The sequence below is a fragment of the Streptomyces sp. NPDC006602 genome (assembly GCF_042870385.1).
GTDB lineage: Bacteria > Actinomycetota > Actinomycetes > Streptomycetales > Streptomycetaceae > Streptomyces.
Genome location: NZ_JBIAHG010000007.1, coordinates 1 through 57333 on the forward strand (window position 1 = coordinate 1; position 57333 = coordinate 57333).

Below are 57333 nucleotides of genomic sequence, written 5' to 3' on the forward strand. Positions count from 1 at the left end.
GAGCACTGCAGCGCGAAGTCCAGGGCGATCTCCATCCCCAGCCCCTGTGCCTGCCGCACGAACCAGTCGAAGTCCTCGATCGTGCCCAGGTCCGGGTGCACCGCGTCGTGGCCGCCCTCCGGGGAGCCGATCGCCCAGGGCACGCCGACGTCCTCCGGCCCGGGCGAGAGGCTGTTGTTGCGGCCCTTGCGGAAGGTCTGCCCGATCGGGTGGACCGGCGGCAGATACACCACGTCGAAGCCCATCGCGGCGATCGCCGGAAGGCGGCGGGCCGCGGTGCGGAACGTGCCGTGCGGTTGCTCGGACGTGCCCTCCGAACGCGGGAAGAACTCGTACCACGAGCCGTACAGCGCCCGCTCCCGCTCCACCAGCAGCGGCAGCGTCCGCGACGCCGTCACCAGCTCCCGCAGCGGATACCGGGCCAGGACCGCGTCCACCTCCGGCGTCAACGCGGCAGCCAACCGCGTCGCCGCCGGGCGGGTCTCGTCGCGCAGGGCGGCGACGGCGGCGCGCAGGACCTGCCGTTTGCCCTTCTTGGGGATGTCGGCGGCGGCCCGCTCGTACAGCCGGGCGCCCTCCTCCAGCACCAGTTCCGTGTCCATGCCCGCGGGGATCTTGATCTGGGCGTGGTGCCGCCAGGTGGTGACGGGATCGCCCCACGCCTCGACGGTGTACGTCCAGCGGCCGGGCGCGTCCGCGCTGACGGTGGCGTCCCAGCGGTCGGTGCCGGGTGCCAGTTCGCGCATCGGCGTCCAGGGGCCCAGGCGGCCTTCCGGATCCGTCAGGACGACGTTGGCGGCGACCGCGTCGTGCCCCTCGCGGAAGACGGTGGCCGAGATCTCGAAGGTCTCGCCGGTGACGGCCTTGGCGGGCCTTCGTCCGTGCTGGACGACCGGGCGGACGTCGAGGACGGGTATGCGTCCGACGGCCGTGGCGGTGTCGCCCGCGGAGGGTGGCTCCGGGGCCGGCGGACCGTCGTCGACCGGGCGCACGGGTACTTCTTCGGTGCTCGGTGTCAGGGGTGCTGACGAGTGGTGCGTGGCGGGCATGACCGCTCCTGTCCGCGTCAACGTGGGTGGGCGGATGGATGTGGGGAGGTGGGTCCTGCGTGGTGTCCCTGTTCATGAGGGGCGTACCGGGGGAGCCTTCCCACCCTATTCGGGTGAGCAATCCGGCACTTTGTTAACTACTCACGCGTATGTCTTCACATAAGACCGGCCCCGTTCTGGCCGAACGGGGCCGGTGCGGGAGTCGGTCCCGGTCAGCGCGGTACCCGCAGAAGCTTGTCCGGCGATCCAAGGCCTCGGCCGGAGATTTTCCCGGATTCCGCCATGTCGACAAGCGCCTTGCCGACCTGCGCCGGAGTGGCCTTCCGGTGGTCCGCGAGATAGAGCGCGGCCGTGCCCGCCGCGTGCGGCGACGCCATCGACGTACCGGAGGAGGTGGCCGAGGCGGTGTCGCCCGCGGTCGATGCCGACGTGATCGACACACCGGGAGCGAACAGGTCGAGGGCCGAGCCGTGGTTGGAGAAGCTGGCCCTGGCGTCCGACTTGTCGGTCGCGCCGACCGTGATCGCCTGCCGTACGCCCGCGGGGGAGTAGAGGGAGGCGGGCAGGCCGTCGTTGCCCGCGGCAACCGTGTATGTCACGCCGGACGCGATGGAGTTGCGTACGGCGGCGTCCAGCTGGGCGTTGTGGTATCCGCCCAGGCTGAGGTTGGCGACCGCGGGTTTCTTCGCGTTCCTGGTGACCCAGTCGATGCCGGCGATGACCCGGGCGGTGGTGCCCGCGCCCGCGTTGTCGAGGACGCGTACGGCGACGACCTTGGCCTTCTTGGCGACGCCGTACCTGGTCCCGGCGACGGTGCCGGCGACATGGGTGCCGTGGCCGTTGCCGTCGCCGGCGCTCCTGTCGCCGCCGACGAAGTCCCAGCCGTAGCTCGCCCGGCCGCCGAAGTCCTTGTGGCCGATCCGGATGCCGGTGTCGATCACGTAGACCGTGACGCCCGCCCCCGCGGACTCCGGCCAGGTGTAGCTCTTGTTCAGCGGCAGGTTCGCCTGGTCGATGCGGTCCAGGCCCCAGGACGGCGGGTTCTTCTGGACGTGGTCCAGGGTCACCCGGGTGTCCTGGACGACCGAGGCGACGTGCGGGTCGGCCGCGAGGAGCTCGGCCTGTCTCTCGTCGGCCCTGATGGCGTAGCCGTTCAACACCGTGCCGTACGTATGGCTGATTTTCGCCCCGTATTTCTCGGCTATGCCCTTTCCGGCCGCCGACGGGGCCTTCGTTCCCCCCTCGAGTGTCACCAGGTAACTTCCGCCGACGGAACCGGGTTGTCCGGCGCCGAGTATCCGCCCCTCCGGTACGGCGTGCGCGGGCAGGGTGATGGCCGAAAGCGCCGCGGCACAGGTCACCGCGGTCAGGCCCCCCGCCACGCGCAGACGCCGTGTTCGCGTCCGTGCCATGGCTCTGTACCCCCTCTTCAACACGGCGTACGACAGCCGGGGTCACCGCGTGCGCGGCTTCTCGGGCCGGTACGCCACTTGGCAGCCTGTCGTGCGGTGTGAAGTACGACAAGAGCGCCTACGGTGGCGGAATCGGCCAAATCGGGTCAGTGGTCATCCGGTGCGGCCGGAAACGCGGCCCACAAGAACGCGCCGTGGTTACGGAGGCCCCGTGCCCTATACCTTCGAAGCTGCCGACGGGCGCACACCGCCGTGCGTCCTCTTCCTCACGCCCGCTTGAGGTGGAATGTGAAGGCGATCCGTCGATTCACCGTCCGACCCGTGCTCCCCGAACCCCTCCGGCCGCTCAGCGACCTCGCGCGCAATCTGCGCTGGTCCTGGCATGCGGAGACCCGCGATCTCTTCCAGTCCGTCGATCCCGAGCGCTGGACCGCCTCGGGCGGTGACCCCGTACGGCTGCTCGGCAGTGTGCGGCCCGAGCGGCTCACCGAACTCGCCGATGACCGCCGCTTCCTGCGCAGGCTCACCGCGGCCGCCGACGACCTGAACGACTATGTGACCGGCGCCCGCTGGTACCAGACACAGACGGCCGACCTGCCCGCCGCCGTCGCCTACTTCTCGCCCGAGTTCGGCGTCACGGCCGCCCTGCCCCAGTACTCCGGCGGCCTCGGCATCCTCGCCGGCGACCATCTGAAGGCGGCCAGCGACCTCGGCGTCCCGCTGATCGGCGTCGGGCTGCTCTACCGGCACGGCTACTTCCGCCAGTCCCTGTCCCGGGACGGCTGGCAGCAGGAGCACTATCCGGTGCTCGACCCCAACGAGCTGCCCGTCGCCCTGCTCAAGGAGCCCGACGGCACCCCGGCCCAGGTCTCCCTCGCCCTGCCCGGCGGCAAGCAGCTGCGCGCCCGGATCTGGCTGGCCCAGGTCGGCCGGGTCCCGCTGCTGATGCTCGACTCGGACATCGAGGAGAACGCCCTCGGCGAACGCGGGGTGACCGACCGGCTCTACGGCGGCGGCAGCGAGCACCGGCTGCTCCAGGAGATGCTGCTCGGCATAGGAGGAGTCAGGGCCGTACGGACGTACTGCCGGCTCACCGGCCACGCCGAACCCGAGGTGTTCCACACCAACGAGGGGCACGCGGGCTTCCTCGGCCTGGAACGGATCGCCGAACTGTGCGCGCGGGGGCTGGACTTCGACTCCGCTCTCGAAGCGGTCCGGGCCGGGACCGTCTTCACCACGCACACCCCCGTCCCGGCCGGCATAGACCGCTTCGACCGCGAGCTGGTGGCCCACCACTTCGGCCCCGACGCCGAACTCCCGGGCATCGACGTCGGCCGCGTCCTGCAACTGGGCATGGAGACCTACCCCGGCGGCGAACCCAACCTCTTCAACATGGCCGTGATGGGCCTGCGCCTCGCCCAGCGCGCCAACGGCGTCTCCCTGCTGCACGGCAGGGTCAGCCGGGAGATGTTCGCCGGACTCTGGCCGGGATTCGACGCCGAGGAAGTGCCGATCACCTCCGTGACCAACGGGGTGCACGCCCCGACCTGGGTCGCCCCGGAGGTCTTCAGGCTCGGCGCCCGGCAGATCGGCGCGCAGCGCACCGAGGACGCCATGACCGTCGGCGGCTCGGAGCGCTGGGACGCGGTCGCGGACATCGCCGACCAGGACATCTGGGAGCTGCGGCGCAACCTGCGCGAGCAGCTGGTGACCGAGGTGCGGGAGCGGCTGCGCGCCTCCTGGCGGCAACGCGGGGCCGGCACGGCCGAGCTGGGCTGGATCGACGGCGTGCTCGACCCGGACGTCCTCACCATCGGGTTCGCGCGGCGCGTCCCGTCGTACAAGCGCCTGACGCTGATGCTGCGCGACCGGGACCGGCTGATGGACCTGCTGCTGCACCCGGAGCGGCCGATCCAGATCGTGGTCGCGGGCAAGGCGCACCCGGCGGACGACGGCGGTAAGCGGCTGGTGCAGGAGCTGGTGCGGTTCGCGGACGATCCGCGGGTGCGCCACCGGATCGTGTTCCTGCCGGACTACGGCATGGCCATGGCGCAGAAGCTCTATCCCGGCTGCGACATCTGGCTGAACAACCCGCTGAGGCCGCTGGAGGCGTGCGGGACCAGCGGTATGAAGGCCGCGCTCAACGGCTGTCTCAACCTCTCCGTGCTGGACGGTTGGTGGGACGAGTGGTTCCAGCCCGACTTCGGCTGGTCGATCCCCACCGCCGACGGCGTGGACACCGACGACCGGCGCGACGACCTAGAGGCCGCCGCGCTCTACGACCTGCTCGAACAGCGGGTCACCCCGCGCTTCTACGAGCGCGGGCAGGGCGGGCTGCCCGACCGCTGGATCGAGATGGTCCGCCAGACCCTCACCCTGCTCGGCCCGAAGGTGCTGGCCGGGCGCATGGTCCGCGAGTACGTGGAGCGGCTCTACGCCCCGGCCGCCCACGCCCACCGCACGATGGCCCCCGACGCCGCCCGCGAACTGGCGGAGTGGAAGTCACGGCTGCGCTCCGCCTGGCACGGGGTGACCGTCGACCACGTCGAGACGACCGCCGCCACGACCACCGCCGAACTCGGCACGACCCTCGGCCTGAGGGTGCGCGTCGCCCTCGGCGGGCTCGCCCCCGAGGACGTCGAGGTCCAGGCGGTCTCCGGCCGGGTCGACGAGGAGGATCGCATCACCGACGCCACCACCGTCCCGCTGAAACCGGCGGGCGGCTCGGATCCGGAGGGGCGGTGGGTGTACGAGGGTCCGCTGTCCCTGGACCGCACCGGGCCGTACGGCTACACGGTCCGCATTCTCCCCGCGCACCCACTGCTGGCTTCCGCGGCGGAGCTGGGGCTCGTGGCGCTGCCGTCGGAGGAGGTGGTGGAGGCGGCCGGGGTGCTGATGCGGTGAGGCGGCCCGGGCGGCGGGGGTGCTGATGAGGTGAGGCGGCGGGGGCTGTGCCGCGTGGGTCGGATCAGATCTTCTCGACCGGCGCGCACAGCCGCCGCAGCACCGCCCCGCACCGGCGGGCGTACACGTGCTGGAACCCCCGGTTCGCCGGGCCGCCCGCGCGGGCGTACCACTTGGCGCCCCGGCTGAACGCGGAGATGGTCAGCCAGACCGTGCCGTCGCCGGTGCGGTCCACGACGAAGGACTCCTCGCCGCACTCCGGGTGCCCGGTCAGCGTGCCGTACGCCCAGCCGGCGCGGCGGGGTTCCTCGACCGTCCAGACCACGCGGCATGGGGCCTTGATCAGTCCGGCGAGGGTGACGGTGACGTCGACGTCGGGGGCGGCGCGGTCCGCGCTCGCGTCGACGCCGACGCCCAGCTCGCGGTGCATCTCCCAGGTCAGGACCGCCTCGGAGGCTCTGCGGAAGACCTCCTCGCCCTCGCCGATGCGGGCGCGCACGTGCAGGGGGTGGAAGCCGGGCGGGCAGAAGCCGTCCTGGCGGGTGGCGCCGACGTCGTCGTACGTGAAGTCCATCAAGGGCATGGCAACCAAGAGTAGGGCGGCACCCGGGTATGCCTTCGTCCCGGGTGCCGCCCGTCAGTCCCATGGACTAGCTGACGTTGACCGCCGACCAGGCCGCCGCCACCGCCTTGTACTCGGTGCTGGTGGAGCCGTACAGGGCCGACGCCGCACTCAGGGTGCCGGTGCGGGCGCCCGCGTACGTGGTGGTCGACGTGAAGTACTCGGTCAGCGCCTTGTACCAGATCTGGACGGCCTTGGCGCGTCCGATGCCGGTGACGGTGGAGCCGTTGGACGTCGGGGAGTTGTAGGCGACCCCGTTGATGGTCTTGCTGCCGCTGCCCTCGCTGAGCAGGTAGAAGAAGTGGTTCGCCGGGCCGGACGAGTAGTGGACGTCCAGGTTCTTCAGCGTCGACGACCAGTAGTTGGCCGAACCGCCGTCCTTGCTGGGCTGGTCCATGTAGCGCAGCGGGCTGCCGTCGCCGTTGATGTCGATCTCCTCGCCGATGAGGTAGTCACCGACGTCGTTGGAGTTGGCCGCGTAGAACTCGACCGCCGTGCCGAAGATGTCGGACGTGGCCTCGTTCAGGCCGCCGGACTCGCCCGAGTAGTTCAGGCCCGCCGTGTTCGACGTGACGCCGTGCGTCATCTCGTGGCCGGCCACGTCCAGCGAGGTGAGCGGGTGGGTGTTGCTCTCGCCGTCGCCGTACGTCATGCAGAAGCAGCTGTCGTCCCAGAACGCGTTCACGTAGGCGTTGCCGTAGTGGACGCGGGAGTAGGCGGCCTTCCCGTCGTTCTTGATGCCGCTGCGGCCGAAGGTGCTCTTGTAGAAGTCCCAGGTCGTCTGCGCGCCGTAGGCGGCGTCGACGGCCGCGGTCTGGTCGGTGGTCGAGCTGGACGCGGCGCCGGTGCCCCAGGTGTCGTCGGCGTCGGTGAACAGGGTGCCCGCCGAGGAGCTGGTGCCGTGCGCCTTGTTGTACGTCTTGTGGCCGCCGCGCGAGGTGTCGTACAGCTGGTACGTCGAGCCCGACAGGTAGGTGCCGAGGGTGACGCTGCCGGAGTAGAGGCTCTTGCCGGTGCCGGTCTCGATGCCCTGGTACTCGTAGAGCTTCTTGCCGGTGGCGGCGTCGGTGATGACGTGCAGCTGGTTGGGGGTGCCGTCCTCCTGGAGGCCGCCGACGACCGTCTCGTAGGCGAGGGTCGGCTTGCTGCCGTTGCCCGCCCAGATCACCTTGCGGGGCGCCGCGTCGGCCTCGGTCTTCTCCGAGCCGGCCGACTCGGCGGCGGTCAGGGCCTGCTTCTCCGCCTTGGTCGCGGCGATCGCGGGCTTGAGCGAGGCGACCTTGATGGTGGTCTTCGTCGCCTTGGTGACGCCCTGGGTGGTGCCGGCCTTCGACTCGTGGACGACCAGGTCGCCGCCGAGGACGGGCAGGCCCGCGTAGGTGCGCTCGTAGCGGGTGTGCAGCGTGCCGTCGGCGTCCTTGACGACGTCTCTGACGACCAGCTTCTCCTTGGCGCCGAGGCCTATCTCCTGGGCGGTGCCGGCCGCGGTGTCCTGCTGCTGCTGGATGAGCGCGGTGCGGGCGGCCGGGGCGAGCGTGGTGGGGGCCGCGAGCGGCTTCGCGCTGCCGGTGCTGTCCGCCGGGGTCTGGGCCGAGGCGGTGACGGCGGTCAGCCCGGTGGTGAGCAGGGCTCCGGCGGCGACGGTGGTGGCGATGGCCAGGGTCGTGCGGCGGTGACGCGCGTAGACGGAGGACACACAAGCTCCTTCGGTGGGGGGCTGCTGGGAAGTTGTGCGGCGGTTGGGGGAAGAGTGGCATCAGTGCCGCGTACATGTCATGCCTCCACGTGATGTTGGCCGAAAGTCACTGGCCGGTAAATGTTTCAGGGATGTGAACGAGGGCGCCGCCCCGGGGAGTTGAACCACCGGGGCGGCGCCCCGTCTTCGGGCCCTCAGGGGGTGCGGGGCCTACGGGAAGGTGAGCTTCCAGGAGTTGATGTAGCCGGTGTCCTGGGCCGCGTTGTCCTGAACCCTCAACTGCCAGGTCCCGTTGGCGACTTCGGAGGAGGCGTTCACCGTGTACGTGGTGTTGATGTTGTCCGCGCTGCCACCGGTGCCGTACGCCTTCAGCGTGTACGCCGTGCCGTCGGGGGCGATCAGCTGCACCCGGAGGTCACCGATGTAGGTGTGGACGATGTCGACCGCCACCGCGAGGTTCGACGGCGCGTTGCCCGTCCGCCCGGACACGGTGATCGACGAGTTGACCGCCGCCCCGTTGTCCGGAATCGATACGTCGGTCGCGTTCTCGAAGGAGGTGCCGCCACCCCCGCCACCGCCGCCGTCGGAGCGCGCGCCGACCGCGACGCCCGCCCAGGCGTCCTGCACGGCCTTGTACTCGGCGCTCGTCGTGCCGTACAGCTCACCCGTCGCCGCGAGGGTGCCGGTGCGGGCCGCCGCGTAGTTGGTGGTCGAGGTGAACTTCGTGGTCAGCGCGCGGAACCAGATCTTCTCCGCCTTGTCGCGGCCGATACCGGTGACCGCGAGGCCGTCCGCGGTGGGCGAGTTGTAGGTGACCCCGTTGATGGTCTTGGTGCCGCTGCCCTCGCTCAGCAGGTAGAAGAAGTGGTTCGCGGGGCCCGAGGAGTAGTGCACGTCGATCGAGCCGATGCCGGAGTACCAGCTGTCCTTGGACGCCCCGTCCTGGCTGGGCTTGTCCATGTAACGCAGCGGCGTGCCGTCGCCGTTGATGTCGATCTCCTCGCCGATGAGGTAGTCACCGACGTCGGAGGAGTTGTTGGCGTAGAACTCCACGGTCGAGCCGAAGATGTCGGAGGTCGCCTCGTTCAGACCGCCGGACTCGCCGCTGTAGTTGAGGCCCGCCGTGTTGGAGGTGAGCCCGTGGGTCATCTCGTGCGCGGCCACGTCGATCGACGTCAGCGGGTTGGTGTTGCCCGAGCCGTCGCCGTACGTCATGCAGAAGCAGCTGTCGTCCCAGAACGCGTTGACGTACGCGTTGCCGTAGTGGACCCGGGAGTAGGCGCCCACGCCGTCACCGCGGATGCCGCTGCGGCCGTGCACGTTCTTGTAGTAGTCCCAGGTCAGCGCCGCCCCGTAATGCGCGTCGGCGGCGGCCGACTCCAGGTTCGACGCGCTGCCGTTGCCCCAGATGTCGTCCGGGCCGGAGAACAGCGTGCCGGTGCCGGAGGTGCCGCGGTTGAGGTTGTACGTCTTGTGGCCGCCGCGGGCACCGTCGGTGAGGTTGAACGTCGACCCGGACTGCGTGGTGCCGAGGGTGACCGTGCCGCTGTACACCGTGTTTCCGGTGCCGGTCTCGATGGCCTCCCACTCGTACAGCTTCGCGCCGGTCGCCGCGTCCGTGACGACGTGCAGCTCCTGCGGGGTGCCGTCGTGCTGGAAGCCGCCCACGACCGTCTCGTACGCCAGGGTCGGCTTGCCGTCGGCCGCCCAGATCACCTTGCGCGGGGCGCGGTTGACGTCGGGGCTCTTGGCCTTCTCCGCCTCGGCGGCCTTCAGGGCCTGCGTCTCGGCCTTGGCCGCGGGCAGCTTGGCCGTGGTCGTGGCCGGCTTGATGGCGGCGCGGGTGGCCTTGACCACGGCCTCGGTCGCGTCGGCCTTCGTGCTGTCCACGACCAGGTCGCCGCCGAGGACGGGCAGGCCGTCGTAGGTGCGCTCGTAGCGGGTGTGGACCGTGCCGTCGCCGTCCTTGAGGACGTCACGGACGACCAGCTTCTCCTTGGCGCCCAGGCCGAGTTCCTCGGCGGTCTGCGCCTTGGCGGACTCGGCTGTGCGGAGCAGCTCGGCGCGCTGGGCGGGGGTCAGCTTGACCGTCTCCGAGCCCGGTATGACCTTGCCGGCGGCCGACGGTGCCTTGTGAGGAGCTGCGGTGGCGGCGCCCGACTGGACGGCCGCGGCGATCAGGGCGGATACGCCGACGAGGGCCACTGCGGCGACCCTGCGCTGGTTGGTGACGCGGGTGTGGGAGGTGCGTCTGTGGGAGGAACTGTCTCTCAACACTGACTCCTTCTGCGTGGCCGCGGGTCGCGCGGCCAGGGGAGACCGGTCGGCGGGTGGGCCGTCCGGGCAGAGCAGGGCGGTGCGCGAAACCACGTCCGCCGCGTCACACGGGTGTGCTGTGGGGTTGCTGTGTGAAGCGGCCGTGGGAAGAGTCGCAGGAGATGACGGTTTCTGTCAGGAGCGCGTCAGAAAGTTGGCCGGAAATCGTTCGTTGCCCGGTTGTTCATGTTCGTTATGCGGACCGTTTGCCACCGCGCGGACTACTGACTGGACCACGGGCCGTTCGCCCCTACGCGGACTGCGGCCGGTCCCCGTGCCACGACCCCCACAGCGCCGCGTACGCCCCGTCCGCCGCCACCAGCTCGTCGTGCGTGCCGAGTTCGGTCAGCAGGCCGTCCTCCATCACCGCCACGCGGTCCGCGTCGTGGGCGGTGTGCAGGCGGTGAGCGATGGCGATGACGGTGCGGCCCTCGAGCACGGCGGCCAGGGCGCGTTCGGTGTGGCGGGCGGTGGTCGGGTCGAGCAGCGCCGTGGCCTCGTCGAGAATCAGGGTGTGCGGGTCGGCCAGGACGACCCGGGCGAGGGCGAGTTGCTGTGCCTGGGAGCCGTCCGTACGGCAACCCCCCTCGCCCAGCGTGGCGTTGAGGCCGTCAGGCAGTTCCCGTACCCAGGCGCCCGCGCCGACCGCCTCCAGCGCGGCCCACAGGTCGTCGTCCGTCGCCGCGGGTTCGGCGAGCAGGAGGTTGTCGCGGACCGTGCCGAGGAAGACGTGGTGTTCCTGGGTGACCAGGACGACCTGGCGGCGCAGCTGTTCGGGGCCGAGGCCGACGACGGACACCCCGCCGACCGTCACCGTGCCGGTGCTGGGCGCGTCCACGCCCGCCAGCAGCCGGCTCAGGGTCGTCTTGCCGGCGCCGGAGGGCCCGACGACCGCGAGCCGTTCCCCGGGGCGCACGGTCAGGTCCACGCCACGCAGTACCTCGCCGCCCCGGTCGTAGGCGTAGCGCACGCCGGTCACCTCGATCAGGTCGTCCGCCGGGACGGGGGCGTCGGCCGCGTCGGCGCGCGGGGCCCGGGCCAGCCCCTCCACGCGGGCGAACGAGGCGCCGCTGCTCTGCAGTTGCTCCACCCGGACCAGGATCTGGTCGAGGGGCTCGCTCATCTGCCGCAGATACAGCGCCGCCGCCACCACCGCGCCCAGGCTCATCACGCCGTCCGCGTGCAGCATCCCGCCGATCACCAGCACCCCGGCCACGGGGATCAGGTACGACACCTCCACCGCCGGGAAGAACACGGTGCGCAGGTAGAGGGTGTGGAAGCGGGTGCGGCGGGACGTTTCGAGGGCCTCCCGGCTCGCCCTGATCCGCCGCTCCTCCAGGCGCAGGGCCTCGACCGTTCGCGCACCCGACGCCGTCGCCGCGACGATCTCGGCGACCTCGGAGACGGCCGCGCCCTCGGCCAGATAACCGTCCCGCGCCCGGCGCAGATACCAGCGCAGGGCGAACCAGATCGGCGTCAGGCCCAGCACGCCGACCGCTCCGAGCAGCGGGTCGATGACGAACACAGCGACCAGCGCGAACAGGAACTGCACGCCGTTGATGAGCAGTTCGGGACCGGCGTCGCGCAGCGTGGTGCCCACGGTGGCCACATCGGCCGTGCCGCGCGCCGTCAGGTCGCCGGTGCCGGCCCGTTCCACCACCGACGCGGGCAGCGCCAGCGTCCGGTCCACGAACTCCTCGCGCACCCGCGCCAGCGTCCGCTCCCCGAACCGGTGCCCGACGTACCGTGCCCACCGGGCCAGCAGCAACTCCGCCACCGCGCACAGCAGGAGGGCCAGCGCCAGCCGGTCCACGGCCGACACCCCGCCCCCGCCCCGCACGTCGTCGATGATCCGCCCCAGTAGCCACGGCCCGGCCAGCCCCGCGACGGCGGCCAGCGCGTTCAGCGCGAGGGTCGCCGTGAAGGCTCGCCGGTCGGCCTTCACCAGCCGCACGGAGGCCCGCCGCACGTCGGCGGGTTCGGCGACGGGCAGTTGTCCGGAAGAGGTCGTCGAGCCGGTCACCGTACGGCCTCCTCGGTGTCTGTGACGTCAGCTGCGTCTGTGAGATCGGCGGTGTCCGTGAGGTCGGCGTCCCGCGCCACCAGTGCCCGGTATCCCGGCTCGCGGAGCAGCAGTTCGCGATGGCTGCCGGTGGCCGCGACCTTGCCGTCGACCAGGTGCAGCACGGTGTCCGCGCGGTCCAGCACCAGCGGGGAGGTGGTGGTGACGACCGTCGTACGGCCCTCGCGCGCGGCCCGCAGCCGCTCGGCCACCCGCGCCTCGGTGTGGGCGTCCAGCGCCGAGGTGGGCTCGACGGCGAGCAGCACCTCGGGGTCGGCGAGCAGCGCCCGCACCAGCCGCACGCGCTGACGCTGGCCGCCGGAGAGGTTGCGGCCCTGCGCGTCGATCGCCGAGTCCAGCCCGTCCGGCAGGCCCTGCACGATGTCCTCGGCGACGGCCGTGTGCACGGCCCGCGCGATGCGCTCCTCGTCGCCATCGTCGTCGCCGCCGACGAGCTCGCGCAGGGTGCCCGCGAACAGGTCGGCCTCGTGGTCGGCGACCAGGATCCGCTGCCTGACCTGTGCCAGCGCGATCTCGTCGAGCGGCACCCCGCCCCAGGTCACCGCCGACGGGACGTACCGGCCGAGGCGGTCGAGCACGGCCGAGGTGTCGGCCGGGCGGGCGCAGGCCAGCGCGGTCAGCCGCCCCGGCAGCACCCGCACGCCCGACTCGGGGTCGTGCAGTGCCGAGGGTTCCGCGGGGGCGTCCCGGGTGCCGGTGTCCGCCATCGGCTCCAGACGCAGGAACCGTACGACCCGGCGGGCCGCCACCAGACCACGGCTGATCTGGTAGCCGCACTCCACCCAGAACGCCACCGGCCCCACCAGGACCGCCACATAGCCGTACACCGACACCAACTCGCCGACGGTGATGTCCCCGCGTGCGGCGAGCCGGGCCGCCAGCCAGGTCACGACGGCCATGAACAGCGTCGGCAGCCCCACCCCGAGCGCCTGCACCCAGCTGGTCACCGCCCCGACCCGGTAGCCCTGGGCCCGCAGCCGCTGCGAGTCCCGCTGGAAGGCGTCGGCGAACAGCCCCTTGCCGCCGAGCCCGTTGAGGACCCGCAGCCCGCCCGCGAGGTCGGCGATGCGGGCGGTGAGCACGCCCTGCCGCTCCCGGTACTCCGTCTCGGTGCCCTGGAGGCGGGTGAGCAGCGGCCCGACCAGCAGGACGATCACCGGGATCCCGAGCAGCACCACCACGGCGATCGTCGTCGAGACCGACAGCAGCAGCCCGGCGACCACCAGATAGGCGACGACCGCGCCGACCCCGGGTCCGACGACGGTCAGCGACTGGCTGATCGTCTGCACGTCGCCGACGCCGATCGTGACGACCTCCCCGGCCCCGGCCCGCCGGGACAGCGCGGCGCCCAGCCGGACCGCCTGCCCGACGACGACCTTGACCGTGCGGAAGTTGGCGTCCATCCGCACCCGGGTCATCGTGCGGTGCCGCATGATGCTCAGCCAGGCGTTGAACGCCCCCACCGCGAACAGCGCGACGCTCCAGCCGACCAGCGCGCCCATGTGGCCCGGCTCGAGACCGTCGTCGATCGCCCGGGACATCAGATACGGCGTCGCCGCCAGCAGCACCATCCAGGTACTGCCCAGCAGCGCCCCGGCGGCGGACCGGCCCGGCTGGCACCTCACCAGCCACCACAGATACCGGCCGCCGCCGCGACAGTCGGGCGTGCCGGGATCCTCGTACGCGTCGATCATCTCTCTCCGCTTCCTGCGCCGGACTGCCCCGCGCCAGTGCCGGACCGCCCCGCCCTTACGCCAGACTGTCCCGCCACGCCCTGTGCAGATCCGCGAAACGGCCCCTGCCCGCGATGAGTTGGTCCGGGCTGCCGTCCTCGACGATCCGCCCGTGCTCCATGACCAGCACCCGGTCCGCGATCTCCACGGTCGACAGCCGGTGCGCGATGACCACGGCCGTACGCCCCTTCAGCACCGTCGCCATCGCGCGCTGCACCGCCCGCTCGCCCGGGATGTCGAGCGAGCTGGTCGCCTCGTCGAGGATCAGCACGGCCGGGTCGGCGAGCAACGCGCGGGCGAAGGCGACGAGTTGGCGCTGTCCGGCGGAGATGCGGCCGCCCCGCTTGCGTACGTCCGTGTCGTAGCCGTCGGGCAGCGCGGTGACGAAGTCGTGGGCGCCGATCGCCTTCGCGGCCTCCTCGATCTCCTCACGGGTGGCGTCCGGACGCCCGATCGCGATGTTCTCGGCGACCGTGCCGGAGAACAGGAACGCCTCCTGCGTCACCATCACCACCCCGCGCCGCAGCTCGGGCACGGCCAGGTCGCGCAGGTCGACGCCGTCCAGCAGCACCCGGCCGTCGGAGGGGTCGTAGAAGCGGGCCAGCAGCTTGGCCAGGGTCGACTTGCCCGCGCCCGTCGAGCCGACGACCGCGACCGTCTGCCCGGCCGGCAGCGTCAGATCGAAGCGGGGCAGGACTTCGCCGCCGGTGCGGTAGGCGAAGCGGACCCCGTCGAAGACGACCTCGCGGCCGGGGTGCTCGGACTCGAGGGGCGGCAGCTGCCGGGGAGTCGCGGGCTCCGGCACCGACGGCGTCTGGGCGAGCAGTCCGGCGATCTTCTCCAGGGAGGCGGCCGCCGAGTGGTAGGAGTTCAGGAACATCCCGAGCCGGTCGATGGGGTCGTACAGCCGCCGCAGGTACAGCACCGCGGCCGCCAGCACCCCCAGCTCCAGCGAACCGTCCGCCACCCGGTGCGCGCCCCACAGCACGATCACCGCGACCGCCGTGTTGGCGACCAGCCGGGAGCAGACCACATAGCGGGCCATCTCGAGGAGCGCGTCGCCGTTGGTCCGCTCGTGCCGGGTGTTCAGCACCCGGAAGTCGGCGTCGTTGACCGCCTCGCGGCGGAACGCGCGCACCGGCCGGATGCCGTTCATCGTCTCGACGAACTTCACGATCACGGCCGCGATGGCCGTCGACCGCGCCCGGTACACCCGCCCCGCCCGCCGCCGGTAGCTCCGAATGAGCAGATACAGCGGCACGAACGACGCCACCGCCACCGCGCCGAGCCCCAGGTCGAGCCAGAGCAGCAGCGCCGAGATGTAGGCGAAGGACAGGACGACGCCGACCAGCTCCTGCAGGCCCTCGTTGAGCAGCTCGCGCAGCGACTCCACGTCCGTGGTGGAGCGCGAGATGAGCCGGCCCGAGGTGTAGCGCTCGTGGAAGTCGACGCTCAGCGCCTGCGCGTGGCGGAAGATTCGGCCGCGCAGGTCCAGCAGCACGTCCTGGTTGACGCGGGCCGCGGCGATCACGAACGTGGACTGCAGGGCGCCGGAGGCGAGCGCGCACAGCAGATAGCCGACGCCCACCGCGACGAGAGGGCCGTTGTCGTGCTCGCGGAACGCCGGAACGGCACTGTCGATGGCGTACGCCACCAGCAGCGGGCCCGCCTGCATCGCCGCCTGCTGTAACAGCAGCAGGAGCGTCGTGACGGCGACGCGGGCCTTCATCGGAGCGAGCAGGGAGCGCAGCAGGGTGGCGGTGGCGCCCGGGGGAGTGGGCAGGACGTCGCGGTCGAAGTCGTCGCCCCGCCGGGCGCTCTCGTCGGCGGACTGTTGCTCCTCGCCCGGTGCGGTGGTCGTGGTCGCCGGCGCCGTCATCGGGCTGCCTCCTCGGTCCCGGCCATCAGATGGGCGTACTCGGCGTTCGTGCGCAGCAGTTCCTGGTGGGTGCCGACGGCGGCGATCCGGCCGCCGGAGAGCAGGGCGACGCGGTCGGCGAGCAGGACGGTCGACGGGCGGTGCGCCACGATCAGACCCGTGGTCCGATCGAGGACGTCCCGCAGCGCGGCCTCGACGGCGGCCTCGGTGTGCACGTCCAGAGCGGACAGCGGATCGTCCAGCACCAGGAACCGGGGCCGGCCCACCACCGCTCTGGCCAGCGCGAGCCGCTGCCGCTGCCCGCCCGACAGACTGAGCCCCTGCTCGCCGACCTGCGTGTCCGTGCCCTGCGGCAAGGCGTACACGAAGTCGGCCTGCGCCACAGCCAGCGCCCGCTCCAACTCGTCCTGCCCCGCGGTGCCTTGAGCCCCCATGAGTACGTTGTCCCCCACACCGGCGGAGAAGAGCGTCGGCTCCTCGAAGGCGACGGCCACCTTCGAGCGCAGCTCCTCCCGCGACATGGCGGTGATGTCCTCACCATCCAGCGTGATCCGCCCGGACGTCACCTCGTGCAGACGCGGCACAAGCGCCGTGAGCGTGGTCTTGCCACTCCCGGTGGCGCCGACGAGCGCCATGGACTCACCGGGCCGGATGTGGAGATCTATGCGTTCGAGAAGGGGCGGCGAGTCGGCGGGAGCATCGGGATACCGGAACGAGACACCGTCGAAGCACAGTCCCTGAGCAGCCGACGCCGTCAGCCCGCGGGCAGTCGTGCCGCTGGGGCGATGGGGGTCCCCCCGCTCGAGCGAAGTCGAGGGTGGGCGAGGGTGGGCGCGGGCGGCACCCCGCAGCGCCGGGCTGCGCGACCCACCCCCCGACACCAGCCCCGCCCCAGCCGCACCCTCCGGCTCCGCGTCCATCACCTCGAAGTACCGCTCGGTGGCCGTAGCCGCCTCCTGGCTCATCGCCAGCAGAAACCCGATGGAGTCCACCGGCCACCGCAGCGCAAGTGCCGTCGACAAGAAGGCGACCAGAGTCCCGGCGGAAAGCGAACCATCCGCCACCTGCACGGCCCCCAGCACCAGCGCCACCCCGATCGCCACCTCCGGCAACGTCACGATGACGCCCCAGATCGTCGCCAGCAGCCCCGCCTTGCGCAGCTCCGTCCCCCGCAGCCGCCGCGACAGCTCCCGGAACGCCCGTTCCTGACTCCGGTGCCGTCCGAACCCCTTGATGATCCGGATGCCGAGCACGCTCTCCTCGACCACCGTCGTCAGATCGCCCACCTGGTCCTGCGCCCGCCGGGCCACCTCGGTGTACCGCGTCTCGAAGACCGCACACGTGACGATCACGGGGATCGCCGGACCGAGGATCACCAGCCCCAGTGACCAGTCCTGGATCAGCATGATGACCACGCCGATGACGATCGTCACACCGTTGACCAGCAGGAACGTCAGCGGAAAGGCGAGGAACATGCGCAGCAGCATCAGGTCGGTGGTGCCCCTGGACAGCAGCTGTCCCGACGCCCACCGGTCGTGGAAGGCCACCGGCAGCCGCTGGAGATGCCGGTACAGATCGGCCCGCATGCCCGCCTCCACCCCCGCGAGCGGCCGCGCCACCAGCCACCGCCGCAGCCCGAACAGCAGCGCCTCCGCGAGCCCGAGCAGCAGCAGGTACAAGGCCCCGAGCCACACCCCCGCGGAGTCCCCGTGGGCGACCGGCCCGTCCACCATCCACTTCAGCACAAGGGGAATCACCAGTCCCGCACACGAGGCGAGCACCGCGACGAACGCGGCGGTGAACAGCCGCACGCGCACGGGCCGGACGTACGGCCACAGCCGCAGCAGCGAGCGCACGGCCGACCGGTCGCCGGGTTTTTCGGGGTCCTTGGTGGTTACAGGTGTCGTCGCCATCAGCAGCGAGCCTACGGATCGGCACTGACATCGCCCACCGAGTTTTGGCCGTACCCGGATCGGCCGGTGGTCCTACGACCTGCGCGTTCGAGGGGTCGTACGACGAAGACGTGAGGAAGGCGTGACGAAGCCGTGGGGGTCCTACGGTGGCGTCGACCGATCGGCTGATGCGTCAGCCGACCACCTTCAGCAACAACACAGCCCGCGCCGGCACCGTGATCGCCGTCCCCGCCCGGTGCTCGACCGCGGGTGCCTCCCTTTGCTCCTCCCTCGACGTGTCCACCACCACCTCGTACCGCTCCGCCCACGGCGGCCCCGGCAGGACGAAGCTCGCCGGCCGGTCCCCGGCGTGCAGGACGGCGAGGAAGCTGTCGTCGAGGATCGGGGCGCCGCGCTCGTCGCGGCCGGGGATGTCCCGGCCGGAGAGGTACATGCCGAGGGTGGCGGCGGGGGCGTACCAGTCCCGTTCCGTCATCTCGGTGCCGCGTGCCGTGAACCAGGCCAGGTCCCGCAGGCCGTCCGCCGAGTGCGCCCGCCCGGAGAAGAAGGCCCGCCGCCGGAGGACGGGGTGGCGGTGGCGCAGGTCGATCAGGCGGGCGGTCAGGTCGAACAGGGGCTTCCAGCCGGGGTCCTCCAGCAGGCTCCAGTCCACCCAGCTGATCTCGTTGTCCTGGCAGTACGCGTTGTTGTTGCCGCGCTGGGTGCGGCCCAGTTCGTCGCCCGCGACCAGCATCGGCACGCCCGTCGACAGCAGCAGGGTCGTCAGGAGGTTGCGCAACTGGCGGCGCCGCAGGGCCCGTACCCGCTCGTCGTCCGTCTCCCCCTCCGCCCCGCAGTTCCAAGACCGGTTGTCGTCCGTGCCGTCCCGGTTGCCCTCGCCGTTGGCCTCGTTGTGCTTGCGTTCGTACGACACGAGGTCCCGCAGGGTGAAACCGTCGTGCGCGGTGATGAAGTTGACCGAGGCGTACGGCCGGCGGCCGCCCCAGGCGTACAGGTCGCTCGACCCCGACAGGCGGTAGCCCAGATCGCGTACGTCCGGCAGCGCGCCCCGCCAGAAGTCCCGCACGGCGTTGCGGTACCGGTCGTTCCACTCCGTCCACAGGGGCGGGAAGGCCCCGACCTGATAGCCCCCGGAGCCGACGTCCCACGGCTCGGCGATCAGCTTCACCCGCCGCAGCACCGGATCCTGCGCGATCACGGCCAGGAACGGCGACAGCATGTCGACGTCGTGCATCGAGCGGGCCAGCGCGGCGGCCAGGTCGAAGCGGAAGCCGTCCACGCCCATCTCGGTCACCCAGTAGCGCAGCGAGTCCGTGATGAGCCTGAGGACGTGCGGCTGGACCACGTGCAGGGTGTTGCCGCAGCCCGTGTAGTCCGCGTACCGGCGGGCGTCCGACTGCAACCGGTAGTACCCCCGGTTGTCGATGCCCTTCAGGGACAGCGTCGGGCCCAGTTCGCCCGCCTCGGCCGTGTGGTTGTAGACCACGTCGAGGATGACCTCGATGCCCGCCTCGTGCAGTGCGTGGACCATGCGCTTGAACTCGCCGACCTGCTGTCCCGTCGTACCGGAGGCGGCGTAGGACGCGTGCGGCGCGAAGTAGCCGATCGAGTTGTAGCCCCAGTAGTTCTTCAGGCCCTTGCGCAGCAGATGGTCCTCGTGCGCGAACTGGTGGACGGGGAGCAGCTCGACGGCCGTGACGCCCAGCTTCACGAGGTGCTCGATCGCCGCCGGATGGGCGAGTCCGGCGTACGTGCCCCGCAGCTCCTCGGGGATGCCCGGGTGCAGCCGTGTGAAGCCCCGTACGTGCAGCTCGTAGATCACCGAGTCCGCCCACGGCGTCTTCGGGCGGTGGTCGTCCGCCCAGTCGTCGTCGTCGTGGACCACGACTCCCTTCGGGACGTGCGGCGCCGAGTCCCGGTCGTCGCGCACGGTGTCCGCGACCTGCTGCTGGGGCCAGTCGCGGACGTGCCCGTACACCTCCGGCGGAAGACTGAAGTCGCCGTCCACCGCGCGGGCGTACGGATCGAGGAGCAGCTTCGCCGGGTTCCAGCGGCCGCCGGTCCACGGGTCCCAGCGGCCGTGCACCCGGTAGCCGTAGCGCTGGCCGGGCATCACGCCCGGCACGAAGCCGTGCCAGATCTCGTGGGTCAGCTCGGTGAGCCGGGCCCGCGTCTCCTTGCCCGCCTCGTCGAACAGGCACAGTTCGACCGCCTCGGCCCCGCCCGCCCACAGGGCGAAGTTGGTGCCCGCCACCCCGTCCGGGCCGACCCGGAAGCGGGCGCCCAACGGCGTCGGCGCCCCGGGCCGCACGGGCACGGCCGGCGGTGGCGCGGTGCGGCGCGCGCCGTTCACGACGGCGGCGGTGCGCCCGTCCTCGGCCACCGCCTCCTGCTCGGCTGCGCTGGACACCTGTCAGCCTCCCACGGCTCATGGAACGACCTGGGAAGGGTGCGCGGCATCCCGACCGCCGTACCCCCTCGCGTCGTTCTCCCCACTGTTCTGCCCAGAGCTTGGGTCGCACTCACGTTTCCCCGAAGCAGGCCCGGTCGTTGGGTACCGCGTGAGGCACGTAACTGGGCGCGCACGGCGCGCGAGGGTCGCACTGGCCGCCGTACTGACATGGGCAGGACTGCTGGCCGGGGCCACCGGCTGTACTACCGACGGCAGGGGGGCGCTGGACATCGGCGGACTCGGCAAACCGCCGGCACCCGAGGACGTCATCCGCATCTCCCCGGACGACGGCACCAGAGGGGTGCGACCCGAGGGGACGATCCGGGTACGGGTGCCGGACGGGCGCCTGGAGTCGGTGAAGGTCGTCAAATCGCAGGACGCACAGGAGTCCCCGGTGCCGGGGCACCTCTCCGACAACGGCCTGACCTGGGAACCCGACGAGAAGAAGCTCGCCCTGGCCGCCAAGTACACGATCGACGCGGTCGCCCTGGACGCCCACGGCCGTCGGTCGGCCCGGCACACCACGTTCACGACGCACGTCCCCGACGAGCGCTTCATCGGATACGTGACGCCGGAGAACCGCTCCACCGTCGGCACCGGAATGATCGTCTCCCTGGAGTTCAACCGCGAGATCGAGCACCGCGCGGCCGTCGAACGGGCCGTCCACGTCACCGCGGAGCCACCCGTCGAGATCCGCCCGCACTGGTTCGGCAACGGCCGACTGGACTTCCGCCCCGAGCGGTACTGGAAGCCCGGCACCCGGGTCACGGTCTCCCTGCGGCTGAGGGACGTCGAAGGAGCCCCCAGTGTCTACGGCCTCCAGTACAAGACCTTCTCCTTCACCATCGGCCGCAGCCAGGTCTCCCTGGTCGACGCCGCCGAGCACATCATGGAGGTCCGGCGGGACGGCGATCTGCTGGCCACCGTGCCGATCACGGCCGGCGCGCCGAAGACGACGACGTACAACGGCAGGATGGTCGTCACCGAGATGTTCGAGGTGACCCGGATGAACGGCGCCACGGTCGGCTTCAAGAAGGAGAACGGCAAGGGCGAGTACGACATCCCGGACGTTCCGCACGCCATGCGCCTGACCGACTCCGGCACCTTCCTGCACGGCAACTACTGGGCGCCGGACGCCTTCGGGAGGGTCAATGTCAGCCACGGCTGCGTGGGCCTGAGGGACGTCAAGGGCGGCGGTTCGGAGACGCCCGCGGGCTGGTTCTTCGACCGCAGCCTCATCGGGGACGTCGTCGAGGTCGTCCACAGCAATGACAAGAAGGTCGCTCCCGACAACGGGCTCGGAGGGTGGAACATGGACTGGAAGGAGTGGGAGGCGGGCAGCGCGGTGAAGTAGCCCGACAGGGGGACGGGTTACTCCAACCTTTCCGTTGAAGTCGGTACGGAACAGTGACAATCATGAACCGCCGACGCCCCTGACCTTGTGGTTACTATGCGCCGGTGCGCGCGGCGGTACGCGCGGGGGAGCGGGGGCCGGACCAGGCCCCGCGAGGGGAGAAGTCTTGAACGTGCGACCGATATCGGGGGCGTCGGTTGACGCGCGGGGGCGGAGCGGTAAGGGGCTGTTGGCGCTGATACTCGGTGTCCTGCTGCTGGCCGTCACCGCGTGCGGCGGGGGCGGCGGCACCGACTCGGGCTCCGGCTCCGAGGACGGGAAGGGCAAGGAGTCCTCGCAGGCGGAGACCGAACAGTCGCAGGCCGTCGTCTCCATAGCCCCGAAGGACGGCGCCAAGTCCGTCGACACCAGTGGCGCCCTCAAGGTGAGCGCCGCCAAGGGCGAGTTGACCCAGGTCGAGGTCAAGGACGCCAAGGGCGACGAGATAGCCGGGAAGATCACCGGCAACGGCACCGCCTGGACACCGTCCACGCACCTCGCCGCCGCCACGAAGTACACCGTGCACGCGGTCGCGAAGGACTCCGAGGGCCGCGAGGCCGCCGAGGACTCCAGCTTCACCACCCTGACGCCCGAGAACACGTTCAGCGGCAGCTTCACCCCCGAGGACGGCTCGAAGGTCGGCGTCGGAATGCCGTTCTCCGTCCGCTTCACCCGGGGCATCACCAACCCGGCGGACGTCGAGAAGGCCATCAGCATCAAGACCGAGCCGACCGTCGACGTCGAGGGCCACTGGTTCGGCAACGACCGCCTGGACTTCCGCCCCGAGGAGTACTGGAAGGAAGGCACCAAGGTCACCGTCGACCTGAACCTCGACGGCGTCGAGGGCCGCGACGGCGTCTACGGCAAGCAGGCCAAGACCATCTCCTTCACCATCGGCCGCAACCAGGTCTCGGTCGTCGACGCCAAGAAGCTGACGATGAAGGTCATGCAGGACGGCAAGGTCGTCAAGACCATCCCGGTCACCACCGGCAAGCCCGGCATGGAGACCTGGAACGGCCAGATGGTCATCAGCGAGCGGCTCACGGTCACCCGGATGAACGGCGCGACGGTCGGCTACACCGACGCCGACGGCAAGGGCGAGTACGACATCAAGGACGTACCGCACGCCATGCGCCTGACCACCTCCGGCACCTTCATCCACGGCAACTACTGGGGCGGCGGCGCCTTCGGCAACTACAACGCCAGCCACGGCTGCATCGGCCTGCGCGACGTGCGCGGCGGCTACGACAGCGGCGTCCCGGCCGCGTGGTTCTTCAACCACTCGATGATCGGTGACGTGGTGGTCGTGAAGAACTCCGACGACGCGACGGTCGCGCCCGACAACGGGTTCAACGGCTGGAACATGTCGTGGGAGAAGTGGAAGGCCTGAGCGTTCACCGACGCGTGGGTCCGGTGCTGTGACGGACGGCACCGGACCGGTTCCGTTAGCCGCCGTTAACCTGACCAGCATGACCGTGAATCTCGAAGTAGCCGAGGGCGTCGGCACGCTCCGTCTCGACCGCCCGCCCATGAACGCGCTGGACACCGCCACCCAGGACCGGCTCAAGGAGCTCGCCGAGGAGGCGGCCCGCCGGGACGACGTACGGGCCGTGGTGATCTACGGCGGGGAGAAGGTGTTCGCGGCCGGCGCGGACATCAAGGAGATGCAGGCCATGGACCACACGGCGATGGTCCTGCGCGCCCGCGACCTGCAGGACTCGTTCACGGCGGTGGCCCGGATCCCGAAGCCGGTGGTGGCGGCGGTGACGGGTTACGCGCTGGGCGGCGGCTGCGAGTTGGCGCTGTGCGCGGACTTCCGCATCGCCGCCGAGAACGCCAAGCTGGGCCAGCCGGAGATCCTGCTGGGCCTGATCCCGGGCGCGGGCGGCACCCAGCGCCTGTCCCGGCTGATCGGCCCCTCCAAGGCGAAGGACCTGATCTTCACGGGCCGCATGGTGAAGGCCGACGAGGCGCTGACGCTGGGCCTGGTGGACCGAGTGGTGCCCGCCGACGAGGTGTACACGCAGGCGCAGGCGTGGGCGGCGAAGCTGGCGCGGGGGCCGGCGATCGCCCTGCGTGCCGCCAAGGAGTCGATCGACACGGGGCTGGAGACGGACATCGAGACCGGCCTGGCCGTCGAACGGAACTGGTTCGCGGGCCTGTTCGCCACCGAGGACCGCGACCGCGGGATGAAGAGTTTCGTGGAGGAAGGCCCCGGCAAGGCGAAGTTCCTCTGACCGCTTGCAATTGACGCGGTGTCTGATCCTGGGTACCTCGATGGGGCGGTTTATGGGAGCCTTAAGGCAGCCTTAAGCCTGCCTTGTCGAGGGAGTCTGTCGATTGCCGCCCACGGAACCTCCGCAGGTCGGACGGGCTGTTCGGGGCGCCGAAGTGCCATCGGCATATGCCGGACGACCCGCTCGGAATGTCGGATTCCGGGGGGCGTATTCGGCAGGAACGGCCCCGGAGGGCGCTCTGGGCGGCCATGATGGGAGCATGGCGGGGCTGGAGGGTATCGAACAGCCGCGGGGAGAGGGCCGTGCGACCGCGGCGCGCTGGTCTCCGACGGTCGAGGACGAACACGCACTCAAGGCGCTCGAACTGTTCGGCAACCCCACGGAGGTGGAGGTTCCGCTGCCGTCCCGCCCCGAGTCCGCGGCCACGGCCCGCCGGCTGGCCCAGGTGGTCGTCCTGCGCCAGTGGGGACTCACCCCCAAGTTGACGGAAGCCGTGGTCTTACTCGTCTCCGAACTCGTCGGCAACGCCGTGCGCCACACCGGCGCCCGCATCTTCGGCCTCCGCATGCGCCGCCGCCGCGGCTGGATCCGCATCGAGGTCCGCGACCCCTCACGGGGCCTGCCGTGTCTGATGCCGGTCCAGGAGATGGACATCAGCGGGCGGGGCCTGTTCCTGGTGGACAAACTCTCCGACCGCTGGGGCGTGGACCTGCTGCCGCGCGGCAAGACGACCTGGTTCGAGATGAAGGTGACGGACCGCTGATGGCGAGGCCCGCTTCTCGACCCACCGAGTCGGGTGGTGGGTGGGCGAAGGCCGGGGGTCCAGAGGGCGAGCCCCTGGCCGGGTCGAAGGGGCGGGACCCCTGGGGATGGGACGGGCAGAGGCGGCGGGGGCGAAAGAAGGCCGCCACACGCGACCCGCACCGGCCGCCGTTCGGGCGAATCGCCCACTTTCCACCGTAACCGCCCTTAAATGGTGCGGGTGACCACGACCAACCGCCGTACGGCGCTTCGCGCGGGCGCCGCCTTCGCCACCGCAGGTGCCCTCGCCGCCGGCTGCGCGACCCACGGCGCAGTCGCCCACCCGGCCCCCGTCACCAGGTCGTCCGGCAGCAGGGCCCCCACGCCCCGCCACTACCCCGCCCACCCCACCCAGGTCACCCACGGCCCCCGCACCCGCCCCCACGTCGCCCTCACCTTCCACGGCGGCGGCGACCCGGCCACCGCCCGGGCCCTGCTCACCGAAGCCGAACGACACAACGGCCGAGTCACCGTGCTCGCCGTCGGCACCTGGCTCGACGAACACCCCGACCTCGCCCGCCGCATCCTCGACGGCGGCCACGACCTCGGCAACCACACCCTCCGCCACCTCGACATCAACGCGATGTCCGAATCCGAGGCCCGCGAGGAGATCACCGGCTGCGCCCAGCGCCTGAAACGCCTCACGGGCTCCATCGGCACCTGGTTCCGCCCCTCCCGCGCCCCCCGCGCCTCCTCCCTCGTCGAGCAACTGGCGCACAGCGTCGGCTATCCGCACGTCCTCTCCTACGACGTCGACTCCCTCGACTTCACCTCGCCCGGCGCCGCAGCCATCACCCGCAAGGTCCTCGGCGAGATCCGCGACGGATCCGTGGTGAGCCTGCACTTCGGGTACGCGGACACGGTCGCCGCGCTCCCCGCCGTACTGGAAGAACTCGACCGCCGCGGACTGCGCGCGGTCACCACCACGGAGCTGCTGAGCTGATGTACCGCAACCTCACGAAGAGCGTCCTCGCCCTCGCCGCCGCCCTCGCCGCGCTGGCCGCCTGCGGCACCGAGAACGAGGGCGGCGCAAGCGAAGCCCCCGTCACCAAGGCCCCCGTCACCAAGGCCGCCGTACCCGCTCCGCCGAAGAAGAAGCCGGTGCCGGGCCTGCCCGGCATGCCGCCCGTCCTCGATCCGCAGGACGTGTACGCGGCCGACCGCCCCGGCAGACTCTCCCCGGTGGTCAAGGACTTCCCGTCCCGGGTCTACGTCCCCAACACCGAGTCCGACACCGTCTCGGTGATCGACCCGAAGACCTACAAGATCATCGAGACGATCCCCGTCGGACGGCAGCCCCAGCACGTCGTGCCGTCCTGGGACCTGAAGACCCTCTGGGTCAACAACAACCGCGGCCACACGCTCACCCCGATCGACCCGAAGACCGGGAAGGCGGGCAAGCCGGTGGAGGTCCACGACCCGTACAACCTCTACTTCACGCCCGACGGCAAGTACGCCGTCGTCATGGCCTCACTCGACCGCGAACTCGTCTTCCGCGACCCGCACACCATGAAGCCGGTCAAGACGGAGCCGGTCAGCTGCTACGGCGTCAACCACGCCGACTTCTCCCTCGACGGCAGGTACTTCATCGTCTCCTGCGAGTTCAGCGGCGAACTCCTCAAGGTCGACACTCAGAAGATGAAGGTCGTCGGGCAGCAGAAGCTGCCGTTCGACGGTGCCATGCCGCAGGACGTGAAGGTCTCCCCGGACGGAAAGCGGTTCTACGTCGCCGACATGACGGCCGACGGCATGTGGGTCCTGGACGGCGACAAGTTCGACAAGCCGAAGCTCCTGCGCACCGGCAAGGGCACCCACGGCCTCTACGTCAGCCGCGACTCCCGCGAGATGTACGTCTCCAACCGGGGCGAGGGCACCGTCTCCGTCTTCGACTTCAGGCAGAACAAGCTCACCAAGAAATGGCACCTGCCCGACGGCGGCAGCCCCGACATGGGCGGCGTCTCCGCCGACGGCAAGGTCCTGTGGCTGTCGGGGCGTTACGACGCCGAGGTGTACGCCATCGACACCCGCACCGGCACCCAGCTCGCCCGCATCCCCGTCGGCAGTGGCCCGCACGGCCTCGCGGTCTACCCGCAGCCGGGCCGCTACTCGCTGGGCCACACCGGCATCTTCCGCTGACCCACGGCTAGTTGACGCATGGCTGGCTGACACGCCGCCGCACGAGTGAAGATCCCCGACTCGCCGCCACGGAGCCGGGATCGTGCCGCGTCGACGTCAACAAGACCATCGGCGACACCCACAAGTGGGCCGACCAGGTCGAGGTGGCTTCCCCGGCGGTATCGCGCGGGAGTACAGGGCGCCCGCGCCACGACCGTCGTACGGCCGTCCGCCGGCGGGAAGACTTTCCGCACCGCCGCGTCGAGAATGTTCCGCAGAACGACCATCGACGCCTCCTTGAGTCTCCACCCACTGGAAGGCCCAGACTCGCGGACATGATCGACGACGGCACCGGACTCTTCACCATCGGCGAGCTGGCCCGTGCGACCGGACTGTCCGTGCGCACCATCCGCTACTGGTCCGACGAGGGCGCCCTGCCCCCGGTGGCCAGGTCGACGGGCGGTTACCGGCTGTACGACGCCGCGTCCGTCGCCCGCCTGGAGCTGATCCGCACCCTGCGCGAACTGGGCCTCGGCCTGGAGGACGTACGCAAGGTGCTGTCCGGCGAGACCACGGTCGCGCGGGTCGCCGCGGCGCACGTGGTGGCACTGGACGCGCAGATCCGCTCCCTCAAGGTGACCCGTGCGGTGCTGTCGACCGTGGCGCGACGCGGTTCGACCGCAGAGGAGATGACGTTGATGAACAAACTGGCGCGGCTGTCGGCCGCCGAACGGAAGCGGATCATGGAGGAGTTCGTGGAGGAGATGTTCCACGGGCTCGACACCGTCGATCCGGCGATCCAGGAGCGGATGCGCACCATCGCCGTGGACCTGCCGGAGGATCCGACGCCCGAGCAGGTGGACGCCTGGGTCGAGCTGGCGGAGCTCATCCAGGACCCGGAGTTCCGGGCGCAGATGCGGAAAGTGGCCGAGTTCAACGCGGCCGACCGCGGGAACGACACCGTTGCCGGGCGGTCCGTGTGGTTCCCCATGCGCATGGTCCAGTTGGGGGCGCAGGCCCGCGAGCGGGGGATCGACCCCGGGACGCCCGAGGCCGAGGAGATCCTAAGGGAACTGCTGGGTGACGCCGACCGGGCCGCCGTGCTCGAACGCATGGAGTCGGCTTCCAACGACCGGCTCGCCCGTTACCGCGAGTTGCTGACCGCCGTGAAGGGCCAGGGAACCCCGCCCGCGCACCGTGAGGAGTTCGCCTGGGTGGTCGCCGCGCTGCGTGCTGGGACGGCCGGATAATCTGACCTCCGACATCTGGCAGTAATGCACGACGAAGGGGCGGATCGGTGGCGGACATCGACGAGGCACGCAAGCATTTCGAGCGGATCGATACGGACGGCGACGGATTCATCACCGCGGCCGAGTTCAAGACCGCCCTCGCCCAGGAGGGCGACTGGAACGTCACCGAGTCGGTCGCCGAGGCCATCATCAAGTCCCGCGACCTCAACGGGGACAAGGTCCTGACGTTCGACGAGTTCTGGACCTACCTGGACAAGTGACACGAGCGACAAGGGGGGCGCCCATGGGGTGCCCCCCTTTCTCATACCTCGTGCTGACCGCGGCCAACTTCGAACTCAGCTCCCAGGGCGTCTACGGCGACCGCATCCTCATGCCCGACAGCGCCCTCGTGCCGCGCCCCACAGGCGTCGACGCGGTCACCGCGGCCGCGGTCTGGCTCACGTACTCGACGGCGTACGGCGCTCTCGTCGAACGGGCCCGGATGGCGCCCGGGAGCCATGTGCTGATCACCGGCGCGTCCAGTGGGGTCGGAACGGCCGCGATCCAGGTGGCCCGCCGCGCCGGCGCCGTCCCGATCGCCACCACCCGCACTGAGGCCAAGCGGCGGCACCTGCTGGAACTGGGGGCGGAGCATGTGATCGTCAGCGAGGCGGAGGACGTGGTGAAGGAGGCCAGGCGGGTCACCGGCGGGCACGGCGTCGACCTCGTCCTCGACGCGATCGGCGGGCCCGGCTTCCGCGCCCTGGGCGAGGCCGTGGTCGCGGACGGCACGCTGATCAGCTACGGCTGGCTGGACGCCGACCACCCCATCGAACTGCCCCGGGCCTGGCCCCTCACTGTCCACGGCTACAACAACCTCGCCCTCACCGGCACCGCGGCCGGCCGGAACCGCGCAGCCCACTACATCAGTTCCGGCCTCTTGGACGGCACCCTCCGCCCGGTCGTCGCCGAGGTCTTCGACGGCCTCGACGGCATCCGGGACGCGCATCGGCTGATGGACTCCAACCGGCACACGGGCAAGATCGTGGTGCGGGTCTGAGTCCACCGGCCCCCGTGTCCCGCCCTCGACCCCGCCTCCGTCACCCGTTCGGCGCGGGTACGGAACAGCCCGCCCCTTCCGGAGGTTGGTGAACACGGACCAGGAGCCGAAGGCTCCGCGGCACACCTGAGAAGGGCGAGGCACAGCATGAAGATCGGCATCATCGGTGCGGGCAACATCGGCGGCAACCTCACGCGGCGGCTCACCGCCCTCGGCCACGACGTCTCCCTGGCCAACTCCCGCGGCCCGCACACGCTCACCGCGCTGGCCGAGGAGACGGGCGCGAACCCGGTACGGGTCGAGGAGGCGGCCCGCGGCGCGGAGATCGTCATCGTCGCGATCCCCATGAAGGCGGTGCCGGACCTGCCCGCCGGGCTGCTCGACGAGGCGGCGGACGGCGTCGCGGTGATCGACACCGGCAACTACTACCCCCAGCAGCGTGACGGCAAGATCGCGGAGATAGACGACGGGGGGCTCACGGAGAGCCGGTGGACCGAGCGGCACCTCGGCCGCCCCATGATCAAGGCCTTCAACGGCACCTACGCCCAGGACATCCTGGACCGCCCGCGCCCGGCCGGCGCCCCCGACCGCATGGCGCTGCCGGTCGCGGGCGACGACGAGGCGGCGAAGCAGAAGGTGCGCGCCCTCATCGACGAGCTCGGCTTCGACACGGTCGACGCGGGCGGCCTCGACGACTCCTGGCGCCAGCAGGCCGGCAGCCCGGTGTACGGGCTGCGGGCCGGCATCGACGGCGTCACGAAGGCCCTCGCCGAGGCGAGCCCGGAGCGCAAGCCGGAGTTCCGCGGATAGGTCACACGATCTCGAGGGGCAGGTGCGGCCCGGCCGGCCGGACGACCTTCACGGCGTCTTCGGGCCGCACCACACCGCCGGCGACGACGACGCTCATGATCCCCGACTTGAAGCGCGCCCTGCCCTCCGCGTCCCGCCCGACGACCTGCTTCATCAGGCCCTTTTGGAAGGTGTCGATCTGCGCACAGGGATTCCGCAGCCCGGTGACCTCGACGACGGCCGTCTCCCCGAGGTGCAGCAGGGTCCCGACCGGCAAGCCCAGCAGATCGATCCCCCGCGTCGTCACGTTCTCCCCGAGCTGCCCGGCCGCAACCTCGAACCCGGCGCCCCTGACCTCCTCGAACAGCTCCTCATGCATGAGGTGCACCTGCCGCAGATTCGGCTGCGAGGGATCCTTCGCCATCCGGAACCGATGCTTCACCGTCGTACCGGCGTGCACGTCCCCCTCGACCCCCAGCCCCGCGAGCAGTGTGATGCTCTCCCGGTTCGGCTTGGTGAACGAGTACGTCCCGTTGCTGCTGACCGCGCTGACCGACCCATCCATGACCCGAAGCTCTCCAAAATGTCAGACGTCCTCGGCCCACTCGCGCAGCGCCGCCCTGCTCGCGAAGTCCGCCACGTTCTTGTCCAGCGGATCGTCGGTGTACTGGTGGAAGCGCCATTTCGCCTTGATGCGGGGTTCGCCCGCCGTGACGTAGTCGGCGATCCACAGGCCGTCGCCCGCGTACGACGTGGTGTCGACGGTCAGCCAATAGTTCCTATTACAGTACAAGATCACCCTGTTGTTCGGCCGCAGAGCCTTCACCTTGCGGATGAAGCTGTCTTTCTCCGCGTTGCTGGCGTGCCTGCCGTCGCCGGTCGTCTCCCAGTCGACGACCAGGATGTCGCCCGCCTTCTCGGGAGCCTTGCCGACGAAGTACTCCGCCTGGGCCGTCAGGCTGCCCGGCCACAGGAAGTGGTAGAAGCCGACGACCAGGCCGGCGTCCCGGGCCCGCTTCGTCTGGGCGGCGAGTTTCGGGTTGACGTACGAACGGCCCTCGGTCGCCTTGATGAAGACGAAGGCGAGGCCGTCGGTGTCGTAGGACGAGGACTGGTAGGCGCTCACGTCGATGCCGCGCAGCAGGGGGCTCCCTGAAGTGCCGGGGGGAACTGGTGCGGCACGCGTTCGGTGGTGGGGCGGGGCTTCGGTGAGCGGCGGCTGAGTCCCGCGCGGGCCAACCCCTCAGCACTCGATGATGTTCACCGCCAGCCCGCCCCGCGCCGTCTCCTTGTACTTGACCGACATGTCGGCCCCGGTGTCCTTCATCGTCTTGATGACCTTGTCCAGAGACACCTTGTGCGTGCCGTCCCCGCGCATCGCCATCCTCGCGGCCGTGACCGCCTTCACCGCGGCCATGCCGTTGCGCTCGATGCACGGGATCTGGACGAGGCCGCCGACCGGGTCGCAGGTGAGGCCCAGGTTGTGCTCCATGCCGATCTCGGCGGCGTTCTCGACCTGCTCCGGGGAGCCGCCCAGTACCTCGGCCAACGCGCCCGCCGCCATCGAGCAGGCCGAGCCGACCTCGCCCTGGCAGCCGACCTCGGCGCCCGAGATGGAGGCGTTCTCCTTGAAGAGCATGCCGATCGCGCCGGCCGCGAGCATGAAACGGACCACCCCGTCCTCTTTTTCCCCTTCGGAGGCTGCGCCCGCCGCGAAGTTGATGTAGTAGTGGAGCACCGCGGGGATGATGCCCGCCGCTCCGTTCGTCGGCGCGGTCACCACGCGCCCGCCCGCCGCGTTCTCCTCGTTCACCGCCATCGCGTAGAGCGTGATCCACTCCATCGCGTGCGCCAACGGGTCGCCCTCGGCCCGGAGCTGACGCGCCGACATGGCGGCCCTGCGGCGGACCTTCAGCCCGCCCGGCAGGATGCCCTCGCGGGCCATGCCGCGTGAGACGCACGCCTGCATCACCCGCCAGATCTCCAGCAGACCCGCGCGGATCTCCTCTTCCGTGCGCCAGGCCCGCTCGTTCTCCAGCATCAGCGCGGAGATCGACAGGCCCGTCTCCTGCGTCAGGCGCAGCAGCTCGTCGCCCGTGCGGAAGGGGTACTTGAGGACCGTGTCGTCGAGCTTGATGCGGTCCGCGCCGACCGCGTCCTCGTCGACGACGAAGCCGCCGCCGACCGAGTAGTACGTCTTCGTGAGCAGCTCCGCCCCCGAGGCGTCGTACGCCCACAGAGTCATGCCGTTGGCGTGGTACGGGAGGGTCTTACGGCGGTGGAGGACGAGCTCCTTGTCGAAGTCGAAGGCGATCTCGTGCTCGCCGAGGAGCCGCAGACGGCCCGCCTCCTTGACGTCCGCCACCCGCTGGTCGGCCTTCTCCACGTCCACCGTCCGCGGGGAGTCGCCCTCCAGGCCCAGCAGCACCGCCTTGGGCGTGCCGTGGCCGTGGCCGGTCGCGCCGAGCGAGCCGTACAGCTCGGTTCGTATGGACACCACCGAGTCCAGCAGGGCCTCGCTGCGCAGGCGGCGGGCGAACATGCGGGCCGCGCGCATCGGGCCGACCGTGTGGGAGCTGGACGGGCCGATACCGATCGAGAACAGGTCGAAGACCGAGATGGCCACGGTGACTCCTCACTACGGGTGGTGCAGGGGGAGGCGAGCGCCCCGCACTGACGAGTGTGCGGGGCGTGCCACAAAAAGGAACTACTTGTTCAGACCGGGGTACAGCGGGTGCTTGGCGGCAAGCGCCTTCACCCGGGTCTTGAGGGCTTCGACGTCGTAGGACGGCTTGAGCGCCTCGGCGATGACGTCCGCCACCTCGGCGAAGTCCTCGGCGGTGAAGCCGCGGGTGGCGAGGGCCGGCGTACCGATCCGCAGACCCGAGGTGACCATCGGCGGGCGCGGGTCGTTCGGGACGGCGTTGCGGTTGACCGTGATGCCGACCTCGTGGAGGCGGTCCTCGGCCTGCCGGCCGTCCAGCTCGGACTCGCGCAGGTCGACCAGGATCAGGTGCACGTCGGTGCCGCCGGACAGGACGTTCACGCCCGCCTCGCGGGCGTCCGGCGCGGTGAGGCGCTCGGCGAGGATCCGCGCGCCCTCGACCGTACGGCGCTGGCGCTCCTTGAAGTCCTCGGAGGCGGCGACCTTGAAGGAGACCGCCTTGGCCGCGATCACGTGCTCCAGGGGACCGCCCTGGAAGCCCGGGAAGACGGACGAGTTGAGCTTCTTCGCGAAGTCCTGCTTGGCCAGGATGATGCCGCCGCGCGGTCCGCCCAGCGTCTTGTGGGTGGTCGAGGTGACGACATCCGCGTATTCCACCGGGTTCGGGTGCAGGCCCGCCGCGACCAGACCCGCGAAGTGCGCCATGTCGACCCACAGGAAGGCCTCGACCTCGTCCGCGATCCGGCGGAACTCGGCGAAGTCCAGCTGCCGCGGGTACGCCGACCAGCCCGCGATGATCACCTTGGGCCGGTGCTCCTTGGCGAGCCGCTCCAGCTCGGCCATGTCGACCAGACCGGTCTCGGAGTCCACGTGGTAGGCGACCACGTTGAACTGCTTGCCGGAGAAGTTCAGCCGCATCCCGTGGGTCAGGTGGCCGCCGTGCGCCAGGTCCAGGCCGAGGATCGTGTCGCCGGGCTGGGCCAGGGCGAACAGAGCCGCCTGGTTGGCGGAGGCGCCCGAGTGGGGCTGCACGTTGGCGTACTCGGCGCCGAACAGCTCCTTGACCCGGTCGATCGCGATCTGCTCGGCGACGTCGACGTGCTCGCAGCCGCCGTAGTAGCGGCGGCCCGGGTAGCCCTCGGCGTACTTGTTGGTGAGGACCGAGCCCTGTGCCTCCATGACCGCGACGGGCGCGAAGTTCTCGGAGGCGATCATCTCGAGGGTGGACTGCTGGCGGCTCACCTCGGCGTCGACCGCGGCGGCGATCTCCGGGTCGAGCTCGTGCAGGGGCGTGTTCAGAACGGACATCAGGTGTACGACTCCTCAGCCGGCGGAAAAGGCGGTGTACTCGTCGGCGGAGAGCAGGTCGGCCGGCTCCTCCGTGACGCGTACCTTGAACAGCCATCCGCCCTCGAAGGGGGCGGAGTTGACCAGCGAGGGGTCGTTCACCACGTCCTCGTTGACCTCGGTGACCTCACCGGACACCGGGGCGTACAGGTCGGAGACCGACTTGGTCGACTCCAGCTCGCCGCAGGTCTCGCCCGCGGTCACCGTGTCACCGACCTCCGGGAGCTGGACGAAGACGACATCGCCGAGCGCGTTCGCCGCGTGCTCCGTGATGCCGACCGTCGCGACGCCGTCCGCGGCGGCCGACAGCCACTCGTGCTCCTTGCTGTACCGCAGCTGCTGGGGGTTGCTCATGGCCTGAATTCTCCTGTACGCGGGGGAGTGCTGGTGAATGAGGGACTGCTGGAAACGCACGTGAGCAGCGGAAATGTGCGCAGGGTCACGCGCACGGACGCTCAAGTCTCTACTTCTGGCGCTTGTAGAACGGCAGCGCCACGACCTCGTACGGCTCGTGACTGCCCCGGATGTCCACAGCGACACCCGGCGTGCCCGGCGCCGAGTGCGCGGCGTCGACGTACGCCATCGCGATGGGCTTGCCCAGCGTGGGGGAGGGCGCCCCGGAGGTGACCTCGCCGATCACCTTGCCGTCGGCGACGACCGCGTACCCGGCGCGCGGGACACGACGCCCCTCGGCGACCAGGCCGACGAGGACGCGCGGGGGGTTCTCCTGTGCGCGGGCGGCCGCCTCTTCCAGCGCCTCGCGGCCCACGAAGTCGCCCTCCTTCTCGAACTTCACTACGCGCCCGAGCCCGGCGTCGAAGGGGGTCAACGCCGTCGACAACTCGTGCCCGTACAGCGGCATGCCCGCCTCCAGGCGCAGCGTGTCCCGGCAGGACAGACCGCAGGGGACCAGGCCGACGCCCTCGCTGGCCCGGGTCAGCGCCTGCCACAGCTTCTCCGCGTCGGCGGGTGCCACGAACAGCTCGAAGCCGTCCTCGCCGGTGTAGCCGGTGCGCGCGATGAGCGCCGGGACGCCGGCGACGGTGCCGGGCAGGCCGGCGTAGTACTTCAGGCCGTCGAGGTCGGCGTCGGTGAGGGACTTGAGGATCCCCGGCGACTCGGGACCCTGCACGGCGATCAGCGCGTACGCGTCCCGGTCGTCGCGCACCTCGGCGTCGAAGCCGGCGGCACGCTCGGTCAGTGCGTCCAGCACGACCTGGGCGTTGGAGGCATTGGCGACAATCATGAAGTCGCTTTCGGCCGTCCGGTAGACGATCAGGTCGTCGAGGATGCCGCCGTCTTCGCGGCAGATCATGGTGTAGCGGGCGCGGCCGAGACCGACGGACGCGATGTTGCCCACGAGCGCGTGGTTCAGGAACCGCGCGGCCTGCGGCCCGGTGACCGTGATCTCGCCCATGTGCGAGAGGTCGAAGAGGCCGGCCCGGGTGCGCACGGCGTTGTGCTCGTCGCGCTCCGAGCCGTAGCGCAGGGGCATGTCCCAGCCGGCGAAGTCGGTCATCGTCGCGCCGAGGGCACGATGGAGGGCATCGAGCGCGGTGTGACGGGATGTGGTGCTGCTCATCGGACGGTCGTCTCCCAAGGCATGACGGCGAGGTCGTTCCTCCCCATCTGTCATCGGAACCTGAGAGGTTCGACGTGACCCCGCGAAACGGTGGTCACGACTTGCACCTTGGGTGGAGCCACTGTCGTAGCGGCCCGCTTTTCAGATGTGCCTCGCCCGCGCGGTAACGGGGCCTGAGAGATTCAAGGGAGGGACTTGCTCCTTCGGCGCCCCAGCGACGTACGGCTTACGTACGGCTGGGGACTCTCCCGCGCGGATTCAAGCGGCCGGTATGCAGTTGGCGCGCACATCATCGCACGCATCTTCGGTGCGCGGCAGGCCGCATCTGTAACCGGCCTGTGGCAGTAAGCGCACGAAAACACGAGACACCGCGTATTACCTTCTCTTTACACTCGACGGGGAGGGGAACTCGTGACCACCCCAGGGGAGGACGATCACGGTGAACAGGACCACGGCGTACGCCACGACCTCGGCCGTAGCGCTGCCCGAGCAGCTCTCGGCCCCGGCCCGCGAGGCGTGCGGAACGCGCCCGGCACCCGTCCTCCGCGACCTGCGCGAGCGCGAGGGCCACAGCCCGCACGCACTGCTCTTCGGACCCCGCGACCTGGTCGTGATCACCGGCCTGCCCGGCAGCGGCAAGTCCACGCTGATGCGGCGGACGGTCAAGGGCCTGCGGATCGACTCCCAGGACACCCGCGACCGTTGGGACGGCCGGCTGTCCCGCTTCCTGCCGTACGCGATCTACCGCCCGCTCGTCCGTCTCGCCCACTACGCCGGACTGCGCCGCGCCCTGCGCTCCGGCGAGGGCGTCGTCGTGCACGACTGCGGTACGCAGGCCTGGGTGCGCCGCTGGCTGGCCCGCGAGGCCCGCCGCCGGGGCGGCACCCTGCACCTGCTGCTGCTCGACGTCACCCCCGGCACGGCCCTGGCCGGCCAGCGCGAGCGCGGCCGCGGAGTGTCGCGGTACGCGTTCCTGCGCCACCGCGGCGCCGCCTCTCGCCTGATCAGCTCCGCGGAGAAGGGCGACCTGCCCCAGGGCTGCGGCTCGGCGGTCCTGATCGACCGGGACGCGGCGAACGTACTGACCCGGATCGGCTTCACGGGCTGAGGAGGATCGGCCTCACGGCCGACCTCCCTACGGTCCGCACCCGATAGCCTTTCAGCCACACCAGTGGTAATCGGCAGGCGGTAGGCAGCAGATGGACTTCCCGGCGGATCTCCCAGCGGGCTTCTCGGAGTTCCCGGCACAGGCGCACCCCCATTCGCACGGCGGATGGCCCGGCAACGAGCTGGAGGAGGTGCTCTCCGCCTCGCTCGGCATACCCGGGGCCGGCGGGCGCATCGTCGAGGTGCTCGGCCGCAGCTTCGTGTGGGTCCCGCTGCCCAGCGGCGGCGGCTCGCACAGCGGCCCGCTCGACCTGCCCACACTGGAGATCGACGGTCAGGCCTATGTGCCGGTGTTCAGCTCCGAGGAGCAGTTCCGCCAGGTCGTCGGCTCGCACATGTCGTACACCATCGCGCCCGCGGTGGAGTTCGCCCGCGGGCTGCCCCCGCAGGTCGGCATCGCCGTGAACCCGGACGGCACGGTGGGCGTCCCGCTGCCCCCGGCCGCCGTGGCCGACCTGTGCCGCACCGGCCGCACCCCGCTGGACGGCCCGGCGAGCGGCGGCCGCGTCAAGCTCTACGAGCCCGACTGGCAGGACGACCCCGTCGACTTCCTCGCCGCGGCCTCGGCGGAGTTCGCGGCCACCGGCGTCATCCGCACGGCCCGCCGCTGCCTGGCCGCCATCGAGACGGCCGACCCGGTGATGTTCGTGGGCGTGGAGCTCGCCCACTGGGACGCCCCCGACCTGCGCACCACACCCATGGACGCCCTGGCCGCGGCCCTGGGCCGCGCCCCGGCTCCCTGGCCGGTCAACCTGGTTCTCCTGGACGTGGCGGACGACCCGGTGGGCCACTGGATGCGCGAGCAGGTCCGGCCCTTCTACCAGCAGGGCTACTGACAAGCCCCTGAGGTGCTGTCGTCGGCTCCACATAAGCTGGTTTCATATCGAGGAACTTCACGAAGGGGCGGTACAGGTGAGCGCCAGCGGCATCGCGGCCGGGCAGGTCGAGCACATGCTGCGCCAGGTGACGCCCGGGCGCTACGACGCCTACGAGGCACTCCTGCGCGCGCTCGCGACTCCCTCCTCCGGCCAGGTCTGGATGCTGCTGTGGCACGGCCAGGCAGGCTCGCCCGACGCCCAGTACGGAAACATGGAGGTCGACGGCTACGGCTACGCGCCGTGCGTCACCTCGGCCCAGGAGCTCTCGGCCAGCGGCTGGAACCGCTCCTACGAAGTCGTCGACGGAGTCGACGTGGCCCGCACGCTGTACCCCGACCACTACGGCCTCTGGCTGAACCCGCACGCCCCCGGCGGCGGCGTCGGCATTCCCTGGCTCGACCTGCGCCGCATCGCCACCGGCCTGGAGCGCCAGCCCGCCGGCCCGCTCCGGCTGTCCGAGCCCGGCATCGAGATCCCGCAGTTCTACGCCCTGCTCGCGCAGAACGCCCACCGCACCCCGGCCGTCCGCTCGCTGCGCCGGGCCTGGGTGCAGCCCGCGCTCGGGGCGCCGTATCTGGCCATCGGTCTCGACGTGTACGACACCAGCCCGCCGGCCGTCGACTCGGTGCGCGCGATGATGCAGCAGTCGATCGGCGCGGTCCCGGACGGGCTGCCGGTGTCGACCGTGGCGATGTCCGACGAGTACGACCCGGTGGCGCTGTGGATGCGGGCGAGCGCCCGCCCCTTCTACGACCGCGAGGCCCATGCGGCGCCCGCCCCCGCCCCTTCCTCGGCACAGGCCCCGGCGGCCGGCTACGGCTATCCGCCGGCCCGCGGCGGCTACTGAGGCGGCTCCCGACCGAAAACCTCTACGGCCCGAGCGGCCGGGCCCATGTCTTCGCGCGTAGATCGGGGTGTATCATACCGGAACATGAACAATGTCCTAATTGGGCTGCGTCCGCCCCGCGTTACCCGGCGTCCGGATAACGGAACCCTCCAGCCTGCATCACGTTTATGCATCCTTTCACCGCCAAGTCTGGCAACAGATCGCCAAAGCGTTGAAGACTCCGGCACCAGGGACCTTTCGTCCCTGTGTACGACGGACTGATAAATGCCGCTACAGCGGCAAGTGCGGGCCGGCTACCGCCGGTTGAGAGGGGTCCCTGCCAGATGACGGCACCATTGCACGAGCCGACCGCGGAAGCGGCCCCGAGCGCGGCCGAAGAAGCGGCGCTGGTCAGCGCCGATGCGAAGGCCGTACAGGGACGTTCCCTGGGCCGGATCGCCTGGGAGCGCCTGAAGCGGGACAAGCTCGCCCTGACGGGCGGCGCCGTGGTGCTCTTCCTGGTGGTGATCGCGCTGCTCGCCCCGGTCATCACGTCTCTCCTGGGGCAGGACCCGAACGAGTACCACGAGAACCTCATCGATCCGCTCTTCGGTACGCCCACGGGCTCCCTGGGCGGCATCAGCAGCGAGCACCTGCTCGGCGTCGAGCCGGTCAACGGCCGCGACATCCTCGCCCGCATCCTCTACGGCGCCCGGATCTCCCTGCTGGTGGGCTTCCTGTCCGCCTTGGTCGCCGTGATCCTCGGAACGGTGCTGGGCATCCTCGCCGGGTTCTTCGGCGGCTGGATCGACTCCGTGATCAGCCGGGTGATGGACGGGCTGCTCGCCTTCCCGCAGCTGCTGTTCATCATCGCGCTGGTCTCCGTCATGCCGAACGAGATGCTGGGTCTGAGCGGATCGAGCGTGCGCGTGTTCGTGATGATCCTCGTCATCGGCTTCTTCGGCTGGCCCTACATCGGACGCGTGGTGCGCGGCCAGACGCTCTCGCTGCGCGAGCGCGAGTACGTCGAGGCCGCCCGATCGCTGGGCGCGGGGCGGCTGTACATCCTGTTCAAGGAGCTGCTGCCCAACCTCGTCGCACCGATCGTCGTGTACACGACGATGATGATCCCCACCAACATCCTCACCGAGGCGGCGCTCAGCTTCCTGGGCGTGGGCGTCAAGCCGCCGACGGCCTCGTGGGGGCAGATGCTCTCGAGTGCGATCGACTACTACGAGTCGGACCCCATGTACATGGTGGTTCCGGGCGTGGCGATCTTCATCACCGTGCTGGCCTTCAACCTCTTCGGCGACGGCGTCCGGGACGCGCTGGATCCGAAGGCTTCCCGTTGAACCGCCGAATCGCGGCACCCCAACCGTCCCGTGGCACTGACACGGGGTCTCTCATCAAATCCGGAGGATCCGAGATCGTGACTACCCAACGCACCTCAGGGCGGCGGAAGCAGGCGTTTGCCGCTGTCGCCGCGGTCGCCGCACTGCTGACCACGGCGGCGTGCGGCGGCGGTGGAGACGACGGCGACAGCGGCTCGAGCACCGGTGCCGCCGGCTTCGACGCCGCGAACAACAAGGTCGCCCAGGCCTCCGCCGCCAAGAAGGGCGGCACGCTGAAGTTCGGTGGCGCCCAGGATGCCGACTCGTGGGACACCACGCGTGGTTACTACGGCTTCATGTGGAACTTCGCGCGCTACTACAGCCGTCAGCTCGTCACGGGCAAGGCCGAGCCGGGCGCGGCGGGCGCCGAGGTCACCCCGGACCTCGCCACCTCGACCGCGAAGGTCACGGACGGCGGCAAGACGTACACGTACACGCTGCGCGACGGTGTGACGTGGGAGGACGGCAAGCCGATCACCTCCAAGGACGTCAAGTACGGCATCGAGCGCGTGTGGGCGCAGGACGTGCTGTCCGGCGGTCCGGTGTACCTGAAGGACGTCCTCGACCCCAAGGGCGAGTACAAGGGCCCCTACAAGGACACCTCCGCGGACAAGCTGGGTCTGAAGGCGATCGACACGCCCGACGACAAGACCATCGTCTTCCACCTGCCGCAGGCCAACTCGGACTTCGAGGAGATGCTGGCCCTGGTCTCGGCCTCCCCGGTCCGCCAGGACAAGGACACCAAGTCCAAGTACGGTCTGCACCCGTTCTCCTCCGGCCCGTACAAGTTCCAGTCGTACAGCCCGGGCAAGGAGCTGACGCTGGTCCGCAACCCCGAGTGGAAGCAGGCCTCGGACCCGATCCGCAAGGCGTACCCGGACAAGATCACCGTCCAGTTCTTCTCGGACGCCAACCAGCTCGACCAGCGCCTGATCAACGGTGACCTGGACCTGGACATCAACCAGACCGGCATGTCGCCGCAGGGCCGCACCACCGCCCTGAAGCAGCACAAGGCCAACCTGGACAACCCGGTCTCCGGCTACATCCGGTACGCGGTCTTCCCGCAGAGCGTGAAGCCGTTCGACAACATCGAGTGCCGCAAGGCCGTCATCTACGGCGCCGACCACGTGTCGCTGCAGACCGCACGCGGTGGCCCCGTCGCCGGTGGCGACATCGGCACCAACATGCTGCCGCCGTCCGTCCCGGGCGCCGAAGGCCAGAAGTACGACCCGTACGAGATCGCCGGTGCCAACAAGACCGGCAACGAGGCCAAGGCCAAGGAGGCCCTGAAGGCCTGCGGCAAGCCGAGCGGCTTCTCCACCACCATCGCCGTGCGTAACAACAAGCCGGTCGAGGTGGCCACCGCCCAGTCCCTGCAGGCGTCGCTGAAGAAGATCGGCATCAACGCCCAGATCGACCAGTACGACGGCTCGCAGACCACCGGCATCATCGGCAGCCCCGCCAACGTGAAGAAGAAGGGCTACGGCATCATCATCATGGGCTGGGGTCCGGACTTCCCGTCCGTGCAGGGCTTCGGTCTGCCGCTGTGGGACAGCAAGTACATCCTGGACAGCGGTAACTCCAACTACGCGCTGATCAAGGACAAGACGATCGACGGCCTGTTCGACTCCTACGTCACCACGCTGGACGACGCGGGCAAGGAAAAGATCTCCACGGAGATCAACCACAAGGTGATGGAGGGCGCGTACTACCTGCCCTTCGTCTTCGAGAAGTTCATCAACTGGCGCTCGGACAACGTTGCGAACGTGTACACGACCGACGGCTACAGCGGTATGTACGACTTCGTCAACCTCGGTCTGAAGTCCGCGAAGTAATCCCGGCACACCCGCCACACGGCACGAAAGGCAGGTGAAGGCCGGCGCAGCGTGACCGTGGGCCACCGGAAGACCTCCGGTGGCCCGCGGTCCGCGGCGGGCCGAGAGCTGTGCTCGCTTACCTCATCAGGCGGTTGTTCGCCGCCGCAGTGATGCTCGTGGTCATCATCATGGTGGTCTTCGGCATCTTCTTCCTCGTCCCCAAGTGGGCGGGCGTGGACATCGCCACGAGCTTCGTGGGCAAGCAGGCCGACCCGGCCGCCGTCGAGGGCGTCCGCGAGAAGCTCGGCCTGGGCGACCCGATCTACACCCAGGTGTGGGAGTTCTTCAAGGGCATCTTCGCCGGCCGCACCTACTCGGGCGGCGGCGACACGATCCACTGCTCCGCACCGTGCTTCGGCTACTCCTTCCGCAGCGAGCAGGCCGTCTGGCCGGTGCTGACCGACCGCTTCCCGGTGACCCTGGGTCTCGCGCTCGGTGCCGCCGTGCTGTGGCTGGTCTTCGGTGTCGCGGCGGGCGTGCTCTCCGCGCTCAAGCGGGGCAGCATGTGGGACCGCAGCGCGATGGTCATCGCGCTCGGCGGTGTTTCCCTCCCGATCTACTTCACCGGCATGCTCAGCCTGGCGATCTTCGCCTACGGGCTGAAATGGATCGACGCGCAGTACGTGCCCCTGGAGGAGAGCGTCGGCGGCTGGTTCGGCGGCATGATCCTGCCGTGGATCACCCTCGCCTTCCTGTATGCGGCGATGTACGCCCGGATCACCCGCGCCACCATGCTGGAGATCCTCGGCGAGGACTACATCCGCACCGCCCGCGCCAAGGGCCTCAAGGAACAGACCGTCATAGGCAAGCACGCCATGCGCTCGACGATGACGCCGATCCTGACCATGCTCGGCATGGACCTCGGGGCGCTCATCGGCGGCGCGATCCTCACCGAGTCCACGTTCAACCTCCCCGGCCTCGGCCGGGCCGTGCTGGACGCCATCCGCAACCAGGACCTGCCCATCATCGTGGGCGTCACCCTGATCACATCCCTCGCGGTGCTCTTCGCCAACCTCGTGGTGGACATCCTGTACGCCGTGATCGACCCCCGAGTGAGGCTCTCATGACCGAACTCAGCAAGAGCGGAGCGGCCGTGGGTGAGCCCACCAGTTCCTCGCCCACCCCGACCGCCTTCCTGGAAGTGCGCGACCTGAAGGTGCACTTCCCGACCGACGACGGCTTGGTCAAGTCCGTCGACGGGCTCAGTTTCCAGTTGGAGAAGGGCAAGACCCTCGGCATCGTGGGCGAGTCCGGCTCCGGCAAGTCGGTGACCTCGCTCGGCATCATGGGCCTGCATACCGCCGGCCAGTACGGCAGGCGCAAGGCGCAGATCTCCGGCGAGATCTGGCTGGACGGGACCGAGCTCCTGTCCGCCGACCCGGACTACGTGCGCAAGCTGCGCGGCCGCGAGATGGCGATGATCTTCCAGGATCCGCTGTCGGCGCTGCACCCCTATTACACGATCGGCCAGCAGATCGTTGAGGCGTACCGGATACACCACGACGTCGACAAGAAGACCGCCAAGCGACGCGCGGTCGAGATGCTCGACCGGGTGGGCATCCCGCAGCCGGACAAGCGGGTCGACAGCTACGCGCACGAGTTCTCCGGCGGTATGCGCCAGCGCGCGATGATCGCGATGTCGCTGGTCAACAACCCCGAGCTGCTGATCGCGGACGAGCCGACGACCGCCCTGGACGTGACCGTCCAGGCGCAGATCCTCGACCTGATCCGCGACCTGCAGAAGGAGTTCGGCTCCGCGGTCATCGTCATCACCCACGACCTGGGCGTCGTCGCCGAACTGGCCGACGACATCCTGGTGATGTACGGCGGCCGCTGCGTCGAGCGGGGCCCGGCCGACAAGGTGTTCTACGAGCCCCGGCATCCCTACACCTGGGGCCTGCTCGGCTCGATGCCGCGCCTGGACCGCGAGCAGCAGGAGCGCCTGATCCCGGTCAAGGGCTCCCCGCCCTCGCTGATCAACATCCCGTCCGGCTGCGCCTTCAACCCGCGCTGCCCGTACGCGGACATCCCGAAGGACAACGTCACCCGCACCGTCCGCCCCGAGCTCGCCGAAGTCGGCAGCCGGCACTGGGCCGCCTGCCACCTGGGCACGGAGCAGCGGGAGCGTATCTGGACCGAAGAGATTGCGCCGAAGCTGTGAGTGACGACGAGAAAGCGGTGACCATTCCCGCGAAGGGCGACGCCCCTCAGAAGGAGGGCGCCACTCTCACGAAGGACCCCGCCCCCGGCGAGGTCCTGCTGAGGGTGACCGGGCTGAAGAAGCACTTCCCGATCAAGAAGGGCCTGCTCCAGCGGCAGGTCGGCGCGGTGCACGCGGTCGACGGCATCGACTTCGAGGTCCGGGCCGGCGAGACCCTCGGCGTCGTGGGCGAGTCCGGCTGCGGCAAGTCCACGATGGGCCGGCTGATCACCCGGCTGCTCGAACCGACCGCAGGCAAGGTCGAGTTCGAGGGCAAGGACATCACGCACCTCGGTGTGAGCGGCATGCGTCCGATGCGCCGCGACGTCCAGATGATCTTCCAGGACCCGTACTCGTCGCTGAACCCGCGCCACACCATCGGCACGATCATCGGCGCTCCCTTCAAGCTGCAGGGCGTCGAGCCCGAGGGCGGCATCAAGAAGGAAGTGCAGCGGCTGCTGTCGGTCGTGGGCCTCAACCCCGAGCACTACAACCGCTACCCGCACGAGTTCTCCGGCGGCCAGCGCCAGCGCATCGGGATCGCCCGCGCGCTCGCGCTCAACCCGAAGCTGGTCGTGGCGGACGAGCCGGTCTCGGCCCTGGACGTGTCGATCCAGGCGCAGGTCGTGAACCTGCTGGACGACCTCCAGCAGGAGCTGGGCCTGACGTACGTGATCATCGCGCACGACCTGTCCGTCGTACGCCATGTCTCGGACCGTATCGCCGTGATGTACCTCGGCAAGATCGTGGAGCTGTCCGACCGCGACGCGCTGTACAAGGCGCCGATGCACCCGTACACCAAGGCGCTGATGTCGGCGGTTCCGATCCCGGACCCGCGCCGCAAGTCGGCGAAGAGCGAGCGCATCCTGCTCAAGGGCGACGTGCCCTCGCCGATCTCCCCGCCGAGCGGCTGCCGCTTCCACACCCGGTGCTGGAAGGCGACGGAGATCTGCAAGACGACCGAGCCGCCGCTCGTCGAGCTGAAGCCCGGGCAGCAGGTCGCCTGCCACCACCCGGAGAACTTCGAGGACCAGGCCCCGCAGGACACGGTGCTGCTGTCCGCCGCCAAGGAGGCGGCCGCGCTGGTCGCGGACGAGGTGCTGGCGGAGTCGGCGGCGACGTCGGCGGCGGTGGCGGCGGAGGTCGAGGCCGCTGTGGAGGCGCCCGCGGAGGGCGACACTCCCTCCAAGGACAAGTAAAAACCTGCCCGCCCACGAGCCCCCGCCTTCATTTGTAAGGCGGGGGTTTGCTGTCAGGTAAGAATGTTCGAGTGCTTCCGCAACTGTTCAGCCCGTCCGTCCAGCACACGCTCGACCTGATAGGCATCTTCGTCTTCGCCATCTCCGGCGCCCTGCTGGCCGTCCGCAAGAACTTCGACGTCTTCGGCATCGCCGTCCTCGCCGAGGTCACCGCGCTGGGCGGCGGGCTGCTGCGCGACCTGATCATCGGCGCCGTACCGCCCGCCGCCTTCACGGACCTCGGGTACTTCGTCACCCCACTGCTCGCGGCCCTCCTGGTCTTCTTCCTGCACCCGCAGGTGGAGCGCATCCAGGCCGGCGTGAACATCTTCGACGCGGCCGGCCTCGGTCTGTTCTGCGTCGCCGGGACGACGAAGGCGTACGAGTACGGGCTCGGCCTCACCCAGTCGGCGACCCTCGGTCTCGCCACCGCGGTCGGCGGCGGTGTGCTGCGGGACGTGCTGGCCAACGAGATTCCCTCGCTGCTGCGCTGGGACCGCGATCTGTACGCGGTCCCGGCGATGGTCGGCGCCACCATGGTCGTCCTGTGCATCCACTACGACGCCCTCAACCCGCTCACCAGCGCGCTCGCCGTCGTCACGGCCTTCGTCCTGCGGCTGCTCGCGATGCGGTTCCACTGGCGAGCGCCGCGTGCGTGGAACCGGCGGTCGACGGTGCGGGAGGATTAGCGGAGCTCAGGCCCAGTTCCTCGGTCAGCCAGCGGAAGGCCGGCACCACCTGCGGCCGCCACAGCGCCATGGTGTGGCCGCCCGCGCTCTTCGGGATGTAGACCACGTGCACGGTCGTCGGAGCCTTGGCGATCTGTTCGAGGGCCACGGCCGCCTCGTAGCCGTCGTGCGGCTGGCCGGAGAGGTAGAGCGCGATCGGAGGCGGGGTGCGGGCCTCGCGAAGCAGCAGATAGGGGTTGTTGGCGTTGCGCAGGACGGGATTCTGCGCGGCCAGCGAGCTGCGTTCGCCGATGGGGTCGTTGTAGCCGGACAGACTGACCGCGGCCCGGTAGCGGTCGGGGTGCGCGACGGCGAGCTTCGCGGCGCAGTGTGCTCCCGCCGAGTAGCCGGCCACCGCCCAGCCCTTCGGGGCGGACTCGGCGCGGAAGTTGTCCATGACCATCCTCGGCACGTCCACGCTGAGCCAGCTGTCGGCGTTCACCGTGCCCGTGATGTTGGCGCAACCCGGGTCCACGCCGGCCAGCAGGTTCGTGCGTGGGGCGACCAGGATGAACGGCGCGACCCGGCCGTCGCGCATCAGCGGCCGCAGCTGTCCGGCGGCGTGCAGCGACCCGAACCAGGCCTTCGCCGAGCCGGGATAGCCGGACAGCAGCTCGACGACCGGGAACTTGTGGTGCCGGTAGGCGGGTTCGCCGTACTGCGGCGGCAGCCAGACGTAGACCTCGGCGTTCACGCCCGACACCCGGCCCTTGAGCTGGGTGACGCGCACGCCGCCGGCCTCCGTGAATCTCTGCCGGACCTTGGGCAGCCGGTCCAGCGCGATCCCGCCGGTGCCGTTGGCGCCGAGGTCGGCGGCCTGCTGGACGTGGTCGCCCGTGCCGAGCAGGTCGCCCCAGTTGTCGTAGAGGTTGTTGGAGTTGTTGACCAGCACGAACACCAGCGCGACCGCCGTGCCCTGGGCGAACAGCAGCATCAGTGCGCGGGCCCCGGCGCGCAGGACTCGGGGTCCCCGTATCCGCGACCACAGCGCGAACGGCAGCGCGAGGGCGGCGACGGCCAGCGCGATCAGGGTGTAGAGGAACGAAGTCCCGGTGAGGCTCATGTCTGTGAAGAGGGCGGCAGGCGGTCGCGGGTTTACGGACGAGTAGGGACACTTACCGAAAAATTGCACGGGCCTCACCTGGGGTGCGCGGTCGATGTCATGCGCCCGTAACGACAAAAGCTACCGCTTAGTAATTGCCTGTTGTACCGTTCAGGCATGTCAGATGCAGCTACCTTGCGTGCCGTCATCGGCGACAGCGAGTTCGACCGGGACACCGCGGTCACCCGGCGTGAACCCGGGGTCTACGACATCGACCTCTCCGCCGGCTGGACGATCATCAGCGCCGTCAACGGCGGCTACCTGCTCGCCGTCCTGGGCCGCGCGCTCGCGGACGCCCTGCCGCACGCCGACCCGTTCACCATCTCGGCGCACTACCTGACCGCGTCCCAGCCCGGCCCGGCGGTCGTCCGCACGGACGTCGTCCGCACCGGCCGCACGCTGTCCACCGGCCAGGCCTCCCTCTTCCAGTACGACGACCAGGGCCGAGAGATCGAACGCATCCGCGTCCTCGCCTCCTACGGAGACCTGGACGCGCTCCCGGACGACGTCCGTACGACGGCAGAGCCGCCCGCGCTCCCGCCCATGGAGCAGTGCTTCGGACCGGAGGACGGTCCGGCCCCCGTCGACGGCAGCTCGGCGATCGCCGACCGGCTGATGCTGAAGCTCGACCCCTCCACCCTGGGCTGGGCGCTCGGAGCGCCGTCCGGCAAGGGGGAGATGCGGGCCTGGTTCGGCCTCGCCGACGGCCGTGACGCCGACCCCTTCGCGCTGCTCCTGGCCGTCGACGCGCTGCCGCCGACCGCCTTCGAGATCGGCCTGTCCGGCTGGGTGCCCACGGTCGAACTGACGGTCCACATCCGCTGCCGCCCGGCCCCGGGCCCCCTGCGCGTCTCGATCACCACCCGCAATCTCGCCGGCGGCTTCCTGGAGGAGGACGCAGAGGTGTGGGACAGCGCGGACCGGCTGGTCGCGCAGTCGAGGCAGCTGGCCAGGGTCAGGCTGGGATAAGGGGCCTGCGGCCCAGCCAGGCCGCCAACTCGCCGTACACGTCGGCCCCTTCGGGGGCCGACAGCACCGAGTCGAAGGGCGTGTCCGTGTCGCGCTGCGGGTCGGGCAGGACGCGGCGGGCGACGGCGAGGGCGAACTCGGCAAGCTCCGGGTCGAGGGCGAGCGGGTGGCCGAGGGACTCGGCGAGGTCCCAGGTGTGGGTCACCACCTCCATCAGGTAGCCGGAAAGGGCCGCGCGGCCCGGCACTTCGCCCCACGGCACCCGCACCGGTGCCTCCAGGCGGGCGTCGCTCGCCCAGGCCTCCAGGGCGCGGGCGGCGACCTCCTCGTACGCGGCCGTCCAGCCGTCGTCCTCGACGTCGTCGGCGAACGGGCGTACGGAGAGACCGTCGCCGCCCTCGCCGACGACCGCGATGCGCAGGGTGCCACCGACGATGTGGCTGAGCAGGGTGCGCACGTCGAACTCGGTGCACGGGGTCGGGCCGGTCAGCTGCTCGGGGCGGACGGTCCTGATCAGCGCGGCGGCCTGCTCGGTGGCTCGGGTGTACAGGGGGCGGGGGTCGGTGGCGTTCATGGCGGGCCTCTCTGTTCGGGGTGGCGTCGCTCAGAGGTTCGCCGCATAACCTGACAGTTTCCGTCAACATTTGCCGAGGACCTTCGGGCGGGGAGATCCTGGTGCGGTGAAGTCCGACCGCCTGCTCTCGATCCTGCTGCTCCTGCAGACCCGCGGCCGTGTCCCCGCGCACGAACTCGCCGACCGGCTCGAGGTGTCGGTGCGCACCATCTACCGCGACATCGAGGCACTGTCGGCCTCCGGCGTCCCGGTCTACGCCGAACGCGGGCGGCACGGCGGCATCGAGCTGCTCGCCGGGTTCCGTACGGACGTCACGGGACTGACCGCCGACGAGTCCCGCGCGCTGTTCATCCTGGCCGCCCAGGGCGCGCACGCCGCGCTCGGCCTGGACGCGGCCCTCGGCTCGGCGCTGCGCAAGGTGATGGCCGCGCTGCCGGCCCCGCACCGCCCGGCCGCCGAGGTGACCTCCCGCCGCATCCTCGTCGACGCCACCCGCTGGAAGGGCGGCCCGCAGAAGGCCGTCGACCTCGACGTGCTGCAGGACGCCGTCTTCGCCGACCGGCGCCTCAGGCTGCGCTACCGGCACAGCGGCGACCAGGAGGCGCGGACGTACACCGTCGACCCGTACGGCCTGGTCGCCAAGGCGGGCGTCTGGTACCTGGTCGCCGACCGGCGCGGGAAACCGCGGCTCTTCCGCGCCGACCGGGTGCGGTCCGCGACCGTCCTGGGGGCGCCGATGCAGCGGCGGCCGGGCGTCGAACTGGCCGACGCCTGGGAGGTGCTGCGCCGGCAGGTGGAGGAACGCCCCGGCGGACTCGAGGTCACCGTCCGCGTCCGGCGCGACCGCCTCGACATGTTCCTTCGCCTGAACGCCGCTCAGCTGACCGAACTCCCCGAGGACGACGGTGTCGGCGACTGGGTGACCGCCCGGCTGTCGCTCGGCTTCGTGCGCGAGGCCCGCCAACTGCTCGCGTTCGCCGACACGGTGGAGGTCCTCTCGCCGCCCGAGGTACGGGCGGAACTGGCCGCGGCGGCCGCCTCTGTCACGGGGTTGTACCAGTCGGTAGCTCAGGCCGACTCGTGAACGCCCAGGTCAGCGAGGCGTCTTGAGCCGCGCTTTGCCTGATGGACAGGCAGGGGACAGGGCGGGCCCAAGGAAGCCCTAAGGGGCGTTGGTTGAGTGCCCGCCTCAGGACTTACTCATCCTCCTTGGAGCTGTTTCTCATGAAGCGTGTGCGTCTCGTCCCCGTAGTGGTCCTGCTCGCCCTCTCGCCCCTCGTGCTCGTGGCCTGCGGCTCGGGCGACTCGTCGTCGGCCTCCGACAGCGGTGACGCCGGGCAGAGCCAGACCTGTTCGTCCCCGTCCGGCGCGCCGAGCGGCAACCCGTCGGGGATGCCGAGCGGCGCCCCGTCGGGCGCTCCCACAGGCAACGCGCCCGCCAAGCCGACCGGCACCCCCTCGGGCATGCCGAGCGGTGCGCCCTCCGGTGGACCTGGCGGCGGGCAGGGCGGCCCCGGCGGGGGGCGGGGTGGTGGCTGCGGCGGCGGTCCGGGCGGGGGCGGTGCCCAGCCCGGCGGTGCGCCGAGCGGTCAGGCGACGGCATCGGCGACGGCATCGGCGACGAAGAGCTGACCTCAGAAGAGCTGACCTCAGAGGTCGTACGTCGGACAGGGGCGGCACACCAGGCCGAAGGTGTGCCGCCCCTGTGCGCTGTCCGGGCTCAGTCCAGCCAGTGATCACGGCCGACGCTGATCAGCCGCAGCTGCCTGGACGCCACCTGGACGACCCGCTCGCGCTCCTCCGGCGAAGCCTCCAGTGCCTCCAGGAACAGGGAGGCGGTGATCAGCATCTGGTCGACGTACAGGTTGGCCAGCATGAGGAGGTCGTCCTCGCTCCAACCGGCGGACGCGGGGTCCTTGGCCAGCTCGGTCTTCACCTCCTGGCCGAATCGCGCCAGTTGGTCCCGTATCGCCTCCCGCACCGGCTGAACTCCGCCATGTCGCTCACGGGCGATAAAGCGGACGTGTGCGGGGTACGCGTCAACGTGGCCGGCGATCAACTCGACGGCGCGTGCGATGCGTCGGTGGTGGTCGTCCGTCCCGGACACCGTCGTCCGGATCATCGGGTGCAGGCTGCCCAGCGCCTCCTCGACCAGGGCCACGCCCAGATCCGCGGTGGAGCGGAAGTGCCGGTAGAAGGCCGTGGGGGCGACGCCGACGGCACGGGTGACCTCACGCAGCCCGAGACTGCTCAGACTCTGCTCCTCCAGCAGTTCCAACGCGGCGTCCAGGAGCGCCTGTCGGGTCTTCTGTTTCTGCGCCTGCCGGACGCCGAGAGTGTGACTCATGCCATGCAGTTAACAACTGTTCTCTGGAATTGGAAAGTCATGAGACGCGCTAGACTGGAAAGTCAGTGAACAAGTGTAACTACAATCGTTCACCGAAACGTAACGAGAGCCATCGAGAACCATCGAGAGTCATCGAGAACCATCGAGGCCCTCAAGGCAACCGAGGCCCTCGAGAGGCTCTCGTCGGAGGGGGTTCCACCCATGCTGTTCCTCGTCGCCGCACTTCTGCTGCTCGGTGTCGTCCTCGGCACCGTCGCCCACGCGCCGTTCGGCTTCACCGCCGTCGCCGCCGTCGTGATCGCCGTCTGGCTCGGCATCTTCGCGATCCGCGAGCGCCACGGCCGCCGCAGCCGCACCACCACCCACTGACCGACCGTCCTTACGACACCTGCCACTCCCAGGAGCTGACCCGTCATGCAACTCACCGCACCGGCCAACCCCCGCACCGGCATCCGCGACGCCGACGGCATGGCCGTCGCGTCCTTCGTCCTCGGCCTTCTCGGCCTCCTCGTCCTCAACATCGTCCTGGGCCCGACCGCCATCGTCCTGGCGGCCGCCTCCCTGTGGCGTGGCACGACCCGCAAGGGCCGCGCCTACCTGGGCATGGGGCTGGGGGTCGCCGACCTGCTGGTCCTGCTGGCGTTCATGCAGACGGACAACTCGGTGTCCTGGAGCTTCTGACGCGGCGGTGGCCGGTCCGCCACCGTAGGGCGCCCCGCCGAGGCCACCGCACGGCCCCGTAGAATCGGCGTCACCATGGCATACCTCGACCACGCCGCGACCACCCCGATGCTCCCCGAGGCAGTCGAGGCACTCACCGCGCACCTGAGCATCACCGGCAACGCCTCCTCGCTCCACGCATCCGGCCGCCGAGCCAGGCGAACCGTGGAGGAGGCCCGCGAGACCCTCGCGGAAGCGCTCGGCGCCCGCCCCAGCGAGGTCGTCTTCACCTCCGGCGGCACCGAGGCCGACAACCTCGCCGTCAAGGGCCTGTACTGGTCCCGCCGCGCCGCCGACCCGGCCCGCACCCGGGTCCTCGCGAGCCCCGTCGAACACCACGCCGTCCTGGACGCCGTCCACTGGCTCGGCGAACACGAGGGCGCCACGATCGAGTACCTCCCCGTCGACGGGTACGGCCGAGTCCACCCCGACGCGTTGCGCGAGGCCATCGCTCGCAACCCCGACGACGTCGCCCTGGCCACGATCATGTGGGCGAACAACGAGATCGGCACGGTGCTGCCGATCCGCGAACTGGCCGAAACCGCCGCCGAGTTCGGCGTCCCCCTGCATGCTGACGCCGTCCAGGCCTTCGGCCAGGTCCCCGTCGACTTCACCGCCTCCGGCCTCGCCGCCATGACGGTCTCGGGCCACAAGATAGGCGGCCCGTACGGCATCGGAGCCCTGCTGCTCGGCCGTGAGCACACCCCCGTCCCCGTCCTGCACGGCGGCGGCCAGGAGCGGCACGTCCGCTCCGGCACCCTCGACGTCCCCGCGGTCGCCTCCTTCGCGGTCGCCGGCCTCCTCGCCGCCGAGCAGCGCGAGTGGTTCGAGCGGGAGATCGGTGCCCTGCGCGACAGCCTGGTCGAGGCGGTCCGTACGGCGGTCCCCGACGCGATCCTGGGCGGCGACCCCGCTCAGGGAGGCCACCTGCCGGCCAACGCACACTTCACCTTCCCGGGCTGCGAGGGCGACTCCCTGCTCCTCCTGCTGGACGCCCAGGGCATCGAGTGCTCCACCGGCTCCGCCTGCACCGCGGGCGTCGCCCAGCCCAGCCACGTCCTCCTCGCCACCGGCACCGATCCGGACCTGGCCCGCGGCACCCTCCGCTTCTCCCTCGGCCACACCTCCACGGAGGCCGACGTCGAGGCGGTCGCCAAGGTGATCGGCCCGGCGGTGGAGCGGGCGCGCGCGGCGGGACTGACGTAGGGGCGCTCAGGTCTTCGCCCTGCTCGCGGCCGTCAGTCACCTCGTCGTGGGCGCGCTCGAACGCTTCTGCTACGGCCGCCCGGCGGTCCGCGTCTTCCTCACCACGTCCCCCGGCCGACGCCCCCGAGGTCACCCTGTGGCGCTCGGGGGTCGCCGTCTACAACATGCTGCTCGCCCTGGGCCTGATCGCCGGGGTCGTCGCCCTGCACACCGGCGACGCCACCGTCGGCCGCACCCTGATCGTCTTCCTGTGCGCGTTCCTGATCGTGTCCGAGGTGGCCTTCGTCGCGTCCTTCCCGCGGCTGTGGCGGGGTGCGCTCGGCCAAGGGCTCGCGCCGGTCGCCGCCCTGGTCGCGGCCCTGTTCTGACCGCTCAGGCCACCGCCGTACGGGCCTTCCGTACGAGCTTCATGTACCGGTCCCAGTCCCAGTGCTTCCCCGGGTCGGTGTGGTCCGTCCCCGGCACCTCGACGTGGCCGATGATGTGTTCGCGGTCGACCGGGATGTCGTAGCGCGCGCATATCCGGGCCGTGAGCCGGGCCGAGGCCTCGTACATCTCGCCCGTGAAGTCCTGCGGCCGGTCGACGAAGCCCTCGTGCTCGATGCCGACACTGCGCTCGTTGTAGTCGCGGTTGCCCGCGTGGTACGCCACGTCCAGCTCGCGGATCATCTGCGCGATGGTGCCGTCCTTGCCCACGATGTAATGCGCGGCCGCGCCGTGCCCCGGGTCCTGGAAGACCTTCACCGCGCTGTCGAAGCTGCCCTGGGTGACGTGGATGACGACCATGTCTATGCCGTAGTCGTCGGGCCGGTCCGCGCGCCGCCAGTTCGCGTCCGACGCGGCCACCCAGCGCGCGCCCGCGTAGTCGACCTGGCCCTCCTTGCGCGGCTTCTCCACACCGGGCGCCCGCCACCACAGACGCGCCAGCTCGTCACGGGCCAGCACCGCCGTGCCCACCGCGGCCGCCGTACCGCCGATCAGCAGGGCACGCCGGCCTATACGCCGGTCCGTGTCCGCACCGCCTTTACGCCGGTCCGTGTCCCCACCGGCGGCCCCGTCCTCGCCTGCTCGTCTCGCCCCCATGTGATCGTGAACGGATACTCGTGGGCTTCGGTTCCCGAGCCCCCTTACTCTTGAAGGGTTATGACTGACACCACGCAGCCCACCCGTCCTCTTCGCGTCCTCGCCGCCATGTCGGGCGGGGTCGACTCCGCCGTCGCCGCCGCCCGCGCGGCCGAGGCGGGACACGACGTGACCGGCGTCCACCTCGCCCTCTCGGCGAACCCGCAATCGTTCCGCACGGGCGCGCGTGGCTGTTGCACCATCGAGGACTCCCGCGACGCCCGCCGCGCCGCGGACGTCATCGGCATCCCGTTCTACGTGTGGGACCTCGCCGACCGCTTCCGCGAGGACGTGGTCGAGGACTTCGTCGCCGAGTACGAGGCCGGCCGCACCCCGAACCCCTGCCTGCGCTGCAACGAGAAGATCAAGTTCGCCGCCCTGCTCGACAAGGCCCTCGCCCTCGGCTTCGACGCGGTCTGCACGGGCCACTACGCCCAGGTGATCGTGCGCGACGACGGCACGCGCGAGCTGCACCGCGCCTCCGACATGGCCAAGGACCAGTCGTACGTCCTCGGTGTGCTGGACGACCGGCAGCTCGCCCACGCGATGTTCCCGCTCGGCGACACGACGACGACGAAGGACGAGATCCGGGCGGAGGCCGAGCGCAGGGGCCTCGCGGTGGCCAAGAAGCCCGACTCGCACGACATCTGCTTCATCGCCGACGGCGACACCCAGGGGTTCCTCGCCTCCCGCCTCGGCAAGGCGGAGGGCGACATCGTCGACGAGTCGGGAGCGAAGCTCGGCAGCCACGAGGGCGCGTACGGCTTCACCATCGGCCAGCGCAAGGGCCTGCGCATCGGCACCCCGGCCCCCGACGGCAAGCCGCGCTACGTCCTCGACATCTCGCCGGTGAACAACACGGTGACGGTCGGCCCGGCCGACGCCCTGGACGTGAGCGCGCTCACCGCCGTCAAGCCGCGCTGGTGCGGCACCGCCCCGACCGGCGCCGGCACCTACACCGCCCAGCTCCGCGCCCACGGCGGCGAGACCGAGGTCACCGCGGAGCTGATCGACGGCGCCCTGGAAGTCACGTTCCTGGAGCCCGTCCGGGGCGTGGCCCCCGGCCAGGCGATCGTCCTGTACGACGGCACGCGCGTGGTGGGCTCGGCGACGATCGCGTCCACGGTGCGGGCGACGGCGGGCGTGGCGTAACCGGAGGGCCCACCGGGGCTCACCGAGTCCACCGGGGCCCACAGGGCGGACGGGCCCACCGGGCTCACCGGAGGAAGGACTCCGCCAGCACGGGTGCGAGGGCGTTCGGGTCCACCATGTGGGTCTGCCCCTCCAGCGCCCGGTACGTTCCCTCCGGCGCCGCCTCCGCGACCGCCTGCGCCGCTTCACGCAGCCACGCGGGACTCGCGCCGCCGGCGACGGCCAGAACGGGGACGCTGATCGAGGCCAACAGGGCGCGCGGGACGCGGCCGTCGCCCATCACGGCGTCGTCGTACGCCAGGCTCGGCGCGAGGGCCTCCATGCCGGCCCACATGGGCGACTGGCGGGCACCCTGGATCATTTGCTCGGCCAGCCCGGTGAGCCGCAGGAAGAGTTCGACGGCGTCCCCGCGCCGGCCCTGCGCGAGCGCCTCGGTCAGCCCCCGGGTGTACTCGGCGCGCTCTTCCACCCCGCCCTCGTCAACGGCGAAGGGCGTCTCGTACACCGCCACCCGACGCACCGGCAGCCCGCTCGCCGCCGCGTGCAGCACGAGCGCGCCGCCCGAGGAGATGCCGTACAGCGAGGCCTCGCCGCCGACCGCACCGATCAGCGCCGCGAGGTCCTCGACCTCACGGTCCACCGCGTACGGGGCCGTGTCGCCGCTCTCGCCGCGACCCCGGCGGTCGTAGGAAACCACCGTGAACCGGTCGGACAGAGGCACGGCCAGCGGCGCCACCGTCGCTCCCGTCGACATGGCCCCGCTGACGAGGATGACCGCGGGGCCCGCACCGGTGCTCTCGTACGCGATGGAGGTGCCGTCGCGCGAAGTCGTCTTCTTGTCCATGCCTGAGAAGACTGCCGGACGACACCGAACTAATCGGTCACGACACTTCCACTTCGTAGAAGCAGAGGTGGTCCTTGATGTCGGCGACATCCGGCTTCGGGTCGGGGTACGCCCAGACCAGGTCGGCCGCGTCCGGCAGCGACCAGTAGGACGCGGTGCCCTTGAACGGGCAGTACGTGTGGGTCTCGGAGGGCGTCAGCAGGTCGAGCCGTACGTCCTCCGGAGGGATGTAGTACCGCACCGGACAGCCCGTCTCCCGCAGGAGGAGGGGTCGTTCGGTCTCCGCCAGCACCTGGTCGTCGTGGACGACCCGTACGCGCCGGGTGCCCTGCTCGATGGTGATCGTGTGTCCTTCGGCCATACCGGAACAGCGCTCGCGGGCCGCTGGTTCTTCCCGGCTACGGTGGCTTCATGCGAATCTGCGTCTTCCTCTCCGCCGCCGACCTCGACGAGCGATACACCCGCCCCGCAAGGGAGTTCGCGAAGCTGATCGGCAAGGGCGGGCACACGCTGGTGTGGGGCGGCTCCGACGTCGGGCTGATGAAGGTGGTCGCCGACGGTGTGCAGGAGGCGGGCGGTCGACTGCTGGGCGTCACCGTGGAGTTCCTGGCGGCCAAGGCGCGTCAGGGAGCCGACGAGATGCTCGTGACGCGCGACCTGGCCGAGCGCAAGAAGCTCCTCCTGGAGAAGGCCGACGCGGTCGTCATCATGGTGGGCGGCACCGGCACGCTCGACGAGGCGACCGAGATCCTGGAACTGAAGAAGCACGGCCACACCGACAAGCCGGTGGTGCTCCTCAACACCGCGGGCTTCTACGACGGCCTCAAGGAACAGTTCCGCCGCATGGAGGACGAGGGCTTCCTGCCGCGCCCGCTGACCGACCTGGTGTTCTTCGCGGAGGAGCCGGTAGGAGCGCTGGCCCACCTGGAGGAGAGCCAGGGCGTCGAATGAGGTGGGCCTGATGCGAGCATGGCGGACATGGCTACTCATGTGATCACCGGAGCCGGATCCGGCATCGGCGCGGCGGTGGCCCGCCGTCTGCACGCGCGCGGGGACGTTCTGATCCTGCACGCGCGCGACGCGGGCCGCGCGAAGGAGCTGGCGGCGGAGTTCCCCGGCGCGAAGACGCTGGTGGGCGACCTGGCGGACCCCGACAAGCTGTCCTGGGCCTTCTCGCACCAGTCGCTTCCCGACCGCGTGGACTCCCTGCTCCAGATCGCCGGGGTCGTCGACCTGGGCCCGGTGGGCGAGCTGACCCCCAAGTCGTGGCGCCATCAGCTCAACGTCAACCTCATCGCCCCCGCCGAGCTGACCCGCCACTTCCTGCCCCAACTCCGCGCCGCCCGCGGGCACGTGGTGTTCGTGAATTCCGGCGCCGGCCTGAACGCCCACGCCGACTGGTCCGCGTACGCGGCGTCGAAGCACGGCCTGAAGGCCCTGGCGGATTCGCTGCGCCACGAGGAGCACGCGAACGGTGTCCGCGTCACCTCGGTGTATCCCGGCCGCACCGCCAGCCCCATGCAGGCCAAGGTCCACCAGCAGGAGGGCAAGGACTACGACCCGTCGCAGTGGATCGACCCGGAGTCGGTCGCGACGACGATCCTGCTGGCGATCGACCTCCCCAGGGACGCGGAAATCAACGACCTGACGGTCCGCCCGGGCCGGTGAGGGTTGCGGTCCCTGGGGGCTCCGCCCCCAGACCCACGGGCCTTCGC

52 protein-coding genes and 1 riboswitch are annotated in these 57333 nt (G+C 70.6%); of the genes, 30 read left to right on the plus strand and 22 right to left on the minus strand.

The features are described from left to right. Together ACFYO2_RS19850 and ACFYO2_RS19855 are read right to left on the minus strand one after the other, a co-directional pair. On the minus strand, nt 1-1049 hold a 1049-nt coding region (locus ACFYO2_RS19850), incomplete at its 3' end, for a maltotransferase domain-containing protein (protein WP_388350418.1). 212 nt (nt 1050-1261) lie between these two features. Next, on the minus strand, nt 1262-2461 hold the full coding sequence (locus ACFYO2_RS19855) for a S8 family peptidase (protein ID WP_388350421.1): 1200 nt from the start codon (nt 2459-2461) through the stop codon (nt 1262-1264). A gap of 288 nt (nt 2462-2749) precedes the next feature. On the opposite strand from ACFYO2_RS19855, the gene ACFYO2_RS19860 reads away from it, so the two are divergent. Beyond that, nucleotides 2750-5365, plus strand: coding sequence for a glycosyltransferase family 1 protein (locus ACFYO2_RS19860; protein ID WP_388350424.1), 2616 nt, complete (start codon nt 2750-2752; stop codon nt 5363-5365). A 64-nt stretch (nt 5366-5429) separates the two neighbouring features. Here the strand turns inward: ACFYO2_RS19860 and ACFYO2_RS19865 are convergent, their stop codons facing one another. The 8 genes from ACFYO2_RS19865 to glgX all read right to left on the minus strand — a co-directional run bounded on the left by ACFYO2_RS19865 (nt 5430) and on the right by glgX (nt 20017). Beyond that, nucleotides 5430-5939: a DUF1990 family protein gene (locus ACFYO2_RS19865; RefSeq protein WP_388351265.1), complete on the minus strand. Its 510-nt coding sequence runs from the start codon at nt 5937-5939 to the stop codon at nt 5430-5432. 76 nt (nt 5940-6015) lie between these two features. Next, complete coding sequence (locus tag ACFYO2_RS19870; RefSeq protein WP_388350427.1) at nt 6016-7683, minus strand: M4 family metallopeptidase; 1668 nt, start codon at nt 7681-7683, stop codon at nt 6016-6018. Between the two features lie 210 nt (nt 7684-7893). After that, entirely contained in the window at nt 7894-9957 is a 2064-nt protein-coding gene (locus tag ACFYO2_RS19875) for a M4 family metallopeptidase (RefSeq protein ID WP_388350430.1), read from the minus strand. A gap of 292 nt (nt 9958-10249) precedes the next feature. Further along, nucleotides 10250-12022: an ABC transporter ATP-binding protein gene (locus tag ACFYO2_RS19880; RefSeq protein ID WP_388350433.1), complete on the minus strand. Its 1773-nt coding sequence runs from the start codon at nt 12020-12022 to the stop codon at nt 10250-10252. Continuing rightward, nucleotides 12019-13776 carry an ABC transporter ATP-binding protein gene (locus ACFYO2_RS19885; RefSeq protein WP_388350436.1) on the minus strand — a complete coding sequence of 586 codons (1758 nt, stop codon included), beginning with the start codon at nt 13774-13776 and terminating at the stop codon, nt 12019-12021. The genes ACFYO2_RS19880 and ACFYO2_RS19885 overlap by 4 nt, the downstream gene beginning before the upstream one ends. A 55-nt stretch (nt 13777-13831) precedes the next feature. Then, nucleotides 13832-15694: an ABC transporter ATP-binding protein gene (locus ACFYO2_RS19890; RefSeq protein WP_388350439.1), complete on the minus strand. Its 1863-nt coding sequence runs from the start codon at nt 15692-15694 to the stop codon at nt 13832-13834. Next, nucleotides 15691-17607, minus strand: coding sequence for an ABC transporter ATP-binding protein (locus tag ACFYO2_RS19895; RefSeq protein ID WP_388350442.1), 1917 nt, complete (start codon nt 17605-17607; stop codon nt 15691-15693). Before ACFYO2_RS19895 ends, ACFYO2_RS19890 begins: the two co-directional genes overlap by 4 nt. Nucleotides 17608-17779: 172 nt before the next feature. Further along, nucleotides 17780-20017 (minus strand): glycogen debranching protein GlgX, encoded by a 2238-nt coding sequence (gene glgX, locus ACFYO2_RS19900; protein ID WP_388350445.1) that lies wholly within the window; start codon nt 20015-20017, stop codon nt 17780-17782. Between the two features lie 151 nt (nt 20018-20168). On the opposite strand from glgX, the gene ACFYO2_RS19905 reads away from it, so the two are divergent. The 10 genes from ACFYO2_RS19905 (at nt 20169) to ACFYO2_RS19950 (ending at nt 29704) form a co-directional block, all read left to right on the plus strand. Continuing rightward, a complete protein-coding gene (locus ACFYO2_RS19905; RefSeq protein WP_388350448.1) occupies nt 20169-21413 on the plus strand; it encodes an Ig-like domain-containing protein in 1245 nt (414 codons plus the stop codon). 166 nt (nt 21414-21579) lie between these two features. After that, on the plus strand, nt 21580-22842 hold the full coding sequence (locus ACFYO2_RS19910) for an Ig-like domain-containing protein (RefSeq protein ID WP_388350450.1): 1263 nt from the start codon (nt 21580-21582) through the stop codon (nt 22840-22842). A 79-nt stretch (nt 22843-22921) separates the two neighbouring features. Next, complete coding sequence (locus ACFYO2_RS19915) at nt 22922-23689, plus strand: enoyl-CoA hydratase/isomerase family protein (RefSeq protein ID WP_388350453.1); 768 nt, start codon at nt 22922-22924, stop codon at nt 23687-23689. A 259-nt stretch (nt 23690-23948) separates the two neighbouring features. Further along, nucleotides 23949-24452, plus strand: a complete 504-nt coding sequence (locus ACFYO2_RS19920) for an ATP-binding protein (RefSeq protein ID WP_388350456.1) — start codon at nt 23949-23951, stop codon at nt 24450-24452. Between the two features lie 210 nt (nt 24453-24662). Then, on the plus strand, nt 24663-25433 hold the full coding sequence (locus tag ACFYO2_RS19925) for a polysaccharide deacetylase family protein (RefSeq protein WP_388350459.1): 771 nt from the start codon (nt 24663-24665) through the stop codon (nt 25431-25433). Beyond that, nucleotides 25433-26626 (plus strand): hypothetical protein, encoded by a 1194-nt coding sequence (locus tag ACFYO2_RS19930; RefSeq protein ID WP_388350462.1) that lies wholly within the window; start codon nt 25433-25435, stop codon nt 26624-26626. Before ACFYO2_RS19925 ends, ACFYO2_RS19930 begins: the two co-directional genes overlap by 1 nt. A 314-nt stretch (nt 26627-26940) precedes the next feature. Further along, on the plus strand, nt 26941-27855 hold the full coding sequence (locus tag ACFYO2_RS19935) for a MerR family transcriptional regulator (protein WP_388350465.1): 915 nt from the start codon (nt 26941-26943) through the stop codon (nt 27853-27855). A 47-nt stretch (nt 27856-27902) separates the two neighbouring features. Beyond that, nucleotides 27903-28115, plus strand: a complete 213-nt coding sequence (locus ACFYO2_RS19940; RefSeq protein WP_388350468.1) for an EF-hand domain-containing protein — start codon at nt 27903-27905, stop codon at nt 28113-28115. A gap of 23 nt (nt 28116-28138) precedes the next feature. Continuing rightward, entirely contained in the window at nt 28139-28894 is a 756-nt protein-coding gene (locus ACFYO2_RS19945) for a zinc-binding dehydrogenase (protein WP_388350471.1), read from the plus strand. 126 nt (nt 28895-29020) lie between these two features. Beyond that, nucleotides 29021-29704 (plus strand): NADPH-dependent F420 reductase, encoded by a 684-nt coding sequence (locus tag ACFYO2_RS19950; protein ID WP_388351269.1) that lies wholly within the window; start codon nt 29021-29023, stop codon nt 29702-29704. Between the two features lies 1 nt (nt 29705). On the opposite strand, the gene ACFYO2_RS19955 is transcribed toward ACFYO2_RS19950, so the two are convergent. The 6 genes from ACFYO2_RS19955 to gcvT all read right to left on the minus strand — a co-directional run bounded on the left by ACFYO2_RS19955 (nt 29706) and on the right by gcvT (nt 35277). After that, nucleotides 29706-30248: an MOSC domain-containing protein gene (locus ACFYO2_RS19955; protein WP_388350474.1), complete on the minus strand. Its 543-nt coding sequence runs from the start codon at nt 30246-30248 to the stop codon at nt 29706-29708. Between the two features lie 21 nt (nt 30249-30269). Continuing rightward, nucleotides 30270-30827: a glycoside hydrolase family 25 protein gene (locus ACFYO2_RS19960; protein WP_388351271.1), complete on the minus strand. Its 558-nt coding sequence runs from the start codon at nt 30825-30827 to the stop codon at nt 30270-30272. A gap of 99 nt (nt 30828-30926) precedes the next feature. Then, a complete protein-coding gene (locus tag ACFYO2_RS19965; protein ID WP_388350477.1) occupies nt 30927-32309 on the minus strand; it encodes an L-serine ammonia-lyase in 1383 nt (460 codons plus the stop codon). 81 nt (nt 32310-32390) lie between these two features. Continuing rightward, nucleotides 32391-33656, minus strand: coding sequence for a serine hydroxymethyltransferase (gene glyA / locus ACFYO2_RS19970; RefSeq protein WP_388350479.1), 1266 nt, complete (start codon nt 33654-33656; stop codon nt 32391-32393). Nucleotides 33657-33671: 15 nt separating this feature from the next. Beyond that, complete coding sequence (gene gcvH / locus ACFYO2_RS19975; RefSeq protein ID WP_388350482.1) at nt 33672-34049, minus strand: glycine cleavage system protein GcvH; 378 nt, start codon at nt 34047-34049, stop codon at nt 33672-33674. A gap of 109 nt (nt 34050-34158) precedes the next feature. Beyond that, nucleotides 34159-35277, minus strand: a complete 1119-nt coding sequence (gene gcvT / locus ACFYO2_RS19980; RefSeq protein ID WP_388350484.1) for a glycine cleavage system aminomethyltransferase GcvT — start codon at nt 35275-35277, stop codon at nt 34159-34161. A gap of 151 nt (nt 35278-35428) precedes the next feature. Beyond that, a riboswitch (glycine riboswitch) is annotated at nt 35429-35538 on the minus strand. Between the two features lie 172 nt (nt 35539-35710). Between gcvT and ACFYO2_RS19985 the strand changes: the two genes are divergently transcribed. From ACFYO2_RS19985 to ACFYO2_RS20025, 9 genes are all read left to right on the plus strand, one after another. Continuing rightward, on the plus strand, nt 35711-36385 hold the full coding sequence (locus tag ACFYO2_RS19985) for an AAA family ATPase (protein WP_388351274.1): 675 nt from the start codon (nt 35711-35713) through the stop codon (nt 36383-36385). Between the two features lie 91 nt (nt 36386-36476). Further along, the gene (locus ACFYO2_RS19990; protein WP_388350486.1) at nt 36477-37280 is read left to right on the plus strand and encodes an enhanced serine sensitivity protein SseB; all 804 of its coding nucleotides are present in this window, start codon (nt 36477-36479) and stop codon (nt 37278-37280) included. A 76-nt stretch (nt 37281-37356) separates the two neighbouring features. Next, nucleotides 37357-38169 (plus strand): enhanced serine sensitivity protein SseB C-terminal domain-containing protein, encoded by an 813-nt coding sequence (locus tag ACFYO2_RS19995; protein ID WP_388350488.1) that lies wholly within the window; start codon nt 37357-37359, stop codon nt 38167-38169. 323 nt (nt 38170-38492) lie between these two features. After that, nucleotides 38493-39500 carry an ABC transporter permease gene (locus ACFYO2_RS20000; RefSeq protein ID WP_388350491.1) on the plus strand — a complete coding sequence of 336 codons (1008 nt, stop codon included), beginning with the start codon at nt 38493-38495 and terminating at the stop codon, nt 39498-39500. A gap of 77 nt (nt 39501-39577) precedes the next feature. Then, the gene (locus tag ACFYO2_RS20005; protein ID WP_388350493.1) at nt 39578-41374 is read left to right on the plus strand and encodes an ABC transporter substrate-binding protein; all 1797 of its coding nucleotides are present in this window, start codon (nt 39578-39580) and stop codon (nt 41372-41374) included. Between the two features lie 110 nt (nt 41375-41484). Then, nucleotides 41485-42483, plus strand: coding sequence for an ABC transporter permease (locus ACFYO2_RS20010; RefSeq protein WP_388350497.1), 999 nt, complete (start codon nt 41485-41487; stop codon nt 42481-42483). After that, nucleotides 42480-43577, plus strand: coding sequence for an ABC transporter ATP-binding protein (locus ACFYO2_RS20015; RefSeq protein WP_388350499.1), 1098 nt, complete (start codon nt 42480-42482; stop codon nt 43575-43577). Before ACFYO2_RS20010 ends, ACFYO2_RS20015 begins: the two co-directional genes overlap by 4 nt. Beyond that, complete coding sequence (locus ACFYO2_RS20020) at nt 43574-44815, plus strand: ABC transporter ATP-binding protein (RefSeq protein ID WP_388350502.1); 1242 nt, start codon at nt 43574-43576, stop codon at nt 44813-44815. The genes ACFYO2_RS20015 and ACFYO2_RS20020 overlap by 4 nt, the downstream gene beginning before the upstream one ends. Nucleotides 44816-44886: 71 nt before the next feature. Further along, nucleotides 44887-45543 carry a trimeric intracellular cation channel family protein gene (locus ACFYO2_RS20025; protein ID WP_388350504.1) on the plus strand — a complete coding sequence of 219 codons (657 nt, stop codon included), beginning with the start codon at nt 44887-44889 and terminating at the stop codon, nt 45541-45543. On the opposite strand, the gene ACFYO2_RS20030 is transcribed toward ACFYO2_RS20025, so the two are convergent. Further along, a complete protein-coding gene (locus ACFYO2_RS20030; RefSeq protein WP_388350507.1) occupies nt 45452-46645 on the minus strand; it encodes an alpha/beta hydrolase in 1194 nt (397 codons plus the stop codon). The two genes, ACFYO2_RS20025 and ACFYO2_RS20030, sit on opposite strands and share 92 nt — an antisense overlap. Before the next feature lie 156 nt (nt 46646-46801). On the opposite strand from ACFYO2_RS20030, the gene ACFYO2_RS20035 reads away from it, so the two are divergent. After that, the gene (locus tag ACFYO2_RS20035; protein WP_388350509.1) at nt 46802-47653 is read left to right on the plus strand and encodes a thioesterase family protein; all 852 of its coding nucleotides are present in this window, start codon (nt 46802-46804) and stop codon (nt 47651-47653) included. On the opposite strand, the gene ACFYO2_RS20040 is transcribed toward ACFYO2_RS20035, so the two are convergent. Next, complete coding sequence (locus ACFYO2_RS20040) at nt 47640-48227, minus strand: TIGR03086 family metal-binding protein (protein ID WP_388350512.1); 588 nt, start codon at nt 48225-48227, stop codon at nt 47640-47642. The two genes, ACFYO2_RS20035 and ACFYO2_RS20040, sit on opposite strands and share 14 nt — an antisense overlap. 106 nt (nt 48228-48333) lie before the next feature. Between ACFYO2_RS20040 and ACFYO2_RS20045 the strand changes: the two genes are divergently transcribed. Together ACFYO2_RS20045 and ACFYO2_RS20050 are read left to right on the plus strand one after the other, a co-directional pair. Beyond that, a complete protein-coding gene (locus tag ACFYO2_RS20045) occupies nt 48334-49311 on the plus strand; it encodes a helix-turn-helix transcriptional regulator (RefSeq protein WP_388350515.1) in 978 nt (325 codons plus the stop codon). A 140-nt stretch (nt 49312-49451) separates the two neighbouring features. Continuing rightward, complete coding sequence (locus ACFYO2_RS20050) at nt 49452-49859, plus strand: hypothetical protein (protein WP_388350518.1); 408 nt, start codon at nt 49452-49454, stop codon at nt 49857-49859. An 88-nt stretch (nt 49860-49947) separates the two neighbouring features. On the opposite strand, the gene ACFYO2_RS20055 is transcribed toward ACFYO2_RS20050, so the two are convergent. Next, complete coding sequence (locus ACFYO2_RS20055; protein ID WP_388350521.1) at nt 49948-50574, minus strand: TetR family transcriptional regulator; 627 nt, start codon at nt 50572-50574, stop codon at nt 49948-49950. A gap of 201 nt (nt 50575-50775) precedes the next feature. On the opposite strand from ACFYO2_RS20055, the gene ACFYO2_RS20060 reads away from it, so the two are divergent. The 4 genes from ACFYO2_RS20060 (at nt 50776) to ACFYO2_RS20075 (ending at nt 52868) form a co-directional block, all read left to right on the plus strand. Continuing rightward, nucleotides 50776-50943, plus strand: a complete 168-nt coding sequence (locus tag ACFYO2_RS20060; protein ID WP_388350524.1) for a hypothetical protein — start codon at nt 50776-50778, stop codon at nt 50941-50943. Nucleotides 50944-50988: 45 nt separating this feature from the next. Next, on the plus strand, nt 50989-51255 hold the full coding sequence (locus ACFYO2_RS20065; protein ID WP_388350526.1) for a DUF4190 domain-containing protein: 267 nt from the start codon (nt 50989-50991) through the stop codon (nt 51253-51255). 75 nt (nt 51256-51330) lie between these two features. Beyond that, nucleotides 51331-52500, plus strand: a complete 1170-nt coding sequence (locus ACFYO2_RS20070; RefSeq protein ID WP_388350528.1) for a cysteine desulfurase family protein — start codon at nt 51331-51333, stop codon at nt 52498-52500. 164 nt (nt 52501-52664) lie between these two features. Next, nucleotides 52665-52868 carry a DUF1304 family protein gene (locus ACFYO2_RS20075; protein WP_388350531.1) on the plus strand — a complete coding sequence of 68 codons (204 nt, stop codon included), beginning with the start codon at nt 52665-52667 and terminating at the stop codon, nt 52866-52868. Between the two features lie 4 nt (nt 52869-52872). Here ACFYO2_RS20075 and ACFYO2_RS20080 read toward each other — a convergent pair whose 3' ends face one another. Continuing rightward, on the minus strand, nt 52873-53583 hold the full coding sequence (locus ACFYO2_RS20080; protein WP_388350534.1) for an N-acetylmuramoyl-L-alanine amidase: 711 nt from the start codon (nt 53581-53583) through the stop codon (nt 52873-52875). Nucleotides 53584-53643: 60 nt separating this feature from the next. Between ACFYO2_RS20080 and mnmA the strand changes: the two genes are divergently transcribed. After that, the gene (gene mnmA, locus ACFYO2_RS20085; RefSeq protein WP_388350536.1) at nt 53644-54774 is read left to right on the plus strand and encodes a tRNA 2-thiouridine(34) synthase MnmA; all 1131 of its coding nucleotides are present in this window, start codon (nt 53644-53646) and stop codon (nt 54772-54774) included. 64 nt (nt 54775-54838) lie between these two features. Here the strand turns inward: mnmA and ACFYO2_RS20090 are convergent, their stop codons facing one another. Both ACFYO2_RS20090 and ACFYO2_RS20095 read right to left on the minus strand, forming a co-directional pair. Continuing rightward, nucleotides 54839-55618: an alpha/beta fold hydrolase gene (locus tag ACFYO2_RS20090; RefSeq protein WP_388350538.1), complete on the minus strand. Its 780-nt coding sequence runs from the start codon at nt 55616-55618 to the stop codon at nt 54839-54841. 37 nt (nt 55619-55655) lie between these two features. Continuing rightward, nucleotides 55656-55979 (minus strand): DUF427 domain-containing protein, encoded by a 324-nt coding sequence (locus ACFYO2_RS20095; protein WP_388350541.1) that lies wholly within the window; start codon nt 55977-55979, stop codon nt 55656-55658. A gap of 50 nt (nt 55980-56029) precedes the next feature. On the opposite strand from ACFYO2_RS20095, the gene ACFYO2_RS20100 reads away from it, so the two are divergent. Continuing rightward, nucleotides 56030-56569: a TIGR00730 family Rossman fold protein gene (locus ACFYO2_RS20100; RefSeq protein ID WP_388350544.1), complete on the plus strand. Its 540-nt coding sequence runs from the start codon at nt 56030-56032 to the stop codon at nt 56567-56569. 18 nt (nt 56570-56587) lie between these two features. Further along, complete coding sequence (locus ACFYO2_RS20105; protein WP_388350546.1) at nt 56588-57286, plus strand: SDR family oxidoreductase; 699 nt, start codon at nt 56588-56590, stop codon at nt 57284-57286. The last annotated feature ends 47 nt before the right edge of the window (nt 57287-57333 follow it).

Excerpts from the sequence above, each read along its gene's own strand:
- ACFYO2_RS19895 (WP_388350442.1), bottom strand. The coding sequence starts at position 17,607 with ATGGCGACGACACCTGTAACCACCAAGGACCCCGAAAAACCCGGCGAC.
- gcvT (WP_388350484.1), bottom strand. The coding sequence starts at position 35,277 with ATGAGCAGCACCACATCCCGTCACACCGCGCTCGATGCCCTCCATCGT.
- ACFYO2_RS20015 (WP_388350499.1), top strand. The coding sequence starts at position 42,480 with ATGACCGAACTCAGCAAGAGCGGAGCGGCCGTGGGTGAGCCCACCAGT.
- ACFYO2_RS19935 (WP_388350465.1), top strand. The coding sequence starts at position 26,941 with ATGATCGACGACGGCACCGGACTCTTCACCATCGGCGAGCTGGCCCGT.
- ACFYO2_RS19915 (WP_388350453.1), top strand. The coding sequence starts at position 22,922 with ATGACCGTGAATCTCGAAGTAGCCGAGGGCGTCGGCACGCTCCGTCTC.
- ACFYO2_RS20075 (WP_388350531.1), top strand. The coding sequence starts at position 52,665 with ATGCTGCTCGCCCTGGGCCTGATCGCCGGGGTCGTCGCCCTGCACACC.
- glyA (WP_388350479.1), bottom strand. The coding sequence starts at position 33,656 with ATGTCCGTTCTGAACACGCCCCTGCACGAGCTCGACCCGGAGATCGCC.
- ACFYO2_RS20035 (WP_388350509.1), top strand. The coding sequence starts at position 46,802 with ATGTCAGATGCAGCTACCTTGCGTGCCGTCATCGGCGACAGCGAGTTC.
- ACFYO2_RS20050 (WP_388350518.1), top strand. The coding sequence starts at position 49,452 with ATGAAGCGTGTGCGTCTCGTCCCCGTAGTGGTCCTGCTCGCCCTCTCG.
- gcvH (WP_388350482.1), bottom strand. The coding sequence starts at position 34,049 with ATGAGCAACCCCCAGCAGCTGCGGTACAGCAAGGAGCACGAGTGGCTG.
- ACFYO2_RS19920 (WP_388350456.1), top strand. The coding sequence starts at position 23,949 with ATGGCGGGGCTGGAGGGTATCGAACAGCCGCGGGGAGAGGGCCGTGCG.
- ACFYO2_RS19990 (WP_388350486.1), top strand. The coding sequence starts at position 36,477 with ATGGACTTCCCGGCGGATCTCCCAGCGGGCTTCTCGGAGTTCCCGGCA.
- ACFYO2_RS19885 (WP_388350436.1), bottom strand. The coding sequence starts at position 13,776 with ATGATCGACGCGTACGAGGATCCCGGCACGCCCGACTGTCGCGGCGGC.
- mnmA (WP_388350536.1), top strand. The coding sequence starts at position 53,644 with ATGACTGACACCACGCAGCCCACCCGTCCTCTTCGCGTCCTCGCCGCC.
- ACFYO2_RS20000 (WP_388350491.1), top strand. The coding sequence starts at position 38,493 with ATGACGGCACCATTGCACGAGCCGACCGCGGAAGCGGCCCCGAGCGCG.
- ACFYO2_RS20030 (WP_388350507.1), bottom strand. The coding sequence starts at position 46,645 with ATGAGCCTCACCGGGACTTCGTTCCTCTACACCCTGATCGCGCTGGCC.
- ACFYO2_RS20065 (WP_388350526.1), top strand. The coding sequence starts at position 50,989 with ATGCAACTCACCGCACCGGCCAACCCCCGCACCGGCATCCGCGACGCC.
- ACFYO2_RS20070 (WP_388350528.1), top strand. The coding sequence starts at position 51,331 with ATGGCATACCTCGACCACGCCGCGACCACCCCGATGCTCCCCGAGGCA.
- ACFYO2_RS19955 (WP_388350474.1), bottom strand. The coding sequence starts at position 30,248 with ATGGATGGGTCGGTCAGCGCGGTCAGCAGCAACGGGACGTACTCGTTC.
- ACFYO2_RS20095 (WP_388350541.1), bottom strand. The coding sequence starts at position 55,979 with ATGGCCGAAGGACACACGATCACCATCGAGCAGGGCACCCGGCGCGTA.
- ACFYO2_RS19865 (WP_388351265.1), bottom strand. The coding sequence starts at position 5,939 with ATGGACTTCACGTACGACGACGTCGGCGCCACCCGCCAGGACGGCTTC.
- ACFYO2_RS20060 (WP_388350524.1), top strand. The coding sequence starts at position 50,776 with ATGCTGTTCCTCGTCGCCGCACTTCTGCTGCTCGGTGTCGTCCTCGGC.
- ACFYO2_RS20080 (WP_388350534.1), bottom strand. The coding sequence starts at position 53,583 with ATGGGGGCGAGACGAGCAGGCGAGGACGGGGCCGCCGGTGGGGACACG.
- ACFYO2_RS20090 (WP_388350538.1), bottom strand. The coding sequence starts at position 55,618 with ATGGACAAGAAGACGACTTCGCGCGACGGCACCTCCATCGCGTACGAG.
- ACFYO2_RS19855 (WP_388350421.1), bottom strand. The coding sequence starts at position 2,461 with ATGGCACGGACGCGAACACGGCGTCTGCGCGTGGCGGGGGGCCTGACC.
- ACFYO2_RS20100 (WP_388350544.1), top strand. The coding sequence starts at position 56,030 with ATGCGAATCTGCGTCTTCCTCTCCGCCGCCGACCTCGACGAGCGATAC.
- ACFYO2_RS19890 (WP_388350439.1), bottom strand. The coding sequence starts at position 15,694 with ATGACGGCGCCGGCGACCACGACCACCGCACCGGGCGAGGAGCAACAG.
- ACFYO2_RS19945 (WP_388350471.1), top strand. The coding sequence starts at position 28,139 with ATGGGGTGCCCCCCTTTCTCATACCTCGTGCTGACCGCGGCCAACTTC.
- ACFYO2_RS20040 (WP_388350512.1), bottom strand. The coding sequence starts at position 48,227 with ATGAACGCCACCGACCCCCGCCCCCTGTACACCCGAGCCACCGAGCAG.
- ACFYO2_RS19930 (WP_388350462.1), top strand. The coding sequence starts at position 25,433 with ATGTACCGCAACCTCACGAAGAGCGTCCTCGCCCTCGCCGCCGCCCTC.
- ACFYO2_RS20055 (WP_388350521.1), bottom strand. The coding sequence starts at position 50,574 with ATGAGTCACACTCTCGGCGTCCGGCAGGCGCAGAAACAGAAGACCCGA.
- ACFYO2_RS20105 (WP_388350546.1), top strand. The coding sequence starts at position 56,588 with ATGGCGGACATGGCTACTCATGTGATCACCGGAGCCGGATCCGGCATC.
- ACFYO2_RS19925 (WP_388350459.1), top strand. The coding sequence starts at position 24,663 with ATGGTGCGGGTGACCACGACCAACCGCCGTACGGCGCTTCGCGCGGGC.